The organism is Ralstonia psammae (assembly GCF_958405935.1).
GTDB classification, from domain to species: Bacteria; Pseudomonadota; Gammaproteobacteria; order Burkholderiales; family Burkholderiaceae; genus Ralstonia; species Ralstonia psammae.
This window is the reverse complement of sequence record NZ_CATZBU010000001.1, coordinates 54,483-111,100: the sequence shown is the minus strand read 5'-3', so window position 1 is coordinate 111,100 and position 56,618 is coordinate 54,483. Positions and strand designations below refer to the sequence as shown.

General features: G+C 61.7%; 51 protein-coding genes and 1 tRNA gene (2 of these 52 cut by a window edge). 31 read left to right on the top strand and 21 right to left on the bottom strand.

All coding sequences use genetic code 11. The features are described from left to right. The 3 genes in view from R2N16_RS00555 to R2N16_RS00545 are tightly spaced (at most 8 nt apart) and all read left to right on the top strand, a layout consistent with a single transcriptional unit that may run on beyond the window. Window positions 1-211, top strand: the end of a protein-coding gene (locus R2N16_RS00555; RefSeq protein WP_316663500.1) for an aspartate carbamoyltransferase catalytic subunit. It extends 761 nt beyond the left edge of the window; the window shows 211 of its 972 coding nt (coding positions 762-972); the start codon falls outside the window, past its left edge; the stop codon is at window positions 209-211. Window positions 212-219: 8 nt separating this feature from the next. After that, on the top strand, window positions 220-1,497 hold the full coding sequence (locus tag R2N16_RS00550) for a dihydroorotase (protein ID WP_316663498.1): 1,278 nt from the start codon (window positions 220-222) through the stop codon (window positions 1,495-1,497). Then, complete coding sequence (locus R2N16_RS00545; RefSeq protein ID WP_316663495.1) at window positions 1,484-2,281, top strand: lysophospholipid acyltransferase family protein; 798 nt, start codon at window positions 1,484-1,486, stop codon at window positions 2,279-2,281. Before R2N16_RS00550 ends, R2N16_RS00545 begins: the two co-directional genes overlap by 14 nt. A 10-nt stretch (window positions 2,282-2,291) precedes the next feature. On the opposite strand, the gene R2N16_RS00540 is transcribed toward R2N16_RS00545, so the two are convergent. Then, window positions 2,292-3,155: a symmetrical bis(5'-nucleosyl)-tetraphosphatase gene (locus R2N16_RS00540; protein ID WP_316663493.1), complete on the bottom strand. Its 864-nt coding sequence runs from the start codon at window positions 3,153-3,155 to the stop codon at window positions 2,292-2,294. 228 nt (window positions 3,156-3,383) lie between these two features. Here R2N16_RS00540 and rfbB point away from each other — a divergent pair, with 228 nt between their 5' ends. The 19 genes from rfbB to R2N16_RS00445 all read left to right on the top strand — a co-directional run bounded on the left by rfbB (window position 3,384) and on the right by R2N16_RS00445 (window position 27,370). After that, window positions 3,384-4,451: a dTDP-glucose 4,6-dehydratase gene (rfbB, locus tag R2N16_RS00535; protein ID WP_316663491.1), complete on the top strand. Its 1,068-nt coding sequence runs from the start codon at window positions 3,384-3,386 to the stop codon at window positions 4,449-4,451. Beyond that, on the top strand, window positions 4,405-5,388 hold the full coding sequence (gene rfbD / locus R2N16_RS00530; protein ID WP_316663489.1) for a dTDP-4-dehydrorhamnose reductase: 984 nt from the start codon (window positions 4,405-4,407) through the stop codon (window positions 5,386-5,388). Before rfbB ends, rfbD begins: the two co-directional genes overlap by 47 nt. Before the next feature lie 35 nt (window positions 5,389-5,423). Further along, the gene (rfbC, locus tag R2N16_RS00525; RefSeq protein WP_316663486.1) at window positions 5,424-5,981 is read left to right on the top strand and encodes a dTDP-4-dehydrorhamnose 3,5-epimerase; all 558 of its coding nucleotides are present in this window, start codon (window positions 5,424-5,426) and stop codon (window positions 5,979-5,981) included. 80 nt (window positions 5,982-6,061) lie between these two features. Beyond that, window positions 6,062-7,501 (top strand): mannose-1-phosphate guanylyltransferase/mannose-6-phosphate isomerase, encoded by a 1,440-nt coding sequence (locus R2N16_RS00520; protein WP_316663484.1) that lies wholly within the window; start codon window positions 6,062-6,064, stop codon window positions 7,499-7,501. A gap of 196 nt (window positions 7,502-7,697) precedes the next feature. Continuing rightward, window positions 7,698-8,819 (top strand): non-hydrolyzing UDP-N-acetylglucosamine 2-epimerase, encoded by a 1,122-nt coding sequence (gene wecB / locus R2N16_RS00515; RefSeq protein ID WP_316663482.1) that lies wholly within the window; start codon window positions 7,698-7,700, stop codon window positions 8,817-8,819. Then, complete coding sequence (gene wecC / locus R2N16_RS00510; protein ID WP_316663480.1) at window positions 8,819-10,060, top strand: UDP-N-acetyl-D-mannosamine dehydrogenase; 1,242 nt, start codon at window positions 8,819-8,821, stop codon at window positions 10,058-10,060. The genes wecB and wecC overlap by 1 nt, the downstream gene beginning before the upstream one ends. Next, on the top strand, window positions 10,057-11,091 hold the full coding sequence (gene gmd / locus R2N16_RS00505) for a GDP-mannose 4,6-dehydratase (RefSeq protein WP_316663478.1): 1,035 nt from the start codon (window positions 10,057-10,059) through the stop codon (window positions 11,089-11,091). Before wecC ends, gmd begins: the two co-directional genes overlap by 4 nt. A gap of 2 nt (window positions 11,092-11,093) precedes the next feature. Then, complete coding sequence (locus R2N16_RS00500; RefSeq protein ID WP_316663476.1) at window positions 11,094-11,990, top strand: GDP-mannose 4,6-dehydratase; 897 nt, start codon at window positions 11,094-11,096, stop codon at window positions 11,988-11,990. Window positions 11,991-12,053: 63 nt separating this feature from the next. Beyond that, window positions 12,054-13,085: a glycosyltransferase family 4 protein gene (locus tag R2N16_RS00495; RefSeq protein ID WP_316663473.1), complete on the top strand. Its 1,032-nt coding sequence runs from the start codon at window positions 12,054-12,056 to the stop codon at window positions 13,083-13,085. Between the two features lie 26 nt (window positions 13,086-13,111). Continuing rightward, window positions 13,112-14,398 (top strand): lipopolysaccharide biosynthesis protein, encoded by a 1,287-nt coding sequence (locus R2N16_RS00490; RefSeq protein WP_316663472.1) that lies wholly within the window; start codon window positions 13,112-13,114, stop codon window positions 14,396-14,398. Next, window positions 14,385-15,671 (top strand): O-antigen polymerase, encoded by a 1,287-nt coding sequence (locus R2N16_RS00485; RefSeq protein WP_316663470.1) that lies wholly within the window; start codon window positions 14,385-14,387, stop codon window positions 15,669-15,671. Before R2N16_RS00490 ends, R2N16_RS00485 begins: the two co-directional genes overlap by 14 nt. Window positions 15,672-15,713: 42 nt before the next feature. Next, window positions 15,714-17,630 carry an asparagine synthase (glutamine-hydrolyzing) gene (gene asnB / locus R2N16_RS00480; RefSeq protein ID WP_316663467.1) on the top strand — a complete coding sequence of 639 codons (1,917 nt, stop codon included), beginning with the start codon at window positions 15,714-15,716 and terminating at the stop codon, window positions 17,628-17,630. A 22-nt stretch (window positions 17,631-17,652) separates the two neighbouring features. Beyond that, a complete protein-coding gene (locus tag R2N16_RS00475; RefSeq protein WP_316663464.1) occupies window positions 17,653-19,800 on the top strand; it encodes a bi-domain-containing oxidoreductase in 2,148 nt (715 codons plus the stop codon). Window positions 19,801-19,807: 7 nt separating this feature from the next. Further along, window positions 19,808-21,661 (top strand): heparinase II/III family protein, encoded by a 1,854-nt coding sequence (locus R2N16_RS00470; protein WP_316663462.1) that lies wholly within the window; start codon window positions 19,808-19,810, stop codon window positions 21,659-21,661. Further along, entirely contained in the window at window positions 21,649-22,890 is a 1,242-nt protein-coding gene (locus R2N16_RS00465; protein ID WP_316663460.1) for a glycosyltransferase family 4 protein, read from the top strand. Before R2N16_RS00470 ends, R2N16_RS00465 begins: the two co-directional genes overlap by 13 nt. Window positions 22,891-22,981: 91 nt before the next feature. Continuing rightward, window positions 22,982-23,575 (top strand): sugar transferase, encoded by a 594-nt coding sequence (locus R2N16_RS00460; RefSeq protein WP_316663458.1) that lies wholly within the window; start codon window positions 22,982-22,984, stop codon window positions 23,573-23,575. Continuing rightward, window positions 23,572-24,198 carry an acetyltransferase gene (locus R2N16_RS00455; protein ID WP_316663456.1) on the top strand — a complete coding sequence of 209 codons (627 nt, stop codon included), beginning with the start codon at window positions 23,572-23,574 and terminating at the stop codon, window positions 24,196-24,198. The genes R2N16_RS00460 and R2N16_RS00455 overlap by 4 nt, the downstream gene beginning before the upstream one ends. A gap of 41 nt (window positions 24,199-24,239) precedes the next feature. After that, the gene (locus R2N16_RS00450; RefSeq protein WP_316663454.1) at window positions 24,240-25,415 is read left to right on the top strand and encodes a DegT/DnrJ/EryC1/StrS family aminotransferase; all 1,176 of its coding nucleotides are present in this window, start codon (window positions 24,240-24,242) and stop codon (window positions 25,413-25,415) included. Window positions 25,416-25,423: 8 nt separating this feature from the next. Beyond that, window positions 25,424-27,370, top strand: a complete 1,947-nt coding sequence (locus tag R2N16_RS00445) for a polysaccharide biosynthesis protein (RefSeq protein ID WP_316664203.1) — start codon at window positions 25,424-25,426, stop codon at window positions 27,368-27,370. A 124-nt stretch (window positions 27,371-27,494) separates the two neighbouring features. Here R2N16_RS00445 and R2N16_RS00440 read toward each other — a convergent pair whose 3' ends face one another. Then, window positions 27,495-28,202, bottom strand: a complete 708-nt coding sequence (locus R2N16_RS00440) for a hypothetical protein (RefSeq protein WP_316663452.1) — start codon at window positions 28,200-28,202, stop codon at window positions 27,495-27,497. 357 nt (window positions 28,203-28,559) lie between these two features. On the opposite strand from R2N16_RS00440, the gene R2N16_RS00435 reads away from it, so the two are divergent. From R2N16_RS00435 to R2N16_RS00420, 4 genes are all read left to right on the top strand, one after another. Continuing rightward, the gene (locus tag R2N16_RS00435; RefSeq protein WP_316663450.1) at window positions 28,560-29,948 is read left to right on the top strand and encodes a phosphomannomutase/phosphoglucomutase; all 1,389 of its coding nucleotides are present in this window, start codon (window positions 28,560-28,562) and stop codon (window positions 29,946-29,948) included. Window positions 29,949-29,991: 43 nt separating this feature from the next. Beyond that, a complete protein-coding gene (gene waaC / locus R2N16_RS00430) occupies window positions 29,992-30,990 on the top strand; it encodes a lipopolysaccharide heptosyltransferase I (protein ID WP_316663448.1) in 999 nt (332 codons plus the stop codon). After that, window positions 30,990-32,306 carry a lipid IV(A) 3-deoxy-D-manno-octulosonic acid transferase gene (gene waaA, locus R2N16_RS00425; protein ID WP_316663445.1) on the top strand — a complete coding sequence of 439 codons (1,317 nt, stop codon included), beginning with the start codon at window positions 30,990-30,992 and terminating at the stop codon, window positions 32,304-32,306. Before waaC ends, waaA begins: the two co-directional genes overlap by 1 nt. A gap of 101 nt (window positions 32,307-32,407) precedes the next feature. Beyond that, window positions 32,408-33,088 carry an META domain-containing protein gene (locus R2N16_RS00420; protein WP_316663442.1) on the top strand — a complete coding sequence of 227 codons (681 nt, stop codon included), beginning with the start codon at window positions 32,408-32,410 and terminating at the stop codon, window positions 33,086-33,088. Here the strand turns inward: R2N16_RS00420 and R2N16_RS00415 are convergent, their stop codons facing one another. The 4 genes from R2N16_RS00415 to R2N16_RS00400 all read right to left on the bottom strand — a co-directional run bounded on the left by R2N16_RS00415 (window position 33,089) and on the right by R2N16_RS00400 (window position 36,510). Beyond that, entirely contained in the window at window positions 33,089-34,555 is a 1,467-nt protein-coding gene (locus R2N16_RS00415; RefSeq protein WP_487384026.1) for a TolC family outer membrane protein, read from the bottom strand. Between the two features lie 107 nt (window positions 34,556-34,662). Then, entirely contained in the window at window positions 34,663-34,995 is a 333-nt protein-coding gene (locus R2N16_RS00410; RefSeq protein WP_316663440.1) for a rhodanese-like domain-containing protein, read from the bottom strand. A 25-nt stretch (window positions 34,996-35,020) separates the two neighbouring features. Next, on the bottom strand, window positions 35,021-35,671 hold the full coding sequence (locus tag R2N16_RS00405; protein ID WP_316663438.1) for a protein-L-isoaspartate O-methyltransferase family protein: 651 nt from the start codon (window positions 35,669-35,671) through the stop codon (window positions 35,021-35,023). 95 nt (window positions 35,672-35,766) lie between these two features. Beyond that, entirely contained in the window at window positions 35,767-36,510 is a 744-nt protein-coding gene (locus R2N16_RS00400; protein WP_316663436.1) for a TetR/AcrR family transcriptional regulator, read from the bottom strand. 183 nt (window positions 36,511-36,693) lie between these two features. Between R2N16_RS00400 and R2N16_RS00395 the strand changes: the two genes are divergently transcribed. The 4 genes from R2N16_RS00395 (at window position 36,694) to R2N16_RS00380 (ending at window position 39,714) form a co-directional block, all read left to right on the top strand. Then, window positions 36,694-36,951 carry a YkgJ family cysteine cluster protein gene (locus tag R2N16_RS00395; RefSeq protein ID WP_316663434.1) on the top strand — a complete coding sequence of 86 codons (258 nt, stop codon included), beginning with the start codon at window positions 36,694-36,696 and terminating at the stop codon, window positions 36,949-36,951. Window positions 36,952-36,957: 6 nt separating this feature from the next. Then, complete coding sequence (locus tag R2N16_RS00390; RefSeq protein ID WP_316663432.1) at window positions 36,958-37,551, top strand: DUF1439 domain-containing protein; 594 nt, start codon at window positions 36,958-36,960, stop codon at window positions 37,549-37,551. A 51-nt stretch (window positions 37,552-37,602) separates the two neighbouring features. Then, window positions 37,603-38,484, top strand: a complete 882-nt coding sequence (locus tag R2N16_RS00385) for an undecaprenyl-diphosphate phosphatase (RefSeq protein WP_316663429.1) — start codon at window positions 37,603-37,605, stop codon at window positions 38,482-38,484. A 117-nt stretch (window positions 38,485-38,601) separates the two neighbouring features. After that, window positions 38,602-39,714 (top strand): NADH:flavin oxidoreductase/NADH oxidase, encoded by a 1,113-nt coding sequence (locus R2N16_RS00380; protein WP_316663427.1) that lies wholly within the window; start codon window positions 38,602-38,604, stop codon window positions 39,712-39,714. A 23-nt stretch (window positions 39,715-39,737) separates the two neighbouring features. On the opposite strand, the gene trmB is transcribed toward R2N16_RS00380, so the two are convergent. The 6 genes from trmB to ubiD all read right to left on the bottom strand — a co-directional run bounded on the left by trmB (window position 39,738) and on the right by ubiD (window position 46,845). Beyond that, complete coding sequence (gene trmB / locus R2N16_RS00375) at window positions 39,738-40,499, bottom strand: tRNA (guanosine(46)-N7)-methyltransferase TrmB (RefSeq protein WP_316663425.1); 762 nt, start codon at window positions 40,497-40,499, stop codon at window positions 39,738-39,740. Between the two features lie 86 nt (window positions 40,500-40,585). Continuing rightward, a tRNA-Gly gene (locus tag R2N16_RS00370) sits at window positions 40,586-40,659 on the bottom strand. A 58-nt stretch (window positions 40,660-40,717) separates the two neighbouring features. Next, window positions 40,718-41,431, bottom strand: coding sequence for a hypothetical protein (locus R2N16_RS00365; protein ID WP_316663422.1), 714 nt, complete (start codon window positions 41,429-41,431; stop codon window positions 40,718-40,720). A gap of 129 nt (window positions 41,432-41,560) precedes the next feature. After that, on the bottom strand, window positions 41,561-43,615 hold the full coding sequence (locus tag R2N16_RS00360) for an acetoacetate--CoA ligase (RefSeq protein ID WP_316663419.1): 2,055 nt from the start codon (window positions 43,613-43,615) through the stop codon (window positions 41,561-41,563). Between the two features lie 80 nt (window positions 43,616-43,695). Continuing rightward, window positions 43,696-45,204: an NAD-dependent succinate-semialdehyde dehydrogenase gene (locus tag R2N16_RS00355; protein ID WP_316663418.1), complete on the bottom strand. Its 1,509-nt coding sequence runs from the start codon at window positions 45,202-45,204 to the stop codon at window positions 43,696-43,698. Window positions 45,205-45,333: 129 nt separating this feature from the next. Beyond that, window positions 45,334-46,845 carry a 4-hydroxy-3-polyprenylbenzoate decarboxylase gene (ubiD, locus tag R2N16_RS00350; protein ID WP_316663417.1) on the bottom strand — a complete coding sequence of 504 codons (1,512 nt, stop codon included), beginning with the start codon at window positions 46,843-46,845 and terminating at the stop codon, window positions 45,334-45,336. 537 nt (window positions 46,846-47,382) lie between these two features. Between ubiD and R2N16_RS00345 the strand changes: the two genes are divergently transcribed. Then, the gene (locus tag R2N16_RS00345) at window positions 47,383-48,573 is read left to right on the top strand and encodes a transglycosylase SLT domain-containing protein (RefSeq protein WP_316663415.1); all 1,191 of its coding nucleotides are present in this window, start codon (window positions 47,383-47,385) and stop codon (window positions 48,571-48,573) included. 78 nt (window positions 48,574-48,651) lie between these two features. On the opposite strand, the gene R2N16_RS00340 is transcribed toward R2N16_RS00345, so the two are convergent. The 9 genes from R2N16_RS00340 to R2N16_RS00305 form a co-directional block, all read right to left on the bottom strand. Further along, entirely contained in the window at window positions 48,652-49,836 is a 1,185-nt protein-coding gene (locus tag R2N16_RS00340) for a pyridoxal phosphate-dependent aminotransferase (RefSeq protein ID WP_316663411.1), read from the bottom strand. Between the two features lie 43 nt (window positions 49,837-49,879). Further along, the gene (nusB, locus tag R2N16_RS00335; RefSeq protein WP_012761449.1) at window positions 49,880-50,347 is read right to left on the bottom strand and encodes a transcription antitermination factor NusB; all 468 of its coding nucleotides are present in this window, start codon (window positions 50,345-50,347) and stop codon (window positions 49,880-49,882) included. A gap of 27 nt (window positions 50,348-50,374) precedes the next feature. Continuing rightward, the gene (gene ribH / locus R2N16_RS00330) at window positions 50,375-50,875 is read right to left on the bottom strand and encodes a 6,7-dimethyl-8-ribityllumazine synthase (RefSeq protein WP_024976377.1); all 501 of its coding nucleotides are present in this window, start codon (window positions 50,873-50,875) and stop codon (window positions 50,375-50,377) included. An 81-nt stretch (window positions 50,876-50,956) separates the two neighbouring features. Further along, window positions 50,957-52,096 carry a bifunctional 3,4-dihydroxy-2-butanone-4-phosphate synthase/GTP cyclohydrolase II gene (ribBA, locus tag R2N16_RS00325; protein ID WP_316663404.1) on the bottom strand — a complete coding sequence of 380 codons (1,140 nt, stop codon included), beginning with the start codon at window positions 52,094-52,096 and terminating at the stop codon, window positions 50,957-50,959. 127 nt (window positions 52,097-52,223) lie between these two features. Continuing rightward, a complete protein-coding gene (locus tag R2N16_RS00320; RefSeq protein ID WP_316663402.1) occupies window positions 52,224-52,877 on the bottom strand; it encodes a riboflavin synthase in 654 nt (217 codons plus the stop codon). A 6-nt stretch (window positions 52,878-52,883) separates the two neighbouring features. Next, entirely contained in the window at window positions 52,884-53,996 is a 1,113-nt protein-coding gene (ribD, locus tag R2N16_RS00315; protein WP_316663400.1) for a bifunctional diaminohydroxyphosphoribosylaminopyrimidine deaminase/5-amino-6-(5-phosphoribosylamino)uracil reductase RibD, read from the bottom strand. Window positions 53,997-54,016: 20 nt separating this feature from the next. After that, the gene (locus tag R2N16_RS00310; protein ID WP_316663397.1) at window positions 54,017-54,598 is read right to left on the bottom strand and encodes a GspH/FimT family pseudopilin; all 582 of its coding nucleotides are present in this window, start codon (window positions 54,596-54,598) and stop codon (window positions 54,017-54,019) included. Beyond that, on the bottom strand, window positions 54,586-54,966 hold the full coding sequence (locus R2N16_RS25475; protein ID WP_428984079.1) for a type IV pilin protein: 381 nt from the start codon (window positions 54,964-54,966) through the stop codon (window positions 54,586-54,588). The genes R2N16_RS00310 and R2N16_RS25475 overlap by 13 nt, the downstream gene beginning before the upstream one ends. Before the next feature lie 8 nt (window positions 54,967-54,974). Then, window positions 54,975-56,618: the 3' portion of a pilus assembly protein gene (locus R2N16_RS00305; RefSeq protein WP_316663395.1), read on the bottom strand. 186 nt of this gene lie beyond the right edge of the window; 1,644 of the gene's 1,830 nt are visible here — the last part of the coding sequence; the start codon falls outside the window, past its right edge; its stop codon occupies window positions 54,975-54,977.

Below are 56,618 nucleotides of genomic sequence, written 5' to 3'. Positions count from 1 at the left end.
GGAGTACTTCAAGGCGTACGGGCTCACGCAGGAGCGCTTGGCCCTGGCCAAGCCGGACGCCATCGTCATGCACCCCGGCCCCATGAACCGCGGCGTGGAGATCGACTCCGCCGTGGCTGACGGCGTGCAGTCGGTGATCCTGAACCAAGTGACGTTCGGCATTGCGGTCCGCATGGCCGTGATGGGCATCGTGGCTGGCAATAACGACTAAGAAGAGCGATGAAACTGCATATCAAAGGCGGCCGGCTGATCGACCCGGCCAACGGCATCGACGCGCAACAGGATTTGTACATCGCAGCGGGCAAGGTGGTGGGTGTTGGCCACGCGCCGGCGGATTTCCATGCCAACAAGACTGTCGACGCGACGGGCTTGGTTGTTTGCCCCGGCCTGATTGACCTGTCCGCCCGCTTGCGTGAGCCGGGCTTCGAGTACAAGGCCACGCTTGAATCGGAAATGGCCGCCGCGATGGCCGGCGGCGTGACCTCGCTGGTGTGCCCGCCGGACACCGATCCCGTGCTGGACGAACCAGGCTTGGTGGAAATGCTCAAGTTCCGCGCGCGCAATCTGAACCAGGCGCACGTGTATCCGCTCGGCGCGCTCACTGTTGGCTTGAAGGGTGCGGTGTTGACGGAGATGGCCGAGCTGACCGAATCGGGCTGCGTTGGCTTCTCGCAGACCGATGCGCCGATGGCCGACACGCAAGTGCTGATGCGCGCGCTGCAGTACGCACAGACCTTCGGCTTTACCGTCTGGCTTCGCCCGGAAGACCCGTATCTGGGCAAGGGGGGCGTGGCGGCAAGTGGCCCGCTGGCATCGCGCCTGGGGCTCTCGGGGGTGCCGGTGATTGCCGAGACTGTGCGCCTGCACACCATCTTCGAGCTGATTCGCAGCACGGGCGCCCGTGTGCACCTGTGCCGCCTGTCGTCGGCTGCCGGCATTGAACTCGTGCGCCGTGCCAAGGCAGAAGGCTTGCCGGTCACGTGCGATGTGAACGTCCACCATATCTCGCTCACCGACGTGGACATCGGCTACTTCAATTCGCAGATGCGCTTCGTCCCGCCGCTGCGTTCGGGCCGCGATCGCGATGGCATTGTGCGCGCGCTGGCCGATGGCACCATCGACGCGATCTGTTCCGACCACACGCCCGTGGATGACGACGAGAAGCTGCTGCCATTTGCCGAGGCCACGCCCGGCGCGACCGGCCTCGAAACCCTGCTGCCGCTCACGCTGCGCTGGGCTACCGAGCATAAGGTCGAGCTGTCGAAGGCGCTGGCCCGCATCACCAGCGAGCCTGCTCGCGTGCTCGGCCTGCATGCGGGCTCGCTGGAAGTCGGTGCGATGGCCGATGTGTGCGTGTTCGATCCGGATGCGACCTGGAAACTCGAGCCGCGCTCGCTGCGCAGTCAGGGCAAGAACTCACCGTACCTGGGCTTCGAGCTGGCCGGCCGCGTACGTGCCACGATGGTCGCCGGCCATCTTGCCTATGACGGGCATTGACCAACGCATGGAAAGCGCGCCCGCCGAGGCGGGCACGCCGCAGCGCAAGCATGTGTTGCGCAAGCTGCGGCTGCTCGTGCATCTGGCCGAAGGCCTCACCACGTGCGCGCTGCTGTTCTGGTGGATCAAGCCTGAAACCAAGCAGGCGCTGATTCAGCGCTGGTCGCGCAAGTTGCTCGCGCTGTTCCGCGTCTCGCTCGTTGTGCATGGCGAGCAGGTTGCGGGCAAGGAACTGGCTGGCTCCATGCTGGTATCCAACCATGTGTCGTGGATCGACATCTACGCAATCAACAGCTGGTACCCGCCGCGCTTCGTCGCCAAATCAGAGATTCGCAGTTGGCCGGTGATTGGCTGGCTCTGCGCGCAAACGGGCGTGCTGTTCGTCGAGCGCGCCCGCAAGCGCGATGCGCATCGCATCATGCACGTCATCGCCGATGCGATGCGTTCGGGCGATGCCATTTGCGTGTTTCCCGAAGGCACGACATCTGACGGGCTGCAGTTGCTGCCGTTCCATGCCAACCTGTTTCAGGCGCCGGTCAGCGCTGGCGCACCGATTCGTCCCCTGGCGCTGCGCTATCGCATTGCCGCGACGGGTGAGTTGACGACCATCCCCGCGTATATCGGCGATCTGTCGATGATGGACACCATCAACGCCATGCTCAACGGGCCGCCGTTGGTGGTGGAAGTTCTGGTGGGCCCGGCCGTGGCGCCCGAGATGGATCGCCGCGCCTTGGCTGCCCACAGCCAGGAAGCCGTTGCCGCGTTGATCGGCAGGGCAGGCTAGGGCCGCCGACTTACTTCTTCTTGTGTGCGAGCGGGTCCTGCACCTGCTCGCAATCCACCTGCACCACGTCACGCCCGGCCGGCGCCAGCGACATTTTGGCCGCCGTGAGCTTGCCGCCCCACACGCAGCCTGTATCCAGGCCCATCACATCGTCGCGCATCACCAGGCCGCGTGTTGACCAATGCCCGAATACGATCGGCGTGCCGCGCGTGCGACGGCCCGGCACGTCGAACCACGGCATGTGGCCATCCGGAGCGCCATCGGCGTCCGTCGTTTCGAAGTCCATTGTGCCGTCGGGCTTGCAGAAGCGCAGGCGCGTCAGGGCGTTGATGGTCAGGCGCAGTCGGTCCATGCCGACGAGATCGTTGCTCCACTTGTCCGGATGGTTGCCAAACGCATCGGCCAGGAACGTTTTCCAATGAGGGCTGCGCAGCTCACGCTCCACCGCACCGGCCAGCTCCAGTACGTCGCCCGTCGTCCACTGCGGCAGGACGCCGGCGTGCACCATCAGGAAGCTGTTTTCGAAGATGGCCAGCGGCTGGTGTCGCAGCCAGGTGACGAGTTGGTCGCTATCGGGGGCGGAGAGGATGTCGGCGATCGTGTCTCGCTTGCCCGGTCTCCGTACGCCTGCCGCTACCGCAAGCAGATGGATGTCGTGGTTGCCAAGGACGGTGCGTGCGCGTCCTGATTCGCAATGCGCGATGACTTGGCGCAGCGTGGCCAGCGAGTCGGGGCCGCGGTTGATGAGGTCACCGACGAAGCGCAGGGGGGCGTGGGCGGGGAGGGCTGCCAGCAGGGTTTGGAGGGGGGAGCAGCAGCCTTGGAGGTCGCCGACGGCGTGGGGGGTGGTCGATTCAAAAGAGGGACTAGGCACGATCAATCAAATGGGAATAACGCCGGTTTGCGACCCGGGCGCCTCGATTATTACAACGTGCAACAAATTTCTGGAGGCCTTCCCGGGAGAGTGCATAGGGGAGCGATAGAATACGGCGTTTGCCGTGATACGCACGGCAGTTTGCTGTTTTGCCGCCTTTGTTGCGGGGACGGCGTGGACCTCAGCATGCTATGACTGGCAGGCCCATGACAGGTAGGAGTGTAGAGTTTGCCCCATATTTTGGTAACCGGTGGCGCTGGGTTCATCGGCGGCAACTTTGTGCTGCGGTGGCTGTCCGATCCGACTGCGGATGGAGTCGTCAATGTCGATAAGCTGACCTACGCAGGCCATCGCGCTACCCTTGCCGGAGCCCATCTCGATCCGCGCCATCGCCTGCTCCAGTTAGATATCTGCGACTTTGCTGCATTGCAGGAGCTTTTCGGTGAGTATCGGCCCCGTGCAGTGGTGCACTTTGCAGCCGAAAGTCACGTTGATCGATCGATTCAAGGACCGGCCGCTTTTATCCAAACCAACCTTGTCGGAACGTTCACATTGTTGGACGTGGCTCGGGCGTACTGGCACAGTTTGGATTCTGAGAGTAGGGCGGCTTTCCGCTTTCTTCATGTCTCGACGGATGAGGTGTTCGGTTCGCTCGGTCCGGGTGCTCCGCGCTTCTCCGAAACAACACCATATCGGCCCAACAGCCCCTACTCTGCATCCAAGGCTGGCGCCGATCACCTCGTTCGGGCCTACCATCACACGTATGGGTTGCCTGTTATCACGGCCAACTGCTCGAATGGTTACGGGCCTTACCAGTTTCCCGAGAAATTGATTCCAAAGATCATCACCAACGCACTGGCTGGAAAGCCCCTGCCGCTCTATGGCGATGGCCTCAACGTTCGTGATTGGCTGTTCGTCGGTGATCTGTGCTCGGCGTTGTGCGAAATTCTTGCAAATGGGCGCGCAGGCGAGAGCTACAACGTGGGAGGTGGCAACGAGCGATCGAATCTACAGATCGCCCACGCCTTATGCGACCTGCTCGATGAACTGCGCCCCAAGGACAAAGGTTCGTACCGCGAGCAGATTCGCTTTGTCGAGGACCGCCCCGGTCATGATCGGCGCTATGCCGTCGATGCCGGTAAAATCCGCCGCGATCTGGGTTGGGAGCCTAAGGTGTCGTTCGATTCGGGCTTGCGCAGTACGGTCCAATGGTTCCTGGATAACCCGGCGTGGGTACAGGCGGCCGTTCATGGCGAAGAATCTGCCGGAACATCGGCCGAACAGCATGCGAGTTGATGTTGAAGTCCGGCCCACGCTATTGCTGACCGGCTGCAACGGGCAACTCGGTTTCGAACTGCAACAGCGGCTGGCTATCCTTGGGCGTGTGGTCGCATTGGATCGCGTTGCTTGCGATCTTGCGCAGCCCGCGGCTTTGCGCAAGGCGGTGCGCGAAGTCCGGCCCGATGTGATCGTGAACGCGGCGGGCTACACCGACGTGGACCGAGCAGAGGCCGAAACCGAGCAAGCCTTTGCCATCAATGGCCTTGCTGTCGGCCTTCTGGCGGAGGAAGCCAAGGCAATGGGCAGCCTGCTTGTGCACTACTCGACAGACTATGTCTTCGATGGACGCAAATCGGGCCCTTATCTTGAAGTCGATGCAGCCAATCCACTGTCGATCTATGGCAAAAGCAAACTGGCCGGGGACTTAGCGATTGCTCAAAGCGGTGCTCATGCCTTGGTCTTTCGTACAGGCTGGGTCGCGGGTATGCACGGGCCCAATTTTGCCAAGACCATTTTGCGATTGGGGCGAGAGCGTCATGCCTTGCGCGTGGTCGCTGATCAGGTTGGGGGGCCTACCACCGCGGAGTTGATTGCAGAGGTCACCACCGATTTGTTGGCACGCTACTGGCAATTTGATGATCGGCAGAGTTTTCCTTTCGGGCTCTATCACGTGGCGGCCGCGGGACAAGTGAGCTGGCATGACTATGCAGTGGAGGTGCTGAGGCATGCGCAGAAGCGGGGCGTTGCTTTAAGGGCAGGGCCTGAACACGTTGTACCCATTTCCGCGGCGGACTACTCGGCGGTGGCGCCACGCCCGGCATATTCTTGCCTGGACACCTCCAAGCTACGAAAGACGTTCGATATCGGGTTGCCGGACTGGAAGGTTGGTTTGCTGCGCATGCTGGACCAGATTCTTCATTTGCCGGAATTTACGGTGCGAGATGTTCAATAGGGCCACGTGAGAATCGCTCTGAACGATGGATGCCCATGAAACTGAAAGTGACGCAAACCGCGTTGGCGGATGTATTGCTCCTTGAACCGAAGGTATTCGGCGACGAGCGCGGGTTCTTTTATGAAAGCTTTAACGCGCAAGCTTTCGAAGCGGCAACTGGATTGAATCGCGTATTCGTTCAGGACAACCATTCTGGATCTGTGCGCAACGTGCTGCGTGGCCTGCACTACCAGATTCAGTATCCGCAAGGAAAGCTCGTGCGGGTCGTTGCCGGTGAAGTTTTTGACGTGGCGGTCGACCTGCGCGGCCACTCCCCTACGTTTGGTCAGTGGACTGGTGTCACGCTTTCGGCTCAGAACCGGCGGCAACTGTGGATTCCAGAGGGTTTTGCGCATGGCTTTCTGGTGCTGTCCGAGCACGCAGAACTGCTCTACAAAACGACGGAATTCTGGCATCCGGAGTTTGAGCGGTGCTTGCTTTGGAATGATGTCGAAGTAGGCATTCAGTGGCCTATCAGGGAGGTGCCGACGTTGTCGCCCAAGGATCGTGTTGGGCAACCGTTGCGCAAGGCTGAAGCTTTTATGCTGCCGTAATTTTGAACGACGTGGAATTCGGGGGAGAGGAGAGTGGTAGGACTAATTTACAATTATGCGTTAAATCTCGATTGCTCAAAATGAAGATTATTCCCGTCATCATTTCCGGTGGTGCCGGCACGCGGCTCTGGCCAGTGTCGCGCGAGTCGTATCCGAAGCCGCTGCTCAAGCTGGCTGATGGTGAAAGCCTTCTCCAGAAAACGTTCAAGCGAGCCACCTTGTTCCCCGAGGTGCCCGAGGTCGTCCTAGTCACGAACCGCGAGACGTATTTTCTGACACGTGATGAATGCCAGGAAATCAACGATTCACAAATCCCCCTTGGATTTGTGCTGGAGCCGTTTGGTCGAAACACAGCAGGGGCCGTGGCTTCGGCGGCATATTGGATTCGGCAACGCCATGGCGCGGATTCCGTGATGCTGGTTTTGCCAGCCGACCATCTCATCGAGGATCTGAATCAGTTCAAGGCTGTCGTCGAAACTGCAGCAGCGGCTGCTTTGGACGGGCGCATCGTTACCTTTGGTATTCGTCCGGCATCGCCGGAGACCGGTTACGGATACATCGAGTTGGATGCCGGTCAGGGGCGGGAAGGCGTCCACCCGGTAGTTCGATTTATCGAGAAGCCCAAGCTGGATGTCGCTGAAGCGTTCGTCGCAAGCGGAATCCATCTATGGAACTCGGGCATGTTTTGCTTTACCGCGGGCTCCATCACGGAGGAGTTCGCTAAGCTCGTGCCGGATTTGCTGCAAGCCTGTGAACGGAGCGTCGATTCGGGGAGCGAGGCAACGTCCAGCGGTTGTCGCTCGCTCGAACTGAACGCGGAGGAGTTCAAGCATGTCGCAGACATTTCGATTGACTATGCTGTCATGGAGAAGTCCGATCGTGTTGCTGTGGTGCCTAGCAATATGGGGTGGAGCGATATCGGGTCATGGCATTCCATCAGTGAGCTGACACCTCCTGATTCGCAGGGCAACCGCATCTATGGCGACGCGCTGCTACATGAAGTCAGTAATTGCTACATCAAGAGCGAGGATCGTGTGGTCGGCGCGGTTGGTGTAAAGAATCTGATCATCGTCGATACGCCGGACGCGCTACTTGTTGCCAATCGCGACAACACCCAGGACGTGAAACACATCGTGGGCCAGCTGAAGAAAGCCGGTCACGATAGCTATCGAATTCACCGGACGGCGCATCGCCCATGGGGCACCTATACGGTGCTTGAGGAGGGAGACGGTTTTAAGATCAAGCGCATCGTGGTGAAACCGCATGAGCAGTTGTCCCTGCAGATGCATCACCATCGCAGCGAACATTGGATTGTGGTCAGCGGCTCAGCGACGGTCGTCAACGGCGAGCAGACAATCCAGTTGCAGCCCAATCAATCCACCTATATTCCTGCAGGTCACAAGCATCGCCTGATCAACCCAGGGGTGATCGACCTGATCATGATCGAAGTCCAATGTGGCGAGTATCTCGGAGAGGACGACATTGTCCGTTTCGAAGACTCCTATGGACGGGCATCTTGAAAGCTGGCGCGAGCGACGCTCGAAGATCGAGGTAGGGCGGCCTGAGGCCGATTTGGATTAGAATGCAGGGTTTTTCCTAATAAAACACATGCTCAAGAGGGCCGGACTTTGTGTCGGGCCCGCGCCGGCGAATGCCGTCGGCCTTCTTGTCCGTTTGCCGGCTGGTACAAGTGGAGCCGCAGTTGATACGCGAACTATGAAAGTTCTAGTTGTCTTTGGTACGCGCCCGGAAGCCATCAAGATGGCCCCGGTCGTCGAGGCCCTCAAGGCCGATCCCCGGTTCGATGCTCGAGTCTGTGTGACGGCCCAACATCGCCAGATGCTGGACCAGGTGTTGTCGCTCTTCGACATCGTGCCGGAGTTTGATCTGGATCTGATGCAGCCGGGCCAGGATCTCACTGACCTGACCGCGCGCGTCCTGATCGGGCTGAGAGGAGTGTTCCATGACTGGCGACCCGATCTGGTGCTGGTGCACGGTGACACCACCACTACAATGGCAGCAACCCTGGCTTCTTACTACCATCGCATCGCGGTAGGCCATGTGGAAGCCGGTTTGCGCACTGGGAACATTTATTCCCCGTGGCCCGAGGAGATGAACCGCAAGATCGCCGGCACGATCTCGGCAACGCATTTCGCACCGACGGAACAAGCTCGGCAGAATCTTCTGAGGGAAGGCATTGCAGCTGAGACTGTTCATGTCACGGGAAATACCGTCATCGATAGCCTGCTCGAAGTACATGCGCGCATTGGGCACAGTGCCGCCATGCATGATCAGTTGGCAGAGCGTTTTCCCTACCTATGCAAGGGCAGTCGGCTCATCCTGGTGACGGGCCATCGTCGAGAGAATTTTGGCGTGGGTTTCGAGAATATTTGTGCTGCCTTGGCTGATCTTGCCGCTCGCCCCGACGTTCAGATCGTCTATCCCGTCCATCTGAATCCGAATGTTCAGGAACCGGTGTCACGCATTCTTGGTGGTCTGCCGAACGTTCATCTGATCGAGCCGCAGGACTACCTGCCGTTTGTCTATTTGATGGGGCAGAGCCATCTCATCCTGACTGATAGTGGTGGGATTCAAGAGGAGGCGCCATCCCTGGGCAAGCCCGTTTTAGTCATGCGTGATACGACAGAGCGGCCCGAAGCGGTAGCTGCAGGAACGGTACGACTTGTGGGTACGGACCGGCAAAAGATCTTCAGTGAGGCAGTCAACTTGCTCGATGATGCCGAGATATACGGGAGCATGTCTCACGCCCACAATCCATATGGCGATGGCAAGGCGGCACGCCGCATCGTCGATATCCTTGCAAGGGAGTTTGAATAATGGCAACAATCCGTTCGGTCTCGATGATCGGCCTGGGCTATATCGGGCTGCCCACAGCCACCGTAATCGCGAGCCGAGGCATCAAAGTCTACGGTGTCGATGTCCATCAGCACGTCGTTGATACGATCAATCGCGGCGAGATCCACATCATTGAACCGGACCTTGATCTGCTGGTTCATCAGGTGGTCCAGGATGGTTTTTTGTCGGCCACCACCGCACCGCAGGCTGCCGATGCATTCATGATCGCAGTGCCGACACCATTCAAGAACGATCACGAGCCGGACCTAGCTTATGTTGAAGCAGCGGCCCGTTCGATTGCTCCGGTGCTGGCAGCCGGCAATCTCGTTGTGCTGGAATCCACCTCGCCGGTGGGTGCGACGGAGCAATTGTCGGCTTGGCTAGCCGAGGCGCGTCCTGATTTGAAGTTCCCGCATCAAGCAGGGGAAGAGGCCGACGTGCATCTGGCATATTGCCCCGAGCGTGTGCTGCCCGGCCATATCCTGCGAGAGCTGATTTCCAATGACCGTATCATTGGTGGCATGACGGCTAAGGGGGCAGATCGGGCAGCGCAGCTATACGGCGCGTTCGTTCAAGGTGAATGCCTGAAGACGGACGCACGTACCGCAGAGATGGCCAAGCTAACGGAGAACGCGTTCCGTGATGTGAACATCGCCTTTGCCAATGAACTCTCGCTGATTTGTGATCGATTGAAGATCGATGTTTGGGAGTTGATCCGCCTGGCAAATCACCATCCACGCGTGAATATCCTGCAGCCGGGCCCTGGTGTCGGCGGGCACTGCATCGCCGTCGATCCGTGGTTCATTGTGGATTCGGCGCCAAACGAGGCGCGCTTGATCCGTACCGCACGGGAGGTCAACGACGGCAAGCCGGGTTACGTGATCAACAAGGTGAAGGAGGCTGCGCACGGCCTCGCGGCCCCTGTTGTCGCTTGCCTGGGCCTTGCGTTCAAGGCGAACATCGACGATTTGCGCGAGAGTCCGTCGGTGGAAATCGTTCGCCGCTTGGCTGCCGATGGCGTCGGCAAGATTCTAGCGGTGGAGCCTCATGTCGAGGCGCTACCCGCTTCGTTGTCCGGCACGGTGGAGTTGGCCGACGCCGCAACTGCGCTTGATCGCGCGGATATCGTTGTGCTGCTTGTGGACCACGATCAGTTCAAGGCGATTCCGTGGGGGGCTCTGCAAGGTAAATCGATTATCGACACACGAGGGATTGTCCGTTGAAAAAAGCTCTTGTTACCGGCATCACTGGCCAGGATGGCGCCTATCTGACCCAGCGTCTGCTGGAGCTTGGCTATCGCGTGTATGGTACGTATCGACGCTCCAGCACCGTCAACTTCTGGCGGCTGACCGAACTGGGTATTGAGCACCATCCGGAACTGGAGCTCGTGGAGTTCGATCTATGCGATCCGTCCGGTGTGATCCGCTTGCTGGACAAGATTCAACCAGATGAGGTGTACAACCTCGCCGCACAGAGTTTTGTCGGCGTGTCATTTGACCAGCCGATCAACACGGCAAACATCACCGGTCTGGGTGCTTTGCATCTGCTGGAGGCGATTCGCATCGTCAATCCGTCGATCCGCTTCTATCAAGCCTCGACGTCGGAGATGTTCGGCAAGGTGCAAGCTGTGCCGCAAGTTGAGTCGACGCCGTTCTATCCGCGTAGCCCATACGGTGTGGCCAAGCTGTACGCGCACTGGATCACGATCAACTACCGCGAGTCCTACGACATCTTCGGTGCCAGCGGTATCTTGTTCAATCACGAGTCGCCGCTGCGTGGTAAGGAATTCGTGACGCGCAAGATCACGGATTCCGTTGCCAAGATCGTGCTCGGCCAACTGGATTGCCTGGAACTGGGCAACATGGATGCCAAGCGGGATTGGGGGTACGCCAAAGAGTATGTCGATGGCATGCGCCTGATGCTCCAGGCCGATCGCCCGGACACGTATGTTCTGGCGACCAACCGCACAGAGACTGTGCGTGATTTCGTCACGATGGCATTTAAGGCCGCTGGGATTGAACTCGCTTGGACGGGCAAGGCTGAGCGGGAAGTCGCCGTCGACGTGGCAACCGGCAAGCAGCGTGTGCGTGTGAATCCGAAGTTCTATCGCCCGGCGGAAGTGGACCTGCTGATCGGTGATCCGTCCAAGGCCCGCAGTGAATTGGGGTGGAGCCCCGAAACGTCGCTTGAGACGTTGTGTCAGTTGATGGTTGAGGCCGACCTACGCCGAAACCGCAACGGCTTCTCGTGCTGATCATGTCCAAGCGAGTCTTTGTGACGGGACTGTCTGGCTTCACGGGGCGTTACTTGCGTGACGCCTTGGTTGCGGATGGTCTAGAGGTGCACGGTATAGGTCAGGGCGCAGGTGAGGGGGTTCGGCACTGTGACTTGAACGATACTGACTCGCTGACCCGGATCATTGATGCTGTGCGGCCAGATTATGTTGTGCATCTGGCAGCCATCGCCTACGTGGCGCACGATGACCCGCTTGAGTTCTATCGCGTCAACGTTCTCGGGACGGAGTCGCTTCTCAAGGCCATTGTTGCCGCGGGTGTGAGTCCGACCAAGGTGTTGCTGGCCAGTAGTGCCAATGTTTACGGAAACGCAGAGCAATTACCAATCACCGAGGACGTGCCACCAGCCCCAACGAATCACTACGCCAACAGCAAGCTGGCGATGGAGATGATCTGTCGCAACTGGTTTGCCAAGCTGCCCATGCTGATTGCGCGCCCGTTCAACTACACGGGCTACGGGCAGGCAGAGAATTTCCTGGTGCCTAAGATCGTCAAGCATTTCGCTTCCGGTGTGTCCGCCATTCGCCTAGGCAATATCGATGTGTCCCGAGACATCAGCGATGTGCTGTATCTCGTCGAGGCGTACCGTCGGCTGCTCGTCGGAAGCGCAGTATCCGAGACGGTGAACATTTGCGGCGGCCGCGCCTACTCTGTCGCAGAGATTCTTGATGCGATGAGAGACATTTCAGGGCGTGACATTCATGTCGAAGTCGACCCCGCTCTGGTGCGTGGCGCAGAGGTGATTCGGCTGTATGGGTCGCCGGCAAAGTTGCGGCGCCTCGTCGGTGATATTCCTGCGCCCGATTTGCGCGACATTCTTGCGCGCATGTACGACCGGTATACCGGCGCAACTCATTGAACTCTGAGCGAAGGTGGACGCCGGGCGTCCGCATCGTGACAGCCCAGTACGGATCTGACATCCATGCGCATCTGCTTTTTCGCGAACATGACTAACCACGCCAACTGGCGTGAAATGTTTGAGAAGGTCGAGTTCTACAAGGTTGATATCGAGATTCTTCGAAGCCTCGGCCATGAGGTCGTGCTGGCGGGGGATTTCAAAAGCTTGGACAAGACTGCCGACGTCTACTACTGCTGGTGGTGGACGTATGCGTTCTATCCCATTCTTCGATCCATTGTCGGCCGACGTCCGGTGATCGTGACCGGCGCATTTGACTATGACACGTGTCATGGCGTGATTCCCGGACTGTGTTATCTCGATCGCCCGTTCTGGCAGAAGATCCTGATGAAGTTCGCGCTCAAGTGGGCGACACGGAATCTCTTCATCTCGCAGTGTGAGTACGATCTCGTCACGAAGCACTTGCCGGTGCGCAATCCTGTGCTGAGTCCGTTGGCCATTAACACGGCCTATTACAACCCGGGCACGGTTGCGACGGAGCGTGGTGACTACTTCTTTACGGTGAGCTGGAGCAGCAGTACGAATGCGAAGCGCAAATGCTTGGATTCGATCGTCGAGGCGTTTGGTCGTGTTGCGCGTGCACGGCCCGACTTGCGGCTTGTCATGGCAGGGAAGAAGGGTGACCACCATGATGTCTTGGTCGCGTTGGCGAAACAGGCTGGGGTGGCTGACCGTGTGGATTTTGTCGGGATGATCTCCGACGAGGAGAAGCGCGCGCACTATCGCCGCTGTCTCGCTTACGTTCAGCCGACACTGTTTGAGGGTTTTGGTCACGCAATCGGGGAGGCCATCGCATGCGGGGCACAGGTCATCACTAGTCCTTCCGGCGCCGTGCCGGAGGTCGCGGGAGCGTATGCACGCTTTGTGGCTCCTAACGACGTCGCGCAACTGGCTCAGGCGATGCTGGATATAGCCAATAGCGCGATCGATCCGAACATGCAGGCTGCGCAACTTCGCCACATCGAAACGCACTTTTCGATCGAGCAACGAACGAGGCAACTGGCCGGCATTCTCGCCACGGTGAAGTCATCTCACTGACAGCCGTCATACAAAGACGATAATCCGTGGCAAAGATATTCCTCCTTCTCCAACGATATCGGACAGCGATCGGCGTCTTGATACTGACCGCCTGTATCCAAGGCGGTGTTCTCATTTCGCAGTTCCTTTCGGCATTCTTTCTGACACCAAATCAACTGGGTGTCATTCGCACCATCGAGAGCATTTTATCGATCGTGGTGCTGGGCACCTCTGTTGGCGCGCCAACTTTGGCGATTCGCGAGATTGCAGCTTTGCAGGGTGATATCGAGCGAGCTCAATTGCTCAAGCGGCTCATCTGCATGGAATTAATGGTGGGCAGCCTTGTTGTGATCGTGCTCTTGTTGATGCGCAGCGTTTTGTCTGGGGCGATGGTTACGCATGCTTCAATGATTGCGGGCGTCGCTCTGCTCAGCAACACAATCCGTGTCATTGCCGCATTTTTACAGGGTACTCAGACTGCGTCCACATTCTCTGTCCGTGTGGTAATACTGACTTGTTTCGCGGTCGGCATCGTTTGTTTGCTGTCGTGGTCGTTCGGTGTGGAGGGCTGGGTTGCCGGTCGTTACATTGGTGAGAGCGCAGTCCTGATTGGCATGTTGCTGGGCGTGCGCCGCTATCTCCAGGGAAGCGGTGGCTTCAATCGTCACATGTTGCCTAATTGGGGCATCATTTCGCTCGGTATCACGGCAAACTTGGCGCTATTCGTTCGTCTGCTCTGCGATAATTTACCAATTCTGGCGCTGGCTGCAGCTAAGGTTCCAACAGATCAGATCGGTTTCTTCGGGCTTGCGTCGCTTGTTTTGATGGCTCCCAACCTGCTTCTCGCGGTAACGATGCAGGTAGAGTTGCCCCGCCTTGTTTCTCAATTGCACGCGCCCGCACTTGTTCGTGCGCGGTTCGGTCGGCTAATGCGCAATATGCTGGCCATGGCGATGGTGTTTTTCTCCTTGGTACTTGTTGCATGGTTTATTAATCGGCAATGGCTTAGGTTGTCTTATACGCCGACGATGAATGCGCTGTTCATCATGAGTTTCGCTCTGCCGTTGCGCGCTATTACGCTTTCCATGGGCACGGCAATCACCGCACTTGGAAAATACCGCGTCTCGGTATACATCAATGTTGTAGAAGTTTTTATCACCGGAGCGTGTGCATATCCTCTCGCACGGCATTTCGCAGTCGATGGCGTGATTATTCTATTTGTTGCGGGATCGGTTGTCTCATTGATGTTGCATCTAGGTGCGTTCAAGGTGTCGGGTCTTTGGGCATCGCTTGGCTATCATCGCTCGCTTGGGAGAGGCAATGCGTCGCACTGATCCGTTTTCACCATTGTCCTTGATGACGGCTTTTTTCGTTGGTGGTGTTTTGTTGCCGGTTTACCCGTTTCTCAATCAGGAGGACGGATTCACTCAGTTCTGGCAATTTACATTCTCGGATCGATTCAATGCTGCATTGCAAGCCGTGCTTGGATACAGTCTTGTCATGCTTTGCTTTGTCATTGCGTACATGGCAATCGTGGGAAGTCACATAAAATCGCCCTCACCTTCCAAGATGCTAAGGTGTCTAGGGTTTAAAAGTAGGCATCTTCCGCTGTCGTTTTACATCCTTGGTGCTATTGCCACTAGTGGCTTGCTGTTAACCATTCACCTGCAAGGTGGGTTTGAGGAAGCATTAGTCGCCGCAAGTGACCGGACTCGAGCGTCGGCGGGCATGAACTTCATTGTCTTGCTTCAGAACGCATATTTGAGTGTTGGCTTGGCATGGGCCCTCATGTTGACCAATGGGAAGAGCCGGATGTCGCGTGCCTCCGTCATGCTTTTCCTGTTCTATGTTCTGGTCTCAATCTCAATCATTGCTTTGCAGGGTGCCAAGGCAACTATCTTTGTTTACATCCTCGCACTTGCGATGGTCTGGCACTATCGAGTGCGCCTATTCTCGGCATGGAAGCTCTTGATTTTTGGCGTGTTTCTGTTTGTGCTGCTGATGATCTACCACGTTATTAAGCAAGAGTATCTTGTACTGGGGCATTTTGCCTTTACAGCATATGGTGACACGGTGCTGTCAGCATTTCTGAAGTTCCTGTTCCTTCAATTCACGGGAAACATGATGCAACTTCAGACGATGGCTGTGCTGATGGACGCTATGCCGAATCAGATGCAGTTCGAGTATGGCCAGACCTTGCTGATGATGTTTCTTATTTGGATACCTTCGGCGATTTATCCGGCAAAGCCATTGACTGCTCCTGGCGTCTTTACTATGGCGTTCTGGCCAGCGGCGTGGCTGAATGAGGGCACCACGCTTCCACCAGGTTTCTTCGGTGAGATGTATATGAATTTCGGGTGGTTTGGATTAGTCGCGGGAGGGCTGGTGGCCGGTTTTCTGTATGGCCTGTCCTATCGTGCCGTCCGTAGTCGACCGGACTGCGATTTGACGCTCGGCCGGCATGCGCTCTTTGTGAGTCTTCTGCTGCACTATTTTCGTGGCGAGGCCGCTTCCGTCACGGTGCTTTTCCTGACCATCTATCTTCCATTCTGGCTCACGATCAAGCTGTCCGCGACGCGTCTACTCGTCACGCGTACGGTTTCCTGAATCGGTTGCCGCGTTTCTGAAAAGCGAAAAGAGATCTGAACTATGTGTGGAATTGTCGGCTATTCCGGCTATGAGCCTGCAGCCATGAATCTGCGTGCACTGGCCAGCGTGCTCGGGCATCGTGGGCCGGATGACGAAGGGCAGGTCGTGTTCGAGGCAAACCGGGTTGGTCTTGCACACCGCCGTCTTGCGATTCAGGATCTTTCGGAGGCCGGGCATCAGCCAATGGCTACGCGCAGCGATGCGACGGTGATCGTCTACAACGGCGAGATCTATAACACGCCCGAGCTTGCTGCCGAGTTGAAGGCGGACGGGGTGGTGTTCCGTGGCCACTCGGATACCGAAGTGATTCTGTATCTATACGAGAAGTACGGAGAGGCGATGCTCAATCGCCTCAACGGCATTTTTGCGCTCGCCATTTGGGACAAGCGGAAAGAGTATTTGTTCGTCGCGCGGGACCAGCTCGGCGTTAAGCCGCTGTACTACACGGCGGACAACAGCCGCTTTGCCTTTGCCAGCGAGATGAAGGTGCTGCTGCGTGCTGGGCTCGCCGATACGGCTCTCGATCCACAAGCTGTGCTCAGTCACTTGGGGTACCTCTGGTCGCCTCGCGAGCGCACGCTCGTACGTTCGGTGCGCAAGGTCGAGCCCGGACACGCAATGATCGTTAAAGACGGACGCATTGTTCGCCAGTGGCGGTACTACGATCTGCCATACGATCAGCCGATCTTGAATGTATCGGAGGACGAAGCCGCGGACCTCGTCGCAGAGAAGGTTGAGCAGGCCGTGCGCCGTCAACTGCTGTCGGACGTGCCTGTGGGGGCATTTCTGTCCGGTGGGCTGGACTCCAGTGCTGTCGTCGCAAGTGCGCGCAAAGCATTGCCGGGCACGCGTATCCAATGCTTCACCATTGCCGTGAATGACGGCTCTGTCGCAGACGAGGGGTTTGCGGCCGATCTGCCCTATGCACAACGTGTCGCCAAGCATTTGAACGTTGATCTGCACACTGTGGAAGTCGGCCCGGAGATGGTGGACCGCCTAGCACAGATGGTGTATTTCCTGGACGAGCCTACCGCAGATCCCGCGGCGCTCAATGCACTGTTTATCTCCGAGCTTGCCCGCCAGCATGGGATCACGGTCCTGCTTTCGGGATCTGGCGGTGACGATATCTTTACGGGCTATCGCCGACATTTCGCAATGCAGCAAGAACATTATTGGTCATGGCTGCCGCGCCCCGCGCGAAGCCTGCTTGCTGCCACCAGCAGGGCGTTGCCGGTGTCCTCGCCGTTGCTGCGGCGTGTCGGCAAGGCGCTCCAGTATGCAGACAGGGATCCTGCGGAGCGTCTGGCGAGCTATTTCATGTGGCTTGCGCCGGAGCGCGCCTTAGGCTTGCTGAATCGCGATTTCGCTGCATCGCTCACACCCGCGTCGCTGGCCCAGCCGCTGCTTGCATCGCTTGAACAGGTGCCGCAACAGACCGCCGATCTGAACAAGATGCTGTACCTAGAGTGCAAGCACTTCCTGGCTGACCACAATCTGAACTACACCGACAAGATGGGCATGGCGGCCGGCGTCGAGGTCCGGGTGCCGTTGCTGGACCTGGAGCTGGTCGAGCTTGCTGCCAGGTTACCGGTCGGTTACAAGCAGCGTGGCAGGGAAGGAAAATGGATTTTCAAGCGCGCCATGGAGCGGATGCTGCCCCACGATGTGATTTATCGCCCCAAAACCGGCTTTGGTGTGCCACTGCGCTCTTGGCTACAGACGCGGCTCAGACCGTTGGTCGACGATCTGCTGTCACCGGAGTCGATTCGTCGTCGGGGCATTTTCGATGTGGCAGCAGTGGACGCGCTGCGTCGAGCTGATCAGCAGCAGCGAATCGACGGCACGTATTCGATTTTCGCGCTGGTCTGTATGGAACTCTGGTGTCGGCAGTACCTCGATGGTCGCTACCCTGTATAACGAACGCCGTTAGATCGAACCAATGAAACAGATTCTTCAGAACATGGGTACCGGTGAAACTTCTCTGGTGGAGGCACCCGCGCCGCGCGCAAGCGCCGGTACGCTGCTGATCCGAACGACGCACAGCCTGATTTCTGCCGGGACAGAACGGATGCTGGTGGATTTCGGTCGAGCTTCATTCATCGACAAAGCCCGTCAGCAGCCTGAGAAGGTCAAGATGGTTCTCGACAAAGTCAAGACGGATGGGCTGATGACGACGGTCGAGGCGGTACGTAGCAAACTCGATCAGCCGTTGCCGCTGGGCTATTGCAACGTCGGTGTGGTGCTTGAGGTGGGTGCAGGTGTCACGGGTTTCGCCGTCGGCGACCGGGTGACCTCGAACGGCCCGCACGCAGATATCGTACGCGTTGGCAAGAATCTGTGCGCTAAAGTCCCGGATGACGTCGACAGCGAGGCCGCGGCGTTCACCGTGCTCGCATCAATTGGCCTTCAGGGCATCCGCCTGATTCAGCCGACATTGGGCGAGTCTATTGTTGTGACCGGACTGGGCTTGATCGGTTTGGCTACGGTGCAGCTCCTGCGTGCACATGGCTGCCGCGTTCTCGGTATCGATTTTGATGAGAGCAAGTTGGCGCTCGCACGAGCTTTCGGCGCCGCAACGTGCAACCCAGGCGCCGGGGAGGACCCCGTGGCCGCGGCCGTGGCATTCTCTCATGGGCGTGGGGTCGATGCGGTGCTCATTACGGCTTCGACAAAATCGAGCGATCCAGTCAGCCAGGCGGCGCATATGTGCCGCAAGCGCGGACGCATCGTGCTGGTTGGTGTCACGGGGCTCGAACTCAACCGCGCCGATTTCTACGAGAAGGAACTGAGCTTCCAGGTGTCCTGCTCGTACGGTCCGGGGCGCTACGACCCGGGCTTCGAAGAGAAGGGCAACGATTACCCCCTGGGCTTCGTGCGCTGGACAGAGCAGCGCAACTTTGAGGCCGTCCTGGATATGCTGGCCGGCGGCCAGCTCAACGTGAAGTCGCTTGTCACGCATCGTTTTGCTTTTGAGAGCGCGACTCAGGCATACGACCTACTGACGACGGATAAATCCGCTCTCGGCATTGTTTTGCAGTACGGGTCCGCTCCCGATACCCGTACACAGCGCACTGTTGCCTTGATATCGCAGGCGCCTTCCTACAATGCTCGGCGACCGGTGCTCGGATTTATCGGTGCCGGCAACTATGCGTCGCGCATACTGATTCCTGCATTCAAGGCGGCGGGGGCCCAGTTCCACAGTATCGTCACGGCTGGTGGCATCAACGGTGTGATCCACGGCAAGAAGGCAGGCTTTGCAGAGGCGTCGACGGATCTCTCCGGCATGCTGGCCAACGAGGCGATCAATACGATAGCCATCGTTACCCGCCACGACACGCATGCTCGTTTTGTTGCGCAGGCGTTGGCTGCAGGCAAGCACGTCTTCGTAGAGAAGCCGCTCGCCATCGACCACGCCGGGTTCGATGAAGTGCGACGGGTGTTTGACGAGGCGCAGACCAATAAGCCTGCCGGTGGTCCGCAGATCATGGTCGGCTTTAACCGTCGCTTCTCGCCGCAGGTGCAGAAGATGAAGGCGCTGCTCGCGGCGGTTAAGGAACCCAAGTCATTCATCATGACGATGAATGCAGGCGCGATTCCGCCGACTCACTGGACGCAAGACAATGCGGTGGGCGGCGGACGGATCATCGGTGAAGCTTGCCATTTCATCGACCTTATGCGTTTTCTCGCAGGCAGCCCGATTGTTTCGGTTCAGGGGCGACGCATGGGCGATACGCCAGGCGTGACCGTGACCGAAGACAAGGCGTCGATCACGCTGGGCTTCGAAGACGGTTCTTTTGGAACGATCCTGTATCTGGCCAATGGTGCTGCCAGCTTCCCGAAGGAGCGCGTTGAGGTATTCGCCGCGGGTCGCGTGCTGCAACTGGACAACTTCCGCAAGCTGAAGGGCTACGGCTGGCCAGGGTTCCGCAAGATGAACCTCTGGCGCCAGGACAAGGGACAGAGCGCCTGCGCGACGGCTTTCCTGGCTGGTGTCGAAACTGGGACGCCGGCAATTCCGGCCGACGAGATCTTTGAGGTCGCGCGCGTCACCATCGAGGTCGCCGAGCTGCTGCGCAGCCAAGGGTAGCTCGAAGATGAATTTTCATTGGTCCACAGTCAAGGTCGCCCTGGCATTGGGGTTGCCTAACATTGCGAGGGCGGTGGGCTATCGCGTGAGCGTGCGTCTGGGTATCAACAAGGTGCGTAGGTTGCATGCCGACGTGCCGGATGGGGCGTTCTTTGCCAGTACGAATCTGCCCGCCATTGATGCGCCCGCCGTTTCCAGCTGGAGCCGCGAGGCAAGATGGTTTGGTCGCTGGCCTGTGCAGGTTAGTGACGCTCCGCCGGATTGGTTCACCAACCCGCTGACAGGCGTGCGGGTGCCTGACCCTGCGCGGCCTTGGTGGCAGATTCCAGACTTTGACTCCAAAGTTGGCGATATCAAGGGAATCTGGGAGGCGTCGCGCCTCGACTGGGTGCTAGCCTTCGCCCAACGTGCCCGGCAAGGGGATGCTACGGAACTGGCGCGCCTTAACGTATGGTTGGCTGATTGGATTCGCCAGAATGCGCCTTATGTCGGCCCAAACTGGAAGTGCGGACAAGAGGCCTCCATCCGCGTGATGCATCTGTCTTGCGCGGCAGCGATCCTGGGGCAGGTTCGTGAGGCGTTGCCGGCGTTGCGCGCGCTGATCAAATTACACCTGGAGCGTATTGCACCCACGGTGCAATACGCGATGGCGCAAGATAATAACCATGGCACCTCGGAAGCTGCTGCGCTGTTCGTCGGCGGGACCTGGTTAGCGATGTTCGGCGACGCGCAGGGTTTTGCCTGGGCTGCAGGGGGACGCAAGTGGCTCGAAAACCGAGCCGCGCGGCTGATTGGCAAGCAGGGCACGTTCAGTCAATATTCTGTCAACTACCACCGTTTGATGCTCGATACGTTCAGTTGGGTGGAGGTATGGCAGCGGCTCTGCGGTGTACCGCCGCTCTCCGCAGCGTGGCACGAGAAGGTGCTGGCTGCGACGCGCTGGCTCCACGTGATGACGGAATCCTCGAGCGGTGACGTGCCCAATGTCGGCGCGAACGATGGTGCTCGTTTGTTTCCCCTCACGGATGCCCCCTACCGTGATTACCGTCCCAGCGTGCATCTGGCGATGGCGTTGTTTGGACGGCAACACGCATATCCGTTGTGCGAGTCCGCGCGCGCGATGCTTACGTGGCTTGGTGTGCCCGAGGCCGCCGCACTTGCACCGGCGCCGGGCATGTTGCAAGCCGATGATGGGGGCTTTGCGGTTATGCGCAATGGCTCAGCCATGGCATTGCTGCGCTATCCGCGATTCCGCTTCCGCCCAAGCCAGGCGGATGCCCTGCATGTGGATCTGTGGATCATGGGCCAACCGTGCCTGCGTGATGCCGGCACGTTCAGCTACAACACTGAGCCGCGTTGGCTGAGCTACTTCGGTGGTACGCAGGGCCACAACACGGTGCAATTTGATGGCCGTGATCAAATGCCGCGCTTGTCGCGTTTCCTGTTCGGAAACTGGCTTAGGGCCGAAGCGGTTGAGCCGCTGTCGGGCTCTGATCCTGTAACGATGGCGGCAGCGTATTCCGACGATCAAGGGGCATTTCACCAGCGCTCCCTGCAGTTGCATACGAATTATCTTGAGGTACGCGATCGCGTGAACGGCTTTGCTGAACGCGCGGTATTGCGATGGAGGCTTGCCCCTGGCGACTGGACGCTGGAGTCGGACGAGCCCGGCTCTGGTTTTGTGCTTAGTATGGCCAATGGACATCGGCTGCATGTGTCGGCCGATGTGCCGGTCACGCGGTGTGAGCTTGCGGAAGGGTGGGAGTCTTTGTACTACCTCGATAAAACGACAATACCGGTGTTGGAATTCGAAGTGGCTCATAGCGGCACGTTGATTTCCCGATACGAATGGTCAACATGAAGGTTCTGTATTTTCATCAGCACTTTGTAACCCCGCGGGGCACAGGTGGCATTCGCTCCTACGCGATGGCTCGGCGGCTTGTCGCGGCTGGCCATTCGGTCACCATGGTGTGCGGCAGCTTCGCCGGTGGGCACACCGGACTGGATACGGCATTCCAGCGCGGCATGAGGCGAGGAGTGGTCGAAGGCATCGACGTCATCGAGCTCGACCTTGCCTATTCGAACAGTGATGGTTTCATCAAGCGGACGGCGACGTTCCTCAAGTTCGCACTGCGTAGCATCAGCTTCGCGTTGACCGAGCCGTACGACGTCATATTCGCCACGACGACGCCGCTGACTGCTGGGCTGCCGGGGATCTTTGCGCGCTGGCTGCGCAGCAAACCGTTTGTCTTTGAGGTACGCGACCTGTGGCCTGAATTGCCGCGCGCAATGGGCGTGATCCGAAATCCGGCGATTCTGTGGGCAATGGGCGTGCTTGAATGGACAAGCTATCGTTCTGCTCACCGCGTGATCGGTTTGTCGCCGGGTATCGTCGAGGGGATCGCGCATCGCCGCGTACCCGAGGAGCGAATCGCCATGGTCCCGAATGGTTGTGACCTGTCTATTTTCGATTCGTCAGCGGAGCCTTGGCGTCCGCTCGGTGTGCAGCCTAGTGACCTGATGGCAGTCTTTGCAGGTACACATGGCATGGCCAATGGCTTGGATGCGGTGCTCGACGCTGCCGTTGAACTGAAGCGGCGAGGTCGTGCCGATATCAAAATCGTTCTGATCGGACAGGGGAAACTCAAACCGGCGCTGGAAGCGCGTGCTAGGCAAGAGCAACTCGACAACGTCGTGTTCCATGCGGCGGTGAACAAGGGCAAGCTGGCCGGTTTAATGGCGTCCACGGATGTCGGCTTGCAGGTGCTTGCCAACGTCCCCGCGTTCTATTTTGGAACGTCGCCGAACAAGTTCTTTGACTACATCGCTGCAGGGCTGCCTGTCCTCAATAACTATCCTGGCTGGCTTGCCGAGATGATTGCCACAGAGGATTGCGGTTTTGCCGTGCCCCCAGACGATGCCAGCGCTTTCGCGGATGCATTGGAGCGTGCGGCCGATGATCGGGATACGTTGAAGGCAATGGGTCAGCGGGCACGCGCTCTGGCTGAACGCGATTTTGATCGTGCGAAGCTGGCCGATCTGTGGCTGCAGACCTTAGAGTCTGTCGCTCCCGCTGGGAGCGGCGCTTAAATCCCATGAAAGTACAAGAGCGGAATGAATGCTGATCGCAGCGCGGCGAGCCTGATCGACGCTGCACCCCGACAAATGGCAAACGTAACCGATGAAGCGCTTCTTTGATTTTCTGCTCGCCACGCTAGCACTGGTGATGCTGTCGATACCATTTTTGCTGTTGGTCTGGGCCATTCGCCGCAAATTGGGTAGCCCTGTGTTTTTTCGCCAGCGTCGGCCCGGTTTGCACGGCGAGCCCTTCGAAATGGTGAAGTTCCGCACCATGACGGACGCGCGTGGGACCGATGGTCAGTTGCTGCCTGACGTCGAGCGTCTCACGCCGTTTGGTCGATTTCTGCGCTCAACCAGCTTGGACGAGTTGCCCGAACTATGGAACGTCGTCAAGGGTGATATGAGCCTTGTAGGACCAAGACCGCTGCTCATGGAATATCTGCCGCTGTATTCTGCCGAGCAGGCCCGGCGCCATGAAGTTCGCCCCGGCGTGACAGGCTGGGCTCAGGTCAACGGCCGAAATGCGCTGAGCTGGGCGGACAAATTTCGACTGGATGTCTGGTATGTCGACAATCACTCGCTGTGGTTGGACATCAAGATCCTGTGGCTGACCGTGCGCAAGGTACTTGTGCGCGAAGGCATCAGCGCGGATGGAGAGGCTACCATGTCGAAGTTCACCGGAAACAAGCCATGAAGCGACTCGCACTATTGGGTGCAAGCGGCCATGGCAAAGTCGTTGCCGATGCCGCAATAGCGGCGGGTTGGCAGGATGTAGTATTTTTTGACGACTCGTGGCCAAACATTGAAAAGAATGGTCATTGGGCCGTTGTCGGCGATACGGCAGCGTTGCTCGCCCGCGTTCAGGAGTTCGATGGAGTGATGGTGTCCATCGGGAATTGCGAGGTTCGTTGGCAAAAGCAGCGCAGCCTGCAAGAAGCTAAAGCGATTGTAGCAACGGTAGTGCACCCGCGTGCCTATGTCAGCCCGTATGCGCGTCTTGGTCCAGGCTCTGTGGTCATGGCTAACGCGGTGATCAACGCGGACGCCGTCGTTGGCGAGGCCGCTATCGTCAACACCGGAGCGACCGTTGACCACGATTGCGTGCTCGGGCAAGGGGTACATATCAGTCCGGGAGCGCATCTGTCGGGCAATGTGACCGTTGGTGATTTCAGTTGGGTGGGTGTGGGCGCTGCAGTGCGGCAAGGCACCCGCATTGGATCGTACGTGTTGGTGGGCGCTGGTGCAGTCGTGGTAAGTGCTGTGATGGAAAGGTCGACCGTCGTTGGCTGTCCAGCCAAGCCGATTTCGAACACCTGAGCGCCGCACCATTATCTGAACAATCGATTGTTGACGTACTTATGCTAAATACCCCTTTTTCCCCGTGGCCGAGTTTCACCGCTGAAGAAGCCGATGCCGTTCAGCGTGTGCTTATGTCCAACAAGGTCAACTACTGGACGGGCACGGAATGTCGTGAATTCGAGAAAGAGTTCGCTCAGTGGACGGGTACACGCTATGCCGTCGCATTGGCCAATGGCACGCTCGCGCTCGACGTTGCGCTGAAGGCACTGAACATCGGTTCCGGTGATGAAGTCGTCGTGACGCCGCGCACGTTCATCGCCAGCATTTCCTCTGTCGTCAACGCTGGAGCGACGCCGGTCTTTGCCGATGTGGAGGCGGACAGTGGCAACCTGTCGGCAGAGACCATTGCCCGCGTTTTGACGCCGCGCACCAAAGCCGTGGTCTGCGTGCACCTTGCCGGGTGGCCTTGCGACATGGATCCGATCATGGCGCTAGCCGACCAGCATGGCCTCAAGGTGATTGAAGACTGTGCTCAGGCTCACGGTACCCAGTATCGTGGCCGCAGCGTCGGCTCGATCGGCCATATTGGCGCGTGGAGTTTCTGTCAGGACAAAATCATGACCACAGGCGGTGAGGGCGGCATGGTCACGACCAATGACGAAGCGCTCTGGCGTGCCATGTGGTCATTTAAGGACCATGGCAAGAGCTATGAGGCGGTTTACGAGCGCCCGCATCCACCTGGCTTCCGCTGGTTGCATGAGAGTTTCGGTACCAATTGGCGCATGCTTGAAATGCAGGCCGTTATTGGCCGCATCCAACTGGGTCGGATGTCTGATTGGACTGCTCGTCGTACGGCACATGCAGAAGCCATCTGGGCGGCCTGTCGACAGCATGCTGTCGTGCGTGTGCCCGAGGTGCCGGTAGGCGATGTGCACGCTCACTACAAATGCTATGTCTATGTCGAGCCGAAGCATTTAGCGCAAGGCTGGACGCGCGACAGGATCATTGAAGAAATCAATGCGGCAGGCGTTCCTTGCTACCAAGGCTCGTGTTCCGAGGTATACCTTGAAAAGGCATTCGACAATACGGGCTGGCGTCCGGGTGCTCCGCTACCAGTCGCACGCTCGCTGGGCCAGACCAGTGTGATGTTCCTGGTACATCCCACCTTGACGGATGCCGAGATCGCCAAGACGTGCACGGTGGTGGACGATGTGCTGACGCGGGCGGCCCGGTGAACAAGCTGATGAGCCCTCTACTCGAGTTATCGCGGCCGACCAAGCGCTTCTTGGTCGTCGTGCTCGACCTGTTGCTGTCGTTGATCGCGGTATGGATTGCCTTCTATCTGCGGATTGATCAGGCGGGCTTGCCGCAGGTGCAACAAATCTATGTGTATCTGCTTGCGCCGCTGTTGGCATTTCCGTTGTTTGTGCGTTTTGGACTGTATCGCGCCATCTTTCGCTACACCGGTATGGCCGCACTGGCGACCACGGCCAAGGCAGTGGGTCTTTACGGTGCGCTGTTCTTCGTGGCAATCATCCTGTTCAAATGGGATGGTGTGCCGCGCAGTGTCGGCTTGATTCAACCGATTTTGTTCCTCTTGCTCGTCAGTACGAGCCGGGCAATGGCGCGGTTCTGGCTTGCTGGGCAATCAGGCAAGTCCTACCACGGGATAGGGCGGCTGTTGATCTATGGTGCAGGCGAGGCGGGAGCCCAAACGGCATCAGCTCTGAGCGTGACGCGCGAGTTTGTGCTGCTGGGCTTCATCGATGACGACCCCACCAAAGTCGGCCGTACCATCAACGGCTTGGACATCATCGGGCACGACGAGGTTGCAGAGGCTGTCGAGCGCATGGGCGTTACGGATATCCTGCTGGCAGTTCCATCGCTCGGGCGCGCCCAGCGAAACGCCATTATCGCTAAGCTGCGCGAGCTTCCCGTGCATGTGCGTACGCTACCTGGGCTCGTCGATCTTGCCTCGGGGAAAGTGACGGTCCGCGACTTTCAAGAGCTGGATGTGGAAGACCTCTTAGGGCGGGCGCCGGTTCCGCCCGACGAGGAGTTGCTGGCCAGCAACCTGAGCCACAAGACCGTTCTGGTTACTGGCGCCGGAGGCAGCATCGGCAGCGAACTCTGCCGTCAGATCGTGCTGGAGCGTCCGCGTAAGCTGGTTCTCGTCGAGCACAACGAATTTGGGCTGTATTCGATTCACCGTGAGCTGGAAGGTTTGTGCCTTGAGAATCGCCTGTCCGTGGAGATAGTACCGCTTCTCGCAAGTGTGGCGAATCTGGAGCGTCTGCGGGAAATCTGCCAGGCTCATCGGCCCGCTACCGTATATCACGCGGCAGCATACAAACATGTGCCGCTTGTAGAGTGCAATGCATCGGAGGGTGTGCTGAACAACGTGTTTGGCACGTTAAACATGGCACGTGCAGCCATGGAAAGCGCCGCTGAGTATTTTGTCTTGGTGTCGACGGACAAGGCCGTGCGTCCCACCAATGTCATGGGTGCCTCCAAGCGCATGGCAGAACTCGTGCTGCAAGCCCTTGCAGCGGCTGAGTCGATTGATTTCGGGTTGCTGAACGGAGCGCCTCTGTCGAACGTGCCCAACAAGACCGTGTTTGCCATGGTGCGCTTCGGCAATGTACTTGGAAGCAGTGGTAGCGTGGTGCCGCTGTTCCGCCGGCAATTGCTCGAGGGCGGGCCTCTTACCGTTACGCACCCGGAGGTCACGCGCTATTTCATGACCATTCCCGAGGCCGCTCAGCTTGTGCTGCAGGCTGGTGCCATGGCGCATGGCGGGGAAGTGTTTGTACTCGACATGGGGCAGCCCGTAAGAATCATGGATCTGGCGCGTCGCATGGTGCAACTGTCCGGTTTGACGTTGCGGGACGATAACCATCCAAACGGAGATGTCGCCATCAAAATTACGGGACTGCGGCCTGGCGAGAAGCTCTATGAAGAGTTGCTGATCGGAGACAGTCCCGAAGGGACGATCCACGAACGGATCATGAAGGCGCGTGAAGACTACGTGCCGTGGCCGCGCTTCGCGCCCGTTCTGTCCCAGATGCGGGATGCGGCGATGCGAAGTGATGAGAAACTGATCAAGGAAATCCTGCGTGGATACGTTCACGGTTATGGGCCGCAAACGTCGCAGGTCGTTTCGATTTCATCGAACCAAGCGGCCGCCTAGATAATTTATAGGACGGAGCGTCATCAACTGAGCTTTAGGAATGGCGCATCGTGGCGCCACGATGCTGCCCACGTTCCTGCTCCTTCAAGATCGGGCCAAACTCGAGCGCACCTGGACTTACCTCTCAGGTACTTTTCAGCGCGTCCCGCAGCAGAGCCAGCGTAGCGCCAACCAGCAGGCTGATAACGAAGCCACCGAGCACCCAGACAGTCCTGCTGGGAGTGCTGGGGCGCTCCGGAGCGTAGGCCGGCGCCACTGCACGCGTCGGATAGCTCTGCACGGGAGATAGCGCATCTCTGTAAGCATTGACCTGTTGGTGCAGATCGCTTACCTGTGCACGGAGAAGCGATACAGTGTTTGAAACCAATACGTCGCGTGCTCCGGCTGCTGTGGCAGCATTTGTGGTGTAGCCTGACTTGAGTGCGCTTGTCGCGCTACGATATTCGGCATCCGCAGCTGACAGGTTCTCCTGCGCTCGCGTCAGCTCATGTTGGGTGACTTCCGTGGATTGTTCGAAGAGTTTCCGATGCGTTGTGGAGAGGCTCTTGAATGCTGTGTCGACGATCTCAAGCGCATCTTCTTTTGAGTAGCTCGATGCCTGTAGTGTGATCAGATCGGGACTACGCTCTGCGGACGCGCGTAGGGATTCAAACGCCAAGTCAGCTTTCCTATTACCAGCGTCTGGCGAAGGAAGTCCGAGTGCCTTGACGACGTCAAGGCGAAAATTCGGCTGATTGACACGCTCGGCCGCTGTCAATTGATTTTCAAGCGAAAACTTAACAGGGGTTCCACTGGCATTGGCCATGGCGACCTGACCGATCTGCACTGTCAACTTCGCTGTCCAGCGCGGCGGAACCACAACCGAAGCAGCCAGCCCAGCAACCCCGCCAACTACACCTGCCAACAGAACCCATCTGGCTGCGTCCCGTAGGACTCGAATCACATTGGCGGTGGTTGGTTGCTCTTCCAGAGGCGTTACGGTCATGTTGGATGAAAAAAAAAATCTGATTAACTTACAGGAGTCGGCATTGTAACGCGGCAGTCTCCCTTCTCTGAGGGGAGGTGTACCCCAAGACACCGGGCAGCGTTGTTGCTACTGGCTCGTCTGATCTTATCGTCAGCGGGGCATCGGCAGACACTTTTTCACCAGCGCTTACAATGTCAACTGTGATCTAAATCCGTACGATTTATGCAATCCATCAACCCCACCATCTTCAAAGCCTACGACATCCGCGGCATCGTCGGAAAAACCGTCGATGCTCAAACCGCACGCCTGATCGGCCGTGCCTTCGGTTCCGCAGCGCGCGCCAAGGGCGAATCCGCCGTCGTCATCGGCCGCGACGGCCGTCTGTCGGGTCCTGAACTGCTGGCAGCGCTGGCGGACGGCCTGCGCGCAAGCGGGGTCGATGTGATCGATCTGGGCCTCGTGGCTACGCCGATGGTGTACTTCGGCACCAACATCGAACTGGCTGGCCGTCGCGCCACGTCGGGCGTGATGGTCACCGGCAGCCACAATCCGCCGGACTACAACGGCTTCAAGATGGTGTTGGCGGGCCAAGCCATCTACGGCGAGCAAATTCAAGCCCTGTGCACGCGCATCGAGCAGGGCGACTTTACCGAAGGCGCAGGCGACTATGTCCAGGTGGACATCCGCCGGCAGTACATCGACCGAATCGTCTCGGACGTCAAGCTGAGCCGCCCGATGAAGATTGCCGTGGATTGCGGCAACGGCGTGGCAGGTGCGTTTGCGCCGGAGCTGTTCCGTGCGATGGGCTGCGAGGTGACGGAGCTGTTCTGCGAGGTGGATGGCCACTTCCCGAACCACCATCCGGACCCGGCACACGTCGAGAATCTGCAGGATCTCGTGCGCACGCTGCAGACTACCGACTGCGAACTGGGCCTCGCTTTTGATGGCGATGGCGACCGCCTGGGCGTGGTCACCAAGGACGGCCAGGTGATCTTCCCCGACCGTCAACTGATGCTGTTCGCGCAGGAAGTCCTGTCGCGCAATCCGGGTGGCGAGATCATCTTCGACGTGAAGTGCACGGGTAAGCTGGCGCCGTTTATTCGTGAGCACGGCGGCAAGGCCACGATGTGGAAGACCGGCCATTCGCTGGTCAAGGCCAAGCTGAAGGAAACCGGCGCGCCGCTGGCCGGCGAGATGAGCGGCCACATCTTCTTCAAGGACCGCTGGTACGGCTTCGATGACGGGCTGTACACGGGCGCGCGCCTGCTGGAGATCGTCTCGCGCCTGGTGGACCCCAGCGCGACGCTCAACGCGCTGCCGAACTCACACTGCACCCCTGAGTTGCAACTGAAGTGCGCCGAAGGCGAGTCGTTCGAGCTGCTCGACAAGATCAAGGCCAACGCTACGTTTGCAGGCGCGAAGGAAGTCAATCGTATCGATGGTGTGCGTGTGGAATACGAAGACGGCTTTGGCCTGGCGCGCCCGTCCAACACCACGCCGGTGGTGGTGATGCGTTTTGAGGCCGACAACGATACCGCGATGGCGCGTATCCAGGGCGAATTCCGCCGCGTGATTCTGGCCGAGAAGCCGGACGCGCAACTGCCGTTCTGATCGCACGGTCCGCACTCATGAAGTTGGGGGAAAGGGTGACGGCATGCGTGTGCTGATCGTCAAGGTATCGTCGCTTGGCGATGTGGTGCATTGCACGCCGGTCGTGGCCGATATCCTGCGCGCTTATCCGGATGCCGAGATCGACTGGGTGGTCGAAGAAGGCTTCGCCGGTATCGTTCGCATCGTGCGCGGTGTGCAGGGCGTGATTCCGTTTGCGCTGCGGCGCTGGCGCAAGTCGCTGGGTTCTGGGAAGACGTGGAGCGAGATAACGGCGTTTCGTCGTGCGTTGCGCGCCAAGTCGTACGACGCGGTGCTCGACACGCAGGGGCTCATCAAGACGGCGCTCATTGCCGCGCAGGCCAAGCTGACGCCGAGCGGGTTCGTGGCAGGCTTCGGCAATCGCACGGAAGGCGCCGGCTATGAGCCGCTCGCCAAGCTCTTCTATCAACGCAAGATTGAGATGGAGCCGCATATCCACGTGGTCGCGCGCTCGCGCCGCATGGTCGCGGAGGCGCTCGGTTACACACTATCCGACACCATCGATTTCGGGTTGCAACCGCCAGCCGAGTTGCCGTTCAGTCTGCCGCGGCCGTATGTGGCGCTGGTGCATGCGACATCGCGTGCCGACAAGGGGTGGCCGTTGGCTGCGTGGGTGGACGTCGCGCGTGAGTTGCTGGCGCGCGACTACGCCATCGCGCTGCCGTGGGGCAGCGAGGCCGAGCGGCGCACGAGTGAATCGATCCGCGAAGCCATCGTCTCCGCGGTGCCGGGCATGGTCGGGCGCGTGGTGATTCCGCCGCGCATGTCGCTGCCGGACGTGACGGCGTTTCTCGAGCAGGCGACCGCGGTGGTGGGCGTGGACACCGGTCTCGTGCACATTGCTGCCGCGCTGTGCAAGCCGACCGTGGCGCTCTACAACTTCACCACGTCGTGGCGCACGGGTGGCTACTGGACGCCCAACGTGCATGACCTCGGCAGCGCCGAGGCCCATCCCACCAGCGCGCAAGCGCTCGACGCGCTGCGTGCGCTGGGTGTGCTCTGATGCTGCGCGTTCTGTATCGCTGGTTGTGGCGCGTCGCGCTGCCGTTCGCATTGCTGCGGCTGTGGTGGCGTGGCCGCAAGGAGCCCGGTTATCGCCAGCATGTCGGCGAGCGGCTTGGCTTTTACCCACCGCGCCCGAATCCGGATCGTCCGTTGCTGTGGGTACATGCCGTGTCCGTGGGTGAGACACGCGCCGCGCAGCCACTCATCGATGCGCTGCTCGCGCGCTTTCCGCACCATGCTGTCTTGCTGACGCACATGACGCCGACGGGTCGCCGCACCGGCGCCGAATTCGCGGCGCAACGCAACGGCCGCGTCATCCAGGCGTATCTGCCGTACGATTTGCCGAGTGCAGTCGATCGGTTTCTGCGTCATTTTCAACCGCGCCTCGGCCTGCTGATGGAGACCGAGATCTGGCCGGTGCTGATTGAGCGCGCCTACATGGCTGGCGTGCCGATGGTGCTCGTCAACGGACGCCTGTCTGCGCGCAGTCACCGGCGCACCGCGCGCTTGGGGGATGCCGCACGTCAGACGTACGCTCAGCTCGCCGCCGTACTGGCCCAGACGCCCGACGATGCCGATCGATACCGCTCGCTGGGCGTGCCGCGCGTGCGCGTGACCGGCAACCTGAAGTTCGACATCACTCCGCATGTGGACCAGATCATGGCGGGCCGCGTGCTGCACGATGCGCTGCGCGGTCGATCGGCATGGGTGGCGGCCAGCACGCGTGAGGGCGAAGAGGCGTTACTGCTTGACGCGTGGCAAGCGCATCGCGCGCAGCATGTCGGTCGCCGGCATGCGTTGCTGATTCTCGTGCCGCGTCATCCGCAGCGTTTTGATGAAGTTGCCCAAGCGGCCGAACGCGCAGGCTTGCGTGTCGTGCGTCGCAGTGCGTTGTCGGTGTCTGCGGCAGGCGTGACGGACGCCGATGAACTGACTGATGCCGACGTCCTGCTCGGTGACTCGATGGGCGAGATGGCGCTGTATTACGCGGCCGGGGAAGCGGCGTTCATCGGCGGCAGCCTGCTTCCGCTGGGCGGGCAGAATTTGATCGAGGCCTGCGCGGTTGGCACGCCCGTGGTCATCGGCCCGCACACCTTCAATTTTGCGCAGGCGACGCGCGATGCCGTGGCTGCGGGGGCTTGCGAGCAGGTGGAAGACGCCACTGCGGTGATGCGTGTGATCGACGCGTGGCTGTCCGATGCCGATGCACGCGAGACCGCATCGCGCGCCGCGCTGGCCTTTGCTGCCACACATGGCGGTGCAACGGCGCGCACGGTGGAGGCTGTGGCGTCCTTGGTGCTGCCGACTCTGTAACGCTGTGCATGTCCGGCACGAAAAGTGCGAACTCATGGCGAGCCTGACAGACTAACGGCTCTTCATGTGGTTTGCATTCCGTTACCGTTCACGACCCGTTCATGTCCCAACCGAATCGTCCCAAGCCGAGCCTGCTGCAAACGCCGCGCCGCGTGGTGCTGACCGCATTGGCGCTGGCCGCAATGACCGCCGCCACCATCATCGGTGCCGGCTGCATGACACCGGCGCCTTCATCCGCACCGGCCGCCACGGCCCCGGCTGCCGCGTCAGCGCCGGCCGCTGAAACCAAACAGACACCCGCTAACGCCGCGCCCAATCCTGGCCAGGCGACGCTCGCCCAAGCGCAGGGCGAAGGACGCTCGCGCTTCGTGCTGGTGCGTTGGCAAGAGTCGGGCGCCGCCCCCAAGGAATTGCCATCTGCCGAGGGCGACGACGCTGACCCTGCCACGCAGCCGATCTCAATCGAATTCAGCGCGGGGCTGGAGGCGGCCAACGGCGTGGTGTCAGGCTACTCGGGCTGCAATCGCTTCTCCGGGCCGTATGAGAAGCTCGCCTCGGGCATGCGCTTCGGCAATCTGGTGTCGACCCGCATGGCGTGCGACCCCGCGCGTATGGAGCTGGAGACTGCCTTCCTGGAGGCGCTCAAATCGCCGCTGGCGACCGTCGGTATGCAGCCCTCGGCCAACGGCAAGCAGGGTCGCCAGGTCATCTGGAAAACCACCAGCGGCGCGCTGCTGCAGTTTGCCGAGCGGCCGCTGCCGCCGCGCGGCCAGACACACTGATCAGCGTTTGGCTGATTTGCCGGCAGGTTTTGCCGATCCGGGCTTGGCGCTCGCCGGCGGCAACGCGGTGATATCGCTCGAACCGTTGGCCGTGAGCAGCGTGTTCACCTGGATCACGTCTGCTTCACTCAACGAGCCGGCGGCGGACTTCAGCCGCAGCCCGTTGACGATGGTGTCGTAACGCGCGCGCGCCAGATCGCGCCGTGCCTGAAAGAGCTGCGCCTGTGAATTCAGCACGTCAGTGCCGATGCGCACGCCCACACCGTAGGCGAGCTGGTTGGAGTCGTAGGCTGTGCGCGCCGACAGCTCGGCCGCTTCCAGCGCCTTCACCTGCGCCAACCCGGCAATCACGCCGATATAGGCTTGCCGCGCGCCTTGCTCGGCAGAGCGGCGGGCAAATTCGAGATCGTTTGCGGCTTTGGTTTCCAGCGCGATGTTTTCACGCACGCGCGACTGGATCGCGCCGCCCGCAAAGATCGGAATCGACACCTGCACGCCAATCTGTGAACTGTCGAAGCGCGCGCCACCCGGCAGCGACGGCAAGTACTGGTTGCCGCTGGCATTCGTGTGGCCAGTCTGTGCCACCAGATCGACCGAAGGCAGATGGCCTGCGGTTGCCTTCTTCACATCGCGCTCGGCGTTTTGCAGGTTGTACTGCGCCAGCGCCACTTGCAGGTTGCTGCTGCGCGCCTGCTCCACCCAGGGTTCTGCTGAAGCCGGGTCGGGCTGGGGGATCGTGACGGCCGTGCGCACGCCGGCCAGCATGCCAACGGGCTCCCCGATGATCTGCTTGAGCGCTGATTGCTTGATCTCAAAGTCGCTGCGTGCGGCGATGACGCTGGCGTCGATCGCATCGCGGCGAGCCTGTGCGTCGTTCGCGTCGGTGATGTTGGCGTTGCCGACGTCGAAGTTGCGGCGCGCCTGCTCATACTGCTGCTGGATCGCATCGCGCTGCGCGGTGGCAAGCTGCAGCGTGTCCTGCGCGTTGAGCACGTCAAAGTAGGCCTGCGCCGTGCGCGTGATGAGGTCGAGCTGCGCCTGTGCGAGCGACGCTTCGGCGGCCTGCGCGGCAATTTCGCCCTGCTTGTAGGTTTCCCAGCGGTCCCAGCGGAAGAGCGGCTGCGACAGCGACAGCGTCCAGCCCGTCGACGAGAACGTCTTGTTGAATTCAGCCGGAGCGGTTTGATCGAAGATGATGCGCGTGGAACTCCAGGCGCCGCCAATCTGCGGTAGCAAACCAGCGCGGCCCTGCGTAAGTTTTTCGCGTTGCGCGAGCGACTGCGCACGGGCCGACGCGAATTGCGGATCGTTGGCCAGCGCGGCGCGGTAGGCGGAGAGGAGGTCCGTCGCAGCCGGCATGTTCGGTTGGGATTGCGCCCACGCGAACATCGGCATCATCGAACAGCACAGCACAACAAGCGAACCGCGCGCGGCCATCCGCGTACGGCTACTGCGAGCAACAGTCATAAAGCCCCCGAGCGAGGAAAACGTTCGGAAGGCAGCGCGGGCGCGTCAGAGCCTGTTCATCGTCCGTGGAGGCTGAACAGGTTTTCGCCCGGCGGCGGCTTCCCCAATCAGTACGTCGCCATCTGCGGGTCCACCTGGTTAGCCCAGGCGTTGACGCCGCCTTGCAGGTTGTAGACACGCGCGGCATCAAAGCCGCCCTGCGTGATCAGATACTGCGCAACCTGCGCGCTGCGTCCGCCGTGGTGGCAAATGCAGACGATGTCTTGGTCAGCATTCAGCTCGCCGGCGCGCTGTGGAATCTGGTCCATCGGGATGTGCGTGACGCCGGGCAGGGCACAGATTTCCAGCTCCTCCGTCCAGCGCACGTCGAGCAGGACAGGCTGCGCGCGCGATGCGTCGGCGAGCCATTGGGCGAGGGCGGTAGGAGCGAGCTGTTGCATGATGATTGGGGCAGGGCCGGGTGGGTCAGAAGCGGAAGTGCGACGGTGCGGGAACGCCCACCAGCGGTGTTACATACGTTTCGAACAGGTTGCGCGTCTGATATTCGGTGTTGGAGATGCGCGTGATGAGCTGCGCTTCCATGACCGGCGCGCTGCCGACAAAGATCGACAGGCGGCCACCCACCTTGAGCTGCTTGAGCAGCGCCTCCGGCACGGCCGGCACGGAGCCCGACACGCAGATGGCGTCGTACAGGCCATCGCCCCAGCCTTGGGCGCCGCTGGCCTCGACCACGTCGACGTTGGTCACGCCGTTGCGCGAGAGATTGTCGCGGGCGAAAGCGACGAGTTCGGGAACGATGTCGAGCGTGGTGACCTGGCGGCCGCGATGGGCCAGCAGGGCGGCCATATAGCCCGAGCCCGCGCCGACTTCCAGCACGTCTTCGTGCTTGCGTACGGCCAGTTCTTGCAGCATGCGGGCTTCGACGCGCGGGGCCAGCATGTTCTGGCCACCGGGCAGCGGGATTTCCATGTCGACGAAGGCCAGGGCTTGGTAGGCCTGGGGCACGTAATGTTCGCGCTTGACGACCGCCAGCAGGTCGAGCACGTCAGTATCGAGCACGTCCCAAGGACGGATTTGCTGCTCGATCATGTTGAACCGGGATTTTTCGATGTCCATGGGCATGCCTTCCACGCGGAGCGAATGATGCGAATGAGGGTTTGACGACAAACCCGGCATTTTAGCAAGTCCGGAGGACATTCCGGCAGACGTTGTCATGAAGACGCGCCTTCATCGCGGTTGCCGGCCTCCTCGGGTAGCACACGCCACGGCTGTGCCGTAAGGGCGGGTGGCGGCGGAATCACTGCGCCCGCCACCGGATTGCACAGCACGCCGTGCAGCAGCAGCGACACCACGTGGGCGATGAACGCCTTGGGTTCGAGCTCCCGGTGCGAGCATGGGCCGAACGAGTGCTTCCACATCATCAGGAAGATCATCGGCGCGACCATGGTCAGCGTGGTCAGATCGATGTCGACGTTGCGGAATTCGCCGCGGGCCATGCCGCGTTCGAGGATGCGCGCGAACAGGCGGTCGCAGCGCTCGATGACTTCTTCGTGGTAGTACTGCGCCAAGTCAGGAAAGTTGCCCGATTCGGCCATCAGCAGCTTGGTGAGGCCCGAAGCCGGCGATTCGCCGATCAGCTCCCACCAGCCCGTCAGAATCTCGTGCAGCAGCGCTTCGCTGGTGCCGTCAAAACTGTCGATCAGGGCTTCGCCCTCGGCCAGCGCGGGCACCAGGTTTTCCTGGACCACCGCCTTGAACAGCTCTTCCTTGTTGGCGAAATACAGGTAGACCGTGCCCTTGGATACGCCTGCGGCCGACGCTACGTCCTCCAGCCGCGTGGCTGCATAGCCGCGCGCCACGAACAGGTTCAGCGCGGCGGCGACCAGTTCTTGCGGACGGGCCTCTTTGCGGCGGGTCCAGCGTTTGGAGGAAGACTCGGAATCTTGATCAGTCACGGCGGTAGGGTGTCAGCCAGCGCACCAGGTCACTGACTCACAGATAACTTACTTTCCGGTCATTAATGTACGCATGCCACAAGGGCGGGTCAAGCGGCATTGGCATTGTCAATCGGACTGGGCCTCGATTGTGCTGGTGCACAATAGCGGTTTCCGCCTAGATTTCATTGATTCGGACAGCACATGGACTGTCGACCTCACTGCGGCGCGTGCTGCATCGCGCCTTCCATCTCCAGCCCCATTCCTGGCATGCCGAACGGCAAACCGGCAGGCGTGCGCTGCGTGCAACTGGACGAGGCCAACGGGTGTCGTATTTTTGGCCAGCCGGAACGTCCGGCGGTGTGCGGCAGTCTGCAGCCTGAGCCCGACATGTGCGGTGGCTCGGCCACGCACGCCATGCAGTTCCTGACCCGACTTGAAATCGCTACCGCAGCGCACTGATTTGCCATGACCGATTCCACGAAACCTGCTGCCCGCTCCCACCGCGTCCGCTGGTGGTCGGGTGCAGCCGCTGTTGCACTGGCCATTGCCGTCACGCTCGTGGCCTGCATGCCGACCGGCTGGACCGGCGACGGCTACACCTTTTCCCGCAGCCAGATGCAGGATGCGCTGGCGCGCAAGTTTCCGTTCCAGCGGCGCTTTCTCGGCTTCTTTGACGTGACGCTGTCCAACCCGCAGGTGGCGCTCGACCCCGCGCGCAATCGCATCGCCATCCAGGCAGACGCGGTGGTGGAGAGCGGCCTGTTCCGCCAACCGCTGACGGGGCCGCTGGCGGTGTCCAGCGGCATGCACTACGACGTGCCCACGCGTTCCATCCGGCTGGACCAGCCCAGTGTTGATCGCTTCGATTTGCAGAATGTGCCTGGCGGCGTGGGACCGCAGATCAGCGCAATCGGTTCGTTGATTGCCGGCCAACTGCTCAACGACTACGCGGTCTACACGTTCAAGCTCGAACAACTGAAAGTGGCTGGCATGGCCGTCGAGCCCGGTACAATCACGGTTTTGCCCGAAGGCGTGCACGTTCAGGCCAAGCGGCCCTGAATTCTGCTGCACGCCCAGCGCTTCGTTTTCTTCTCCCTCTTTGCTTACTGCATGGACATCGCACTCGCCATCAAAGCGCTGATTCTCGGCATCGTCGAAGGCCTGACCGAGTTCCTTCCCATTTCCAGCACCGGCCACCTGATCCTCGCTGGCCAACTGCTCGACTTCAATGACGAGAAGGGCAAGATCTTCGAGATCGTCATCCAGTTCGGCGCCATCCTGGCGGTGTGCTGGGAGTTTCGTCACAAGATCATCGACGTGATCAAGGGGTTGCCGAATGACCCGCGTCAGCAGCGTTTTGCGATCAACGTGATCGTGGCGACGATTCCTGCGATCACGCTTGCGCTGATCTTCGGCAAGGCAATCAAGGCGCATCTGTTCAACCCGATCGTGGTGGCGTCGGCGTTCATCCTCGGCGGCTTCGTGATCCTGTGGGCGGAATGGCGCGAGCGCCATCGCGGCGAGACACATGACCCGCGCGCCAATGCGCTGCTCGAAGCGGCCAAGGCTGGCGCGCCACGCATTGAAACGCTGGATGACCTACGCATCTCCGACGCCATCAAGGTGGGCTTTGCGCAGTGCTTCGCGCTGATTCCCGGTACGTCGCGTTCGGGCGCGACCATCATCGGCGGCCTGCTGTTCGGCCTGTCGCGCAAGGTGGCGACGGAGTTCTCGTTCTTCCTGGCGATTCCCGTGATTTTTGGCGCGACGGTGTACGAGCTGTACAAATCGCGCGCGCTGCTGTCGGCCGATGACCTGTCGATCTTCGCGGTGGGTTTCGTGGCGGCATTCATCTCGGCGTTCTTCTGCGTGCGCTGGCTGCTGAAGTTCATTGCCACACACGATTTCCGCGGTTTTGCGTGGTACCGGATCATCTTCGGCATCATCGTCCTGGTGACGGCTTATACGCACCTCATCGCCTGGCAAGCCTAAGCCGGCGAGTATTTCCCTTCCTCGGTGCGAGGCTTTCGCACCGTCTGCACGATCGGGTGGATTCGGACACACTGGCGGTTTCTTCCCGTCAGCCGCTGACTGCCGAATCTCCCGATCATGAGTGCTCTCTTCCAGCCTTCTTCCCTGCGCGGTCTCACGCTTGAGAACCGCATCGTCATCTCGCCGATGTGCCAGTACTCGGCCGACAACGGCCAAGCTACGGCGTGGCATCACACGCATCTGGGCAGCCTGTCGCTTTCGGGTGCCGGGTTGCTGATGATCGAGGCGACCGCGGTGTCGCCGGAAGGGCGCATCACCAACGGCTGCCTGGGTTTGTGGGATGACGCGACCGAGGCCGCGCTGGAACGCACGCTTGCTGCCATTCGGCAGAACGCGCTGGTGCCGATCGGCATGCAGATCGCGCACGCGGGCCGCAAGGCGTCGAGCGCTCGCCCCTGGGAAGGCGGCGCATTGCTGGCGCTTGATGCTGGCGGCTGGGAAACCATGGGCCCGTCCGCGTTGCCGCAGCGCCCCGAAGAACGCGCCCCGCGCGAGATGACCGATGCGGATCTCGCCCGCGTGCGCGACCAGTTTGTCGATACCGCGCGCCGGGCTGTGCGTTTGGGGCTATCGGCCATCGAGTTGCACGCCGCACACGGCTATCTGCTGCACGAATTCCTGTCGCCGATCGCCAATCAGCGCACTGATGCCTACGGCGGTTCGCGTGAGAACCGCATGCGTTATCCGCTGGAGATTTTTGATGCGGTGCGCGCCGTGGTGCCGGACAACATTCCGGTGGGCGTGCGCGTGTCGGCCACCGACTGGGTGGAAGGTGGCTGGACGCCGGAGGACTCGGTGGTATTTGCGCAGGCGCTACGTGCTCGCGGTTGCGATTGGATCGATGCGTCGTCAGGCGGTGTATCGCCGCTGCAGCAGATTCCGCTCTCGACAGGCTATCAGGTGCCGTTTGCCGAGAAGATCCGCAACGAAGCGGACATCCCGACCATCGCCGTCGGTCTCATCAACGAGGCACACGAGGCGGAGGCCATCGTTGCACAAGGGCATGCGGATTTGGTTGCCGTTGGCCGGGCCTTTCTCTACAACCCGCACTGGGCCTGGGCCGCGGCCGCCGAACTGGGCGCGACGGTCAAGGCGCCGCCGCAATACTGGCGCGCTTTCCCGCGTCACGCAAAGACCCTCTTCGGTGATACGCATTTCGGCGCACGCTAACGCGCGCTAGCGCGCGGATGTGGTTAGCCGCGCTTGCGGAAGACCACATCCCACACACCATGCCCGAGGCGTAGGCCGCGTTTTTCGAACTTGGTGACGGGGCGATAGTCAGGGCGCGGTGCGAAGCCGTCGGCGGTGTTTTCCAGCGTCGGTTCGGCGGAAAGCACCTCCAGCATCTGGTGGGCGTATTCCTCCCAGTCCGTCGCGCAATGCAGGTAGCCACCGGGTTTCAGGTGTGCGGCCAGACGCGCCACGAACGGGCCCTGGATCAGGCGTCGCTTGTTATGGCGCTTCTTGTGCCACGGGTCGGGAAAGAACACGTGAATGCCATCGAGCGTGCCTTCCGGAATCATCTGCGCCAGCACTTCCACCGCATCGTGGGAAACGATGCGGATGTTGCCGATCTCACGTTCGCCAATCAGCTTGAGCAGTGCGCCGACGCCCGGCTCATGCACCTCCACGCCCAGGAAATCGTCATCCGGGCGCAATTGCGCGATGTGCGCGGTGGTCTCGCCCATGCCGAAACCGATCTCGAAGATGCGCTTGGCACCGACGCGGCCGAAGGCGGCGTCCCAGTCGAGCGGCTCGGTGGTGTAGGGCAACTGGAAGCGCGGGCCGAGTTCATCGATGGCGCGCTGCTGCCCGGTAGACGTGCGGCCGGCGCGGCGTACGAAGGAGCGGATGCGGCGCGGGTGGCCGGTTTCGGCGTCTTCCGGGGTATTGGTGTCTTGCGATTCCGGCGTGATGTCGTCGGGGCCGGTGCCCGGTTGTTCGATGGGCTGCATGGAGATCCCGTGCCGGTTGCCCGTCGATGGAATGAGGGGCGCGCAGGCAACAAAAAAGCCGCCGAGGGCGGCTTCAGACTGTTCGGTGGAGCGGGCGATGGGAATCGAACCCACGGCTCTAGCTTGGGAAGCTAGGGTATTACCATTATACGACGCCCGCACAGACTGCTATTTTACCCGGCTTTGCCCGTGCTTCGCAAACACCGCCTGTGGCGGCTTCAGCGCCGCAGCGCCATCACCTGCATGGCTGCATCCACAAACTTCGCCGCAGCATGCTCGCCAGCAGTCGGCGCCGCGGCCCTGGCGCACGCGGCAACCACGTCGCACAGCGATTGCGGGTCTTCCTTGCAGGCGCGCAGCAGCGGCATGGCGGCGCCCGCGGCCGAACCGAAGTGCTGCACCGCCAGGCGCATCAATTCGACCTTGACCACGTTGGGCAATACGTCGGCCAACTCCGGCGGGACGGCTGGCTGCGGTGCCAAGACAGCCTGGACTGGCGCCGCTGACCGCTTGCTGGCGTCATTGGCGGCGGGTTCGTCGATGGGCGCGGCCACCGCTTGCAGGCCGAGCGTCATGCCGGTCAACGGCGGCAGTTCGTCGTAGATGAGCGATAGGGCGGCAGGCGCACTGTCGGCGTCATCGTCGAGCAAGGGGCGGTTGAAGTGCGTGATCGGGTCGAAGGGTTCGGCAGCCGGCGCGGTTTCACGCGAGATACCCGGCAGCACGTCGACCATGCCGGCCTGTTGCAGCCCTGCGAGCAGTTCGTCGACGTCCGGCCAGTCGCTCAGCAGTTGATGCAGTTGCCCGACCGTGCGGGCACCGTCGATGAGGATGAGCAGATGACGTTGGCGCATCTGCATGTCGTGGCGGCGCTCGGCCAAGGCTTCACGGCCGTCCTCGGTTTTGATCAGGACGTTCGTTGTTGCAAGCATGGTGACTCCCCGTTAAGCAGCTCGCCCGGCATCTTGGCGTGCCGGTGCGAACTGTACGTTAGTCATCACATCCGCGCCGTGCCATCGTTCAATTGGCGGAGATTGTGAAACGATGGGCCAACGATTGGTCTAGCTCCGCCACGATTCCAATGCTGGCGCGGGTTCGCCGGGAGCGCCGCTTTGGTGCGCCAGCGACCGGGCGTAGTTCGCATACCACGCCAGCACGTCCGGATTGGCCATCGCATCAGGGTTGGCGACGCGCTCGGGCGGTGCGCCCAGCAGCAGCTTCTTGATCGGCACTTCCATTTTCTTGCCCGACAGCGTGCGCGGCACGCCGGGCGCCTGTACGACCACGTTGGGCACATGCCGGGCCGATAGCCCTGCCTTGATGCGCGCATTGATCGTGTTGCGCAGCGTGTCGTCGAGTGTCGCGCCATCGCGCAGCACAATGAACAGCGGCATGAACGATTCGCGGCCGAGGAATTCAAGGTCGACGACGAGGCTGTCGAGCACTTCAGGTAAATCCTCCACCACGCGGTACAGCTCGGCCGTACCCATGCGGATGCCGTGGCGGTTGATGGTGGCATCCGATCGGCCGTAGATGATGGCGCCGCCACGCGGGGTGATCTTGATCCAGTCGCCGTGGCGCCACTGGCCGGGGTACATGTCAAAGTAGCTGTCTCGGTAGCGGCTGCCGTCGGTGTCGCCCCAGAAGAAGAGCGGCATCGATGGGATGGGCGCGGTGCAGACCAGTTCGCCCACCGCATCGACGAGTGGCTGGCCGCCCTCGTCCAGCGCTTCCACACGCGAGCCGAGGTTGCGGCATTGCATCTCTCCCGCATAGACGGGCAGCGTGGCGACGCCGCCAACGAAGCAGCCGGCAAAGTCGGTGCCGCCGGAAATCGGGTTGAGCCAGACGTCAGCCTTTACGTGGCGGTAGATCCAGTCGTACGCCTCGGCCGAGAGCGGCGAACCGGTCGAGCCGACCGCACGCAGTTTCGACAAGTCGAAATCGCGACCCGGCTCGATGCCGGCTTTCAGGCAATTGGCGAAGAACGCCGCCCCGGCGCCAAAGAAGGTCACGACCGCATCCTGCGCGAAGCGCCACAGCGTATTGAGATCGGGCGTGCCGGGATTGCCGTCGTAGATGGCGAGCGTGACGCCGCCGAGCAAGCCGCTTGCCTGCGAATTCCACATGACCCAGCCGGTGCTGCTGTACCAGTGGTAGACGTCGTCGGGGCCCAGGTCGAGATGCAGCGCGCCCATCATCGTTTGCACCAGCAGCAGGCCGCCGTGGCCGTGCACGATGGGCTTCGGCATGCCGGTGGTGCCGGACGAATAGAGAATCCACAGCGGGTGATTGGCATCGACCGGTGTGACGACGAGCGGCACGTCGTTTGCCGTCAGGTCGCGCCAGTCGCGGGCTGCCGGGAAGCGCGCACGGTTGATGTCGCCGAGCAGTTGCGGCACAAGGATGAGTTGTTCGACCGTTCGCAGCGCGGTGATCATCTCTGCGACCACGTCGGTGCGGTCGAATGCGCGACCGCCATAGTGATAGCCGTCCACCGCGATCAGCACCTTGGGCTCGATCTGGCGGAAGCGGTCGGTGACGGCCACTTGGCCCATGTCGGGCGCGCAGACGGACCAGATCGCCCCGACGCTGGCCGTGGCGAGAAACGCAACGATCGCGTCCGGCGTGTTCGAGAGATACGCGGCAACGCGGTCGCCCGGCACCACGCCCATCCTGCGCAGCGCATCGGCCAGCGAGGCGACGCGTTGGCGCAGTGCGCGCCACGACAGGTCGGCCAGCGGCTTGGTCTCGCTGGCGTAGCGAATGGCGGGGCGGTCGGGGCTGCCGCCTTCCTCCACGTGGCGCATGACCTGATCGACGTAGTTGAGCCTTGCGCCGACCAGCCACTGCGCGCCAGGCATGGTGCGCTCGCCCAGCATCTGCGTGAAGGGTGTCGAGGCGCGCAGATCGAGATAATCCCAGACGGACGTCCAGAACGCCTCGAGTTCAGTGGTGGACCATTCCCACAGTTGGGCGTAGCCCTCGGGTGTGGTGGCCGAGAAGCGCAGGCCGCGTTCGCGCGCGAGCCAGTCGAGGTAGTGGGTCAGGCGCGAACGCGCAATGAAATCAGCCGACGGCGTCCACAGCAGGGCGCCTTCCTGGATCGTGCTCATGTGTCTCCTCCGCCGGTGAGGCAAGGGGAAAGGCCGCCCGCTCTATCGATGTGGCAGGTCGGCCGATGGGGGATGGCGGGTCAGATGCCGCCCATGCACAGATACTTGAGTTCGAGATATTCGTCGATGCCGTAGACCGAACCTTCGCGGCCCAGGCCCGATTGCTTGATGCCGCCAAAGGGCGCCACCTCGTTCGAGATCAGCCCGGTGTTGATGCCGACCATGCCGTACTCAAGCTGCTCGGCCACGCGCCAGATGCGGCCAATGTCGCGGCTGAAGAAGTACGAGGCGAGGCCGAATTCGGTGTCATTGGCCAGGCGCACGACTTCCGCTTCGTCTTGGAACTTGAAGATGGCGGAGACGGGGCCGAAGGTTTCTTCGCGCGCGATGAGCATGTCGGGCGTGGCGTCGGCCAGCACCGTGGGCTCCACGAAACGCTGCGAGCCCAAGCCCTGCATCAGCTTGCCGCCCGCGGTCAGGCGCGCGCCTTTCTGCGTCGCGTCGTCGATGTGGCGCTGCACCTTCTCCACGGCCTGATCGTCGATCAGCGGGCCCTGCACGACGCCTGTCTCGAAGCCGTTGCCCACCTTGATGCCCTTCACCTTGGCCGAGAGCTTTTCCACAAACGCGTCGTACACCGAGGCATGCACATAGAAGCGGTTCGTACACACGCACGTCTGGCCGGCGTTGCGGTACTTCGACTGCACTGCGCCTTCCACGGCGGCATCGATGTCGGCGTCGTCGAACACGATGAACGGGGCATGGCCGCCCAACTCCAGTGCCACCTTCTTCACCGTCGGCGAGCACTGCTGCATCAGGATGCGGCCCACCGGCGTCGAGCCCGTGAAGGACAAATGCCGCACGATCGGCGATTCGCACAGCGCTTTACCAATGGCGATCGAGCGATCCGCGTCACCCGTCACCACGTTGACCACGCCCTTGGGAATGCCCGCGCGGTGCGCCAGTTCGGCCATCGCCAGCGCGGAAAGTGGCGTTTGCTCGGCCGGCTTGATGACGATGGTGCAGCCTGCCGCCATGGCCGGCGCGACTTTGCGGGTGATCATCGCCAGCGGGAAGTTCCACGGCGTGATGGAGGCGCACACGCCCACTGGTTGCTTGAGCACGACCATGCGCTTGTCGCGCCAGGTGCTGGCCATGACGTCGCCCGAGACGCGCTTGGCTTCTTCGGCAAACCATTCGATGAAGGACGCGCCGTAGACGATTTCGCCTTTGGCTTCGGCCAGTGGCTTGCCTTGCTCGGCGGTCATGAGTGCAGCAAGGTCGTCGGCGTTGGCGATGAGCAGGTCGAACCACCGGCGCATCAGCCCTGCGCGCTCCTTGCCGGTCAGCTCGCGCCACGCGGGCCACGCTGCGTTGGCCGCGTCGATGGCGCGCAGCGTTTCTGCGTGGCCCAGGTTGGCCACGTCGGTCAGGTGCGCGTTGGTGGCAGGGTCGTAGACCGGGAAGGTCGCGCCGTCGGCCGCGCCAACCCAGGCGCCGTCTACATAAGACTGCGTTTTGACCAGGGTGCGGTCTTTGATGCGCTCCAGCGCGGCGGCGGTGCGGGATGAGTCGAGTGCTTCGGCCATGGCGTTCTCCATAAGGAAGGCGGACCCAGTCGACAAAAAGGGCCCGCCTTTTAGATGCAGCAGTCGCTTAACTCACTAAGAATAACCGAACGATCGTTCGCTCGCAGACTGCGCCGCCGGGCCTTGTGGTTATTGGAAGAGCGTGTCCCACATGGTGTCGACCCTGGCCTTGACGGCGGCATCCATGACGATGGGCTGGCCCCATTCACGGGTGGTTTCGCCGGGCCATTTGTTGGTGGCGTCGATGCCCATCTTCGACCCCAGGCCGGAGACGGGCGAGGCGAAATCGAGGTAGTCGATGGGCGTGTTCTCCACCATCACTGTGTCGCGCGCCGGATCCACGCGGGTGGTGATCGCCCAGATCACTTCTTTCCAGTCGCGCAGGTTCACATCGTCGTCCACCACCACGATGAACTTCGTGTACATGAACTGTCGCAGGAAGCTCCACACACCGAACATCACGCGCTTGGCGTGGCCGGCATATTGCTTCTTCATGCTGACCAGCGCCATCCGGTAGCTGCAGCCCTCTGGCGGCAGGTAGAAATCGGCAATCTCCGGAAACTGCTTCTGCAGCAGCGGCACGAACACTTCATTGAGTGCTACGCCCAGCACGGCCGGCTCATCGGGCGGCTTGCCTGTATACGTAGAGTGATAGATCGGGTCGCGGCGCATCGTGACGCGCTCGACCGTGAACACGGGGAACCAGTCCTGCTCGTTGTAATAGCCGGTGTGATCGCCGAAGGGGCCTTCGAGTGCGTGCTGATAGCCGCTCGGGTGCGTCGCGTCTGGCTGGATGTGGCCTTCGAGGATGATCTCTGCGCCGGCCGGCACTTGCAGTTGTGCTTGCGCGAGCGAGGGGGTCAGGCATGTCGCAAGCTCGGTCCGGCTACCACGCAGCAGCCCCGCGAACTGGTACTCAGACAGCGTATCCGGCACCGGCGTCACCGCACCGAGAATGGTGGCCGGGTCCGCGCCCAGCGCCACGGCAATTGGGAACGGCTGGCCCGGGTTGGCGATGGCGTGCTCGCGGAAGTCCAGCGCACCGCCGCGGTGCGCCAGCCAACGCATGATGAGCTGGTTGCGGCTGATGACCTGCTGTCGGTAGATTCCCAGGTTCTGCCGTTTCTTGTGCGGCCCGCGCGTGATGACCAGCCCCCACGTAACGAGCGGTGCCGCATCGCCGGGCCAGCATGTCTGTACAGGAATGCGCGAGAGGTCGACATCATTGCCTTCCCACACGATCTCCTGACACGCCGGCGACGACACCTTGCGCGGCGCCATGTCCCACACGGCCTTGGCCATCGTCCACAGCTTGCCGGCTTCACGCAGACCGCGCGGTGGTTCGGGCTCTTTCAACGCAGAGAGCAGTCGGCCCACGTCACGCAGCTCATCGAGCGACTCTGCCCCCATGCCCAGCGCCACACGGCGCGTGGTGCCAAACAGGTTAGCGAGCACCGGCATGTCGTACTTCTGCGCGCCGTCCACCGGCTGCTCGAAGACCACCGCCGGGCCTTCGGCACGCAGCAGGCGATCACAGACTTCGGTCATTTCCAGGCGTGGCGATACCGGCTGGCGCACGCGGCGCAGTTCACCCGTGCGTTCCAACTGGGCGAGAAAGTCACGTAAGTCCCTGTATTGCATGGAGATTTTGTAACCAAAGGTAAGGTGGATCGCCTATCACGCGGAGGGTCCGCCCCCCGAACGGTCGTTGGGGCGATATTTTTTTGGTGTAGGCAGGGTGGCCGCGATTGTACGGCCAAAACCCCATGGCCCCCTGATGACAGAACGCATTGCAGGTCAGCTAGTCCCAACAACGCGGGCTAAGTCATAACTTTTAGATATAAAAACTTACTTCTTTATGATTGACTTGGAATAACGCGCTTCCTACAATCCAATCCGATCTGGTAATTGTTGCATCGCAACATGTTTTCGGCTAATGCCTTCGCCCACCGCTCATGCGTATGCGGGGCGACACCAGAGCACATCAGCATCGCTGCGGGACGTGACCTCCCCAAGGACACGGCCCGCATTTCTCTGGGCACTAGGGGAGTGCCCCCAACAGATGCCGGCTGACTGCAACAGCGCGGCATCCTTACTAAAAACCGTTGCGACCCGAAACGCACGGCGCCATGCAAAAGAAAGGCGTCTACCGGATCTGCGCAGCGGACGGAGGTAAGTATGAACGGTTGGAAAACCCTTCATTCTTCCGGGATCGGATCGGCGCTGCAACGCCGGCTCGTTGCCCCGGTTGGCCGCCGCCTCGCGCGTGCAGGTCAAGTTGCGCTGCCTCGTAAGCTGCGCATGGAGTTGAACGCAGGGGGCGCTGCCGCGTCCCGCAATGAGTTGCATCCTGGCGTACTGCTGGTGTTCCGCAGCGGGCATGTCGTGCTCAATAGCATTGGCTTGCTGGCGGTGGCCGCCGCAGTTGCACTCTCGCTCAACAGCGAGTGGCGCGCCACGGTTGCTCAACGCGTGCTGCATTTCACGCCGGGTGTCGACACCAGTGTCGCCTCGGCCAATCCGTCACCCGCGATTGCGGCTGGCGTGCAGCCGGTGGCTTTTGCGCCGACTGCGCCGTCCGCCGGTACAGGCGCCGTTCAGGCTGTGGCCCCGGCTACGGCCCAGGGCGGCACGGTCGCGGCTGCCGGTTGGGACACGCTCTCGAAGGTGCCGTCCGTGGCCGAGTTGGCTGCGCAGATTCCGAACACACAAGTCGTCCGCGACGCGCGTGAGTCGGCAACCGCCGGTACCCCGCGAGAGCAGGCTGCCGTGGCGGAATACATCGCCCGTAAGTACCGCGTGGCGGCCACTGCTACTGGCCAGTTGGTGAAGGCGGCCTATCAGACCGGCAAGGAAGTCGGCCTGGATCCGCTGCTCATCCTCGGCGTGATGGCGATCGAGTCCAGCTTTAACCCGTTCGCCGAAAGCGGCATGGGTGCGCAGGGCCTGATGCAGGTCATGACCAAGGTCCACCAGGACAAGTACGAAGTGATGGGCGGTGTGGGTGCCGCGCTCAACCCGTACGCCAACATCAAGGTCGGTGCGCTGGTGCTGAAGGATTGCATCGCGCGTGCAGGTTCGATCGAAGGCGGCCTGAAGCTGTACGTTGGTGCGGTCACGCAAGGCGACGGCGGCTACGGCGGCAAGGTGCTGCAAGAGCGCTCGCGCCTGCGCCTGGTGGCCACCGGCCATCGTTCGCCGACGACGGCGGCGTCCGAACGTGAATCGGTGAAGCCGGTCGCAGCGGCAACGTCTGTGACGACGCAGGCCGATGCGAAGACGCAAGCCGCCAAGCCTGCCGACAAGCAACCGGCCGCAGGTCAGCAGGAAGAGGCGCGCTTGGACGACAAGTCCCGGGGCCAGGCCTGATCGATCCGCTGCGCCGCGCTATATAAGAAAGGCCGTCCTTCGGGACGGCCTTTTTGCTTGGGCGAGGCGTAGGCTGCTTTACCGGCCAAACAGCTTGCCGAGCCTTGCGACCGCCTCTTCCAGATGCGCCATCGACGTAGCGTATGACAGTCGGATGTAGTGTTGCGCTGTGTGCGGACCAAAATCCAGCCCCGGCACCAGCACTACGCCTGCGTCATGCAGCATCGACTGGGTGAGGGCGTCGGCATTGGCGGCGTGCGGGTGGTTCACGCCGCGGCAATCGGCGTAGACATAGAACGCTCCGTCCGGCTTGACCGGTACCTTGAAGCCGAGCGACTCCAACGCCGGCACGATGAAATCACGGCGGCGGCGGAACTCTGCCTTGCGCGCTTCGTAAATCGCCAGCGCTTCCGGCTCAAAGCACGCCAGCGCCGCGTACTGCGCCACCGCCGACGCGCAGATGAACAGGTTCTGCGCGACCTTCTCGAACTCGGGCACCAGTTCGGCGGGCGCCACCAGCCAGCCAAGTCGCCAGCCGGTCATGTTGAAATACTTCGAAAAGCTGTTGATCGTGACGACATCGTCGCCGAACGACAGCGCGGAGACCGGTGCCTGATCGTACGACAGGCCCTGGTAGATCTCATCGACAATCGAAAATCCGCCCCGCGCGCGCACCGTCTGCACGATACGTTGCAGCTCATCCGGCAGGATCGACGTGCCCGTCGGGTTGGACGGGGAGGCCAGCAGCACCCCCTGCGTGCGCTTGCCCCAGTGGGCTTCGACCTGCGCGGCCGTCAACTGGAAGCGTTCTTCCGGCCCCGACGGCACCAGTTTCGCCTCGCCATTGAAGGCCGCCACGAAGTGACGGTTGCACGGATAGCTCGGATCGGGCATCAGGACTTCGCCGCCAATCTCCACCAGCACCGCACACGCCAGCAGCAACGCTGCCGATGCGCCTGCCGTCACGATGATGCGCTCGGGCGCAATGTCGAGGCCGTAAGTGGTCTGGTAGTAGCGGGCGATTGCTTGGCGCAGCGGGCGGATGCCCAAGGCCCCGGTGTACTGCGTGACGCCGCGTCGCATGGCGTCGGCGGCGGCTTGCACGACGGGCTCGGCGGCGGTGAAGTCAGGCTCGCCGATGCCCATGTGGATGATGCTGCGCCCCGCCAGTTCCAGTTCGCGGGCCTGCTTGGCCAGCTCCATCACGTGAAAGGCGCGGATATTGGCCAGCCGGGCGGCTGTCTGCAGGCGGTGGGCGTCCATCTTGAAGCGAAGCAAAAAGGTAAAACGAACAGCAGACGCCGAATTACCGGCGGGCAGCGACCTCGACAGCGCGCACCTGGGCGGCCAGCTTGTCCAGCACGCCGTTGACGTACTTGTAGCCTTCCACGCCACCAAAGGTCTTGGTCAGCTCAACTGCCTCGTTGATCACGACCTTGTACGGGATGTCCACGCAGTGCACCAGCTCGTACGCGCCGACCAGCAGGGCGGCACGTTCGACCGGTGACAGCTCGGCAACCGGGCGATCCAGGTACGGCGTGAAGGCTTCGGTCAGCGTGGTTTCTTCGCGGATGGCGCCATGCAGCAGTGCGTCGAAGTGCGCGCGGTCGGCCTTGTTGAAGCCTTGCGCGTCCTGCAGATGCGCCTCGACCACGCCGGGGTCGTTGCGATTGAGCAGCCATTGATACAGACCCTGCAGCGCCAGTTCGCGCGCACGGCGGCGCGCGCTCTTGGCGGGCGCCTTGGTCTTGGCTTGGGAATTGTCTTGCGTCATGGAAAAAGCCTTTGCGCGAGGGAGCGCTTATTCGTTCTCGCCGTCGTCGTCCTGGCCATGATCCTGCAGACCGTCGAGGTCGTTGGTCAGGTTGGCCATTTCGACGGCGGTGCGGGCGCAGTCGCGACCTTTTTCGCGGGTGCGGGCGTGGGCCTGTGCGTCGGTGTCGGTGGTCAGGATGCCGTTGGCGATGGCGATGTTGAAGTCCAGGCCCACGCGCGTGATGCCGGCACCCGATTCGTTGGACACCAGCTCGAAGTGGTACGTTTCGCCACGGATGACTGCACCCAGCGCGATCAGCGCGTCGAACTGGCCCGATTCGGCCATCTTCTGCAGCGCCAGCGGGGCTTCCAGCGCGCCGGGCACGGTCACCAGGAGCACGTCTTCGCCGGCCACGCCGAGTTGTTCCAGTTCAGCGACACACGCTTCGCGCAGCGCTTCGCACACGGGTTCGTTGAAACGCGCCTGGACGATGCCGATGCGCAGGCCTTCGCCGTTGAGATTGGTCGGGTAGAAGCCGTGGTCCATGGTGTATTCCGGTTGGGGTTGCCGGTCGGGCAACGTCAGAAAAAGAAAGCCGACGCGGCAGTCTTGGCTGCCGCAGGATGTTCAATGCGTGGCGGTTGATGAAGCAGGAGTCAAGTCTGGTGCGTCCGCCATCGACTGGTACGCCGTCACTTCCAGATCGTAGCCGACCATGCTCGGCAGCTTGAGGGGCGAGGCCAGCACACGCATCTTGCCGACGCCCACGTCCTTGAGGATTTGTGCGCCGATGCCGTAGATGCGCGGATCGGGTTTCGTGCGCGGGCGCTCGTGCGGCGCGTCCAGCGCGGTGAACTGGGTGAACAGGCGGTCCGCCGAATCGCCGCAATTGAGCAGCACGACCACGCCGGTCGGGGCCGCCTGCACGGCGCGCAGGGCGGCGGGCACACTCCACGAGTGTGTCGTGCGCTGGCACTCCAACAGGTCGAGCACCGACAGGGGCTCATGCACGCGCACCAGCGTTTCGGTGTCCGGCGTCGGCGTGCCCTTGACCAGCGCCAAATGGGCGCGGCCGGCAGCGCGATCGCGGAAGGCGACGGCGTGGAATGTGCCGAACTGCGTCTCCATCGTGCGCTCGCCGACGCGCTCGACGATGCTTTCGGTGCGGCTGCGGTACTGGATCATGTCGGCAATCGTGCCGATCTTCAGGCCGTGCTTCTTGGCAAACTCCACGAGATCCGGCAAGCGCGCCATGGTGCCGTCGTCTTTCAGGATCTCGCAGATCACGGCGGCGGGTGTCAGTCCAGCCATCGCAGTCAGGTCGCAACCGGCTTCGGTGTGGCCGGCGCGCATCAACACGCCACCTTTCTGGGCCCGCAAGGGGAAGATATGGCCAGGATTCACCAGGTCCGACGGTTTGGCGTTCTTGGCAGCGGCCACCTGAATGGTCCGCGCGCGGTCGGCTGCGGAAATACCGGTGGTCACGCCTTCAGCCGCTTCGATCGATACGGTGAAATTGGTGCCGAACTGCGTGCCGTTGCGGCTTGCCATCATGGGCAGGTCGAGCTGGTCGCAGTGCTCTTCGGTCAGCGTCAGACACACCAGGCCGCGCGCGTGCGTGACCATGAAGTTGATGGCTTCCGGCGTGACGAAATCGCTTGCCAGGATCAGGTCGCCTTCGTTCTCACGGTCTTCCTCGTCGACCAGGATGACCATTCGGCCGGCGCGGATTTCGGCAATGATTTCTTCGACTGTGGCGATCGACATGGCGTAGCAGGGGTGCGCGCCGCCGGCCAACTCCCGCAAATCCGTAATTTCGGGGGCCGTGCGACTGCGTAAATGGGAAGCCCGCTATTGTACGCCAAGGTGGCCCCAAGCCAGTGGGGCCCGCGGTTCAAACGGCTGCCAGAGACTGGGTGCCCACGGGCAGGCCGATGGCGGCGTGGGTGAGCATGCGTTCCACGTAGCGGGCGATCAGGTCGATCTCCAGGTTGACCTGGCTGCCGGCCTTCAGGTGTTTGAGCGTGGTCACAGCCACCGTGTGTGGGATCAGGTTGATCGAGAACTCGCACCCGTCGGCATCGTCACGCACGGTATTGACGGTGAGCGACACGCCGTTGACCACTACGGAGCCCTTGTAGGCCAGAAACTTGCCCAGCTCCGCCGGCGCCCGCACACGTAGTTCGTGCGATTCGTTGACCGGCGCGAAATGCGTGACCGTGCCCAGGCCATCCACGTGGCCCGACACCAGGTGCCCACCGATGTGGTCCGCCAGGCGCAGGGCCTTCTCCAGATTCACCTCGCCCGGGCGTTCCAGCCCGACCGTCTTGGACAGCGATTCGCGCGACACATCCACGTCGAAGCGGCTGTCGGTTTTAGCGACGACCGTCATGCAGGCGCCCTGGATGGCGATCGAATCGCCCAGGGCCACGTCCGCGAGGGGCAGGCCGCCGGAGTCGATGGACAGGCGCACGCCTGCGTCGGCGTTGTCGCCCAGCGGCGTAACGGTTTCAATGCGGCCAACTGCGGCGACGATTCCGGTGAACATAAGCAATCAATCCGTCGGGTTGCGGCGCGCCAGGATGCGGAGGTCGCCCCCGATGCGCGAGATGTCGTGAAAGAAGAATTCGGCCGCGCCTTCCAGCGTCTGCAGCGGCCCCATATTGAACATGCCCTGGCCCGAGCCGAGCACCTTGGGCGCCAGATAGACGAGGATCTCGTCAACCAGCCCTTCGCGCAGCAGGGAGCCGTTGAGTTTGAAGCCGGCCTCGACGTGCAGCTCATTGATTTCGCGGCGGCCCAGCTCGCGCAGTACTGCGGCCAGATCCACCTTTCCTGCGGCGTTGGGCAGGAGGATGACCTCCGCGCCGCGCTCGCTCAATGCACGCATGCGGCCGGCTTCGGGCTGGGCGGCAAAAATCAGCGTCGGCTCGTGGTGGCCATCTGCGGTGAGGATGTGGGCGTCGAGCGGCACGTCCAGCGCCGAGTCGATCAGCACGCGGCGCGGTTGGCGCGGGGTATTGACGGCGCGCACGGTCAGTCGCGGGTTGTCTTCGCGTACCGTTCCGATGCCGGTGAGAATGGCGCAGGCGCGCGCGCGCCAGCGGTGGCCGTCGTTGCGCGCTTCGGTCTCGGTAATCCATTGGCTGATACCGTTGTCCAGCGCGGTGCGGCCGTCCAGCGAGGCGCCGACCTTCACGCGCACCCACGGCGTGCCGCGCGTCATGCGCGAAACGAAACCGATGTTCAACTCACGCGCCTCGCGCTCCAGCAGTCCGCAGCGCACGTCGACGCCGGCGTCACGCAGCTTCTGCAAGCCGCGTCCGGAGACTGCGGGGTTCGGATCTTCCATGGCCGCCACCACGCGTGCAATGCCGGCTTCGACCAGGCGATCCGCGCAGGGCGGGGTGCGGCCAAAATGGCTGCAAGGCTCCAGCGTCACATAGGCGGTGGCGCCGCGCACGTCCTGGCCGCGCGACTGGGCATCCTTGATGGCTTGGATTTCAGCGTGGTCCTGGCCGGCGGGTTGCGTATAGCCCTCGCCGATGACGGTGTCGTCACGCACGATCACGCATCCGACGCGCGGGTTGGGCGTGGTGGTGAACAAGCCCTTTTCGGCCAGCGCCAGGGCGCGCTGCATCATGGCGTGGTCGAAGTCGGAGAACATGGGCGTGAAACTGGAGTCGGTTAAGGGTCGTCGCCGGTGGCGGGGCAATTGCGAGGGTCTGTGGCCGGATCGCAGATACGTGCTCGGCCCGCACTGTTGACCCGCACTTGCCGCGTATGCCGCCCGCTCGAGATGGTCAGGGTGCCGTGCAGTGCCCCACCGTTGCTGTTACGTGAGTATCCCACAGGTGCATATGACAGCGTATTGCCAGGGATCCTGAAGCGGATGCGCACGGATGGCATTGGCGGTGTCGAGACGGTGGCCACCAGAGTTCCGTCTCCGGATGCAGGAGGGAGCGTCACATCGGGCGTACCCGCCGGGGGCGACGTCGTCAGTTGCCAGCCCATGTCCCAGTCGCCGCAGGGACACAGGGGTTGCAGATGGGCCTGGACGTGGCGGTACTGCGCTGTCGCTCGCGCTAGGGACACGTTGCTGGCGAACTGTTCGGCAAGCGAGATGACGGTCTCGCGTTGCCAGCGGTCGACGATCGAGGGCAGCGCCATGACAGCCAAGAGACCCACGATGGCGATCACGACGATCATTTCCGCGAACGTCACGCCCGCCTGGCAGGGCCCCCTTCGTTTCGGAGTCAAGGCCAGCATGCCGGATCATCCGGTGTGCGTTCGCCCGTGCTGTTCAGCGTCAGGGTGCCGCAGGGCGGGTCCGCGTGGTGCGCAATCGCGATGACCATCGCGCACTGACGGGATGCCGGGGTGCACGGCTGGTTCCCGACAATCGTATAGCCGTCGACTCCCGGTACGGGGCTCCCGGGCGACATGTCTCGGGTTTCGTAGGACCCCGTCTGCGCGTGGCGTAATTCCATTTGGACGAGGGTGCTTACCAAGGCAGCGCCTGCGGCGGTACGGCGTGCGCGGGCCGAGTACGCCGGCCACGCCGACATCGCAACGATCGCCAGCGCGCCGGCAATTGCCAGCACAACCATCAGTTCCAGCAGGGTGAACCCACGCATCGGGCGCATCAGCGAGCCCCCGTTTCCGTCATCTCGCGCCAGCCGACCCTGCCGAGCCGGAGCGTGTAGGCGTGTGAGTCGACCAGGCGGATACGCTCCCCGTCGCGTTGCCAAAGACCGGTATGAACGGTTTGACTGGTTGTGCCTTCGGGCGTTTTCACGGGCGAGGCGGCTTGCGCCGCAATGAGCGGTGTGCCGGTGAGCACCTGCCCCGTGAGGCCATGCTTGTCAGCAGGCAGGCCGGTGCGCGGGTCGAGTAGATAGGCGCGATCGCGGCCAGCGAAGTCACGCGTCGTTAGGAACAGGCTGCTTGTGCCTGCTGCGATCAGGTCCTGGGGCGCCTGGCCGGGTGGCAAATCTATGCGCCAGCCATTCACCGTCTGTGGTCCTTCAGGACGGATGACGGTGCCGTCCGGGGAGTCGGTCGTGACGCGGCCCTCCAGGCTTTCCCGGGTGAGGTCGCCTTTGCCGTTGTCTGCAACGCCATACAGCGTGGCGTTGCCGTGTCCATCGACGGCGGTGAAGACCAGCATCGGACCGTGGGCGGTGGCTGCCAAAAGAACAGGGCCCTGTATGTGCTGGGCAACCCCGCCGTGCGATGTCGCAGTGAAGAAGGGCGTGCGCCGCTGCGTTTCGTTGGCGCCGAGTGCGCGTGGCCAAGGCGGTGCACCGGTCAGGTCGAAACGCCAGATCTGGCCGTGCCGGTCGGCGGCATAGGCGAAGGTGGCTCGCCCTTGCGGTCCCAATGCCACCGCAGGGGCGCCCAGGCCGCCACGGCTTGCAACGTGTGGGACCGTGATGCCATAGGCCGTCCGGTTCTGCTGCCAAGGCGATGCGCGGGGCTGATCCAGCGCCAGCAACACCAGGCGGCTTTCCGCGCTGGCATCGCCCTCGCCGTTGCCGGTGATGGCGAACCAGCGTGGTTGCCCCGCGCCGCCATCGACCAACGGCACGATCGGGATGGGCCCGTGCATGCGCCCTATGGAAGCGTCGTCGCTGGCGTCATACGAGAGCATGGCAGGCGGTGTGTACCCGGTCGGGTCGGTCACGTCGACCAGGAACAGGCCTGTTCCCATCGCGCCGTTGGTGCATGCCAGGACCGAATGCCATTGCGAACCGGTCCACGCATCCGCGGCAAAAGGGCGGCTGCACACCGGGGCGGGCGCCGGTTGCCCAGAAGAGGCAGTGCGCGCGGCCAGCGGAAGAACCGTGTCCGACATGACGGCGAAGCGCTCTACGCCGGTGCGTGCATCAAAGCCGTGCAGCATGCCGTCGTTGGCGCCGACATAGGCCATCCAGGGGCGGCGCGCATGCTCCGCCCGGAAGGGAGCATGGCGTGGGTCGAGTAAAAAACCAGGCGGCCCGAGCATCTGTACGTGTGCGCCGCGCATGGCACCTAGCACGGAGCGGCGTGGCCGCAAGCCAGCGCCATCGTTTTCGTCGCGTCGTACGCCGCGCAGATAGTCGAGGCGTATGGCCCCTCGCGCGTCGTCCGCATCGATGGCTGCTTGCTGTGCCTCCGACAACGCCGCCCAGCGTAATGCGGCAGGTATATGCGCAGACGAATCGCCATGGCGGAACGTCCACAGGTGTCGCGCATCGGGCGGCGTGCTATCGAGCAATTGCGCGGCTTCCCAGCGATCAGGCGGCGC

What these genes read in the sequence shown, in the direction of transcription:
- R2N16_RS00550 (WP_316663498.1), top strand. Translation starts at nt 220, where the DNA reads ATGAAACTGCATATCAAAGGCGGCCGGCTGATCGACCCGGCCAACGGC.
- R2N16_RS00545 (WP_316663495.1), top strand. Translation starts at nt 1,484, where the DNA reads ATGACGGGCATTGACCAACGCATGGAAAGCGCGCCCGCCGAGGCGGGC.
- rfbD (WP_316663489.1), top strand. Translation starts at nt 4,405, where the DNA reads ATGGCGAAGAATCTGCCGGAACATCGGCCGAACAGCATGCGAGTTGAT.
- rfbC (WP_316663486.1), top strand. Translation starts at nt 5,424, where the DNA reads ATGAAACTGAAAGTGACGCAAACCGCGTTGGCGGATGTATTGCTCCTT.
- R2N16_RS00520 (WP_316663484.1), top strand. Translation starts at nt 6,062, where the DNA reads ATGAAGATTATTCCCGTCATCATTTCCGGTGGTGCCGGCACGCGGCTC.
- wecB (WP_316663482.1), top strand. Translation starts at nt 7,698, where the DNA reads ATGAAAGTTCTAGTTGTCTTTGGTACGCGCCCGGAAGCCATCAAGATG.
- wecC (WP_316663480.1), top strand. Translation starts at nt 8,819, where the DNA reads ATGGCAACAATCCGTTCGGTCTCGATGATCGGCCTGGGCTATATCGGG.
- R2N16_RS00500 (WP_316663476.1), top strand. Translation starts at nt 11,094, where the DNA reads ATGTCCAAGCGAGTCTTTGTGACGGGACTGTCTGGCTTCACGGGGCGT.
- R2N16_RS00495 (WP_316663473.1), top strand. Translation starts at nt 12,054, where the DNA reads ATGCGCATCTGCTTTTTCGCGAACATGACTAACCACGCCAACTGGCGT.
- R2N16_RS00485 (WP_316663470.1), top strand. Translation starts at nt 14,385, where the DNA reads ATGCGTCGCACTGATCCGTTTTCACCATTGTCCTTGATGACGGCTTTT.
- asnB (WP_316663467.1), top strand. Translation starts at nt 15,714, where the DNA reads ATGTGTGGAATTGTCGGCTATTCCGGCTATGAGCCTGCAGCCATGAAT.
- R2N16_RS00475 (WP_316663464.1), top strand. Translation starts at nt 17,653, where the DNA reads ATGAAACAGATTCTTCAGAACATGGGTACCGGTGAAACTTCTCTGGTG.
- R2N16_RS00470 (WP_316663462.1), top strand. Translation starts at nt 19,808, where the DNA reads ATGAATTTTCATTGGTCCACAGTCAAGGTCGCCCTGGCATTGGGGTTG.
- R2N16_RS00465 (WP_316663460.1), top strand. Translation starts at nt 21,649, where the DNA reads ATGGTCAACATGAAGGTTCTGTATTTTCATCAGCACTTTGTAACCCCG.
- R2N16_RS00460 (WP_316663458.1), top strand. Translation starts at nt 22,982, where the DNA reads ATGAAGCGCTTCTTTGATTTTCTGCTCGCCACGCTAGCACTGGTGATG.
- R2N16_RS00455 (WP_316663456.1), top strand. Translation starts at nt 23,572, where the DNA reads ATGAAGCGACTCGCACTATTGGGTGCAAGCGGCCATGGCAAAGTCGTT.
- R2N16_RS00450 (WP_316663454.1), top strand. Translation starts at nt 24,240, where the DNA reads ATGCTAAATACCCCTTTTTCCCCGTGGCCGAGTTTCACCGCTGAAGAA.
- R2N16_RS00445 (WP_316664203.1), top strand. Translation starts at nt 25,424, where the DNA reads ATGAGCCCTCTACTCGAGTTATCGCGGCCGACCAAGCGCTTCTTGGTC.
- R2N16_RS00435 (WP_316663450.1), top strand. Translation starts at nt 28,560, where the DNA reads ATGCAATCCATCAACCCCACCATCTTCAAAGCCTACGACATCCGCGGC.
- waaC (WP_316663448.1), top strand. Translation starts at nt 29,992, where the DNA reads ATGCGTGTGCTGATCGTCAAGGTATCGTCGCTTGGCGATGTGGTGCAT.
- waaA (WP_316663445.1), top strand. Translation starts at nt 30,990, where the DNA reads ATGCTGCGCGTTCTGTATCGCTGGTTGTGGCGCGTCGCGCTGCCGTTC.
- R2N16_RS00420 (WP_316663442.1), top strand. Translation starts at nt 32,408, where the DNA reads ATGTCCCAACCGAATCGTCCCAAGCCGAGCCTGCTGCAAACGCCGCGC.
- R2N16_RS00415 (WP_487384026.1), bottom strand. Translation starts at nt 34,555, where the DNA reads ATGACTGTTGCTCGCAGTAGCCGTACGCGGATGGCCGCGCGCGGTTCG.
- R2N16_RS00410 (WP_316663440.1), bottom strand. Translation starts at nt 34,995, where the DNA reads ATGCAACAGCTCGCTCCTACCGCCCTCGCCCAATGGCTCGCCGACGCA.
- R2N16_RS00405 (WP_316663438.1), bottom strand. Translation starts at nt 35,671, where the DNA reads ATGGACATCGAAAAATCCCGGTTCAACATGATCGAGCAGCAAATCCGT.
- R2N16_RS00395 (WP_316663434.1), top strand. Translation starts at nt 36,694, where the DNA reads ATGGACTGTCGACCTCACTGCGGCGCGTGCTGCATCGCGCCTTCCATC.
- R2N16_RS00390 (WP_316663432.1), top strand. Translation starts at nt 36,958, where the DNA reads ATGACCGATTCCACGAAACCTGCTGCCCGCTCCCACCGCGTCCGCTGG.
- R2N16_RS00385 (WP_316663429.1), top strand. Translation starts at nt 37,603, where the DNA reads ATGGACATCGCACTCGCCATCAAAGCGCTGATTCTCGGCATCGTCGAA.
- R2N16_RS00380 (WP_316663427.1), top strand. Translation starts at nt 38,602, where the DNA reads ATGAGTGCTCTCTTCCAGCCTTCTTCCCTGCGCGGTCTCACGCTTGAG.
- trmB (WP_316663425.1), bottom strand. Translation starts at nt 40,499, where the DNA reads ATGCAGCCCATCGAACAACCGGGCACCGGCCCCGACGACATCACGCCG.
- R2N16_RS00365 (WP_316663422.1), bottom strand. Translation starts at nt 41,431, where the DNA reads ATGCTTGCAACAACGAACGTCCTGATCAAAACCGAGGACGGCCGTGAA.
- R2N16_RS00360 (WP_316663419.1), bottom strand. Translation starts at nt 43,615, where the DNA reads ATGAGCACGATCCAGGAAGGCGCCCTGCTGTGGACGCCGTCGGCTGAT.
- R2N16_RS00355 (WP_316663418.1), bottom strand. Translation starts at nt 45,204, where the DNA reads ATGGCCGAAGCACTCGACTCATCCCGCACCGCCGCCGCGCTGGAGCGC.
- ubiD (WP_316663417.1), bottom strand. Translation starts at nt 46,845, where the DNA reads ATGCAATACAGGGACTTACGTGACTTTCTCGCCCAGTTGGAACGCACG.
- R2N16_RS00345 (WP_316663415.1), top strand. Translation starts at nt 47,383, where the DNA reads ATGAACGGTTGGAAAACCCTTCATTCTTCCGGGATCGGATCGGCGCTG.
- R2N16_RS00340 (WP_316663411.1), bottom strand. Translation starts at nt 49,836, where the DNA reads ATGGACGCCCACCGCCTGCAGACAGCCGCCCGGCTGGCCAATATCCGC.
- nusB (WP_012761449.1), bottom strand. Translation starts at nt 50,347, where the DNA reads ATGACGCAAGACAATTCCCAAGCCAAGACCAAGGCGCCCGCCAAGAGC.
- ribH (WP_024976377.1), bottom strand. Translation starts at nt 50,875, where the DNA reads ATGGACCACGGCTTCTACCCGACCAATCTCAACGGCGAAGGCCTGCGC.
- ribBA (WP_316663404.1), bottom strand. Translation starts at nt 52,096, where the DNA reads ATGTCGATCGCCACAGTCGAAGAAATCATTGCCGAAATCCGCGCCGGC.
- R2N16_RS00320 (WP_316663402.1), bottom strand. Translation starts at nt 52,877, where the DNA reads ATGTTCACCGGAATCGTCGCCGCAGTTGGCCGCATTGAAACCGTTACG.
- ribD (WP_316663400.1), bottom strand. Translation starts at nt 53,996, where the DNA reads ATGTTCTCCGACTTCGACCACGCCATGATGCAGCGCGCCCTGGCGCTG.
- R2N16_RS00310 (WP_316663397.1), bottom strand. Translation starts at nt 54,598, where the DNA reads ATGCTGGCCTTGACTCCGAAACGAAGGGGGCCCTGCCAGGCGGGCGTG.
- R2N16_RS25475 (WP_428984079.1), bottom strand. Translation starts at nt 54,966, where the DNA reads ATGCGTGGGTTCACCCTGCTGGAACTGATGGTTGTGCTGGCAATTGCC.